The organism is Pseudomonas sp. 478 (assembly GCF_003254125.1).
Classification (GTDB): Bacteria; Pseudomonadota; Gammaproteobacteria; order Pseudomonadales; family Pseudomonadaceae; genus Aquipseudomonas.
This window is the reverse complement of sequence record NZ_QKZG01000007.1, coordinates 115,344-172,541: the sequence shown is the minus strand read 5'-3', so window position 1 is coordinate 172,541 and position 57,198 is coordinate 115,344. Positions and strand designations below refer to the sequence as shown.

At 59.3% G+C, this 57,198-nt stretch carries 49 protein-coding genes and 1 other RNA gene (2 of these 50 running past the window's edge); 25 read left to right on the top strand and 25 right to left on the bottom strand.

The window, feature by feature from the left end; genetic code table 11:
- Together DFS28_RS16355 and ffs are read left to right on the top strand one after the other, a co-directional pair.
- Positions 1-1,088 carry the 3' portion of a putative zinc-binding metallopeptidase gene (locus DFS28_RS16355; RefSeq protein WP_111450620.1) on the top strand. 79 nt of this gene lie to the left of the window's left edge, so only the last 1,088 of its 1,167 coding nucleotides appear in the window; its start codon lies off the left edge, out of view; the stop codon is at positions 1,086-1,088.
- A gap of 146 nt (positions 1,089-1,234) precedes the next feature.
- Positions 1,235-1,331, top strand: an RNA gene (gene ffs, locus DFS28_RS16350) — signal recognition particle sRNA small type.
- Between the two features lie 182 nt (positions 1,332-1,513).
- Here the strand turns inward: ffs and DFS28_RS16345 are convergent.
- Positions 1,514-1,828: a helix-turn-helix domain-containing protein gene (locus DFS28_RS16345; protein ID WP_008146799.1), complete on the bottom strand. Its 315-nt coding sequence runs from the start codon at positions 1,826-1,828 to the stop codon at positions 1,514-1,516.
- Positions 1,829-2,111: 283 nt separating this feature from the next.
- On the opposite strand from DFS28_RS16345, the gene DFS28_RS16340 reads away from it, so the two are divergent.
- Positions 2,112-3,812: a bifunctional diguanylate cyclase/phosphodiesterase gene (locus DFS28_RS16340; protein ID WP_111450619.1), complete on the top strand. Its 1,701-nt coding sequence runs from the start codon at positions 2,112-2,114 to the stop codon at positions 3,810-3,812.
- A gap of 142 nt (positions 3,813-3,954) precedes the next feature.
- Here DFS28_RS16340 and DFS28_RS16335 read toward each other — a convergent pair whose 3' ends face one another.
- Complete coding sequence (locus tag DFS28_RS16335; protein WP_111450618.1) at positions 3,955-4,704, bottom strand: ABC transporter substrate-binding protein; 750 nt, start codon at positions 4,702-4,704, stop codon at positions 3,955-3,957.
- A 143-nt stretch (positions 4,705-4,847) separates the two neighbouring features.
- Between DFS28_RS16335 and dnaX the strand changes: the two genes are divergently transcribed.
- The 5 genes from dnaX to DFS28_RS16310 all read left to right on the top strand — a co-directional run bounded on the left by dnaX (position 4,848) and on the right by DFS28_RS16310 (position 10,637).
- Complete coding sequence (gene dnaX, locus DFS28_RS16330) at positions 4,848-6,932, top strand: DNA polymerase III subunit gamma/tau (RefSeq protein WP_111450617.1); 2,085 nt, start codon at positions 4,848-4,850, stop codon at positions 6,930-6,932.
- A gap of 67 nt (positions 6,933-6,999) precedes the next feature.
- The gene (locus DFS28_RS16325; protein WP_008028561.1) at positions 7,000-7,338 is read left to right on the top strand and encodes a YbaB/EbfC family nucleoid-associated protein; all 339 of its coding nucleotides are present in this window, start codon (positions 7,000-7,002) and stop codon (positions 7,336-7,338) included.
- Positions 7,339-7,602: 264 nt separating this feature from the next.
- Positions 7,603-8,637 carry an NADP-dependent oxidoreductase gene (locus DFS28_RS16320; RefSeq protein WP_111450616.1) on the top strand — a complete coding sequence of 345 codons (1,035 nt, stop codon included), beginning with the start codon at positions 7,603-7,605 and terminating at the stop codon, positions 8,635-8,637.
- 65 nt (positions 8,638-8,702) lie between these two features.
- Positions 8,703-9,305, top strand: coding sequence for a recombination mediator RecR (gene recR, locus DFS28_RS16315; RefSeq protein ID WP_111450615.1), 603 nt, complete (start codon positions 8,703-8,705; stop codon positions 9,303-9,305).
- 183 nt (positions 9,306-9,488) lie between these two features.
- Entirely contained in the window at positions 9,489-10,637 is a 1,149-nt protein-coding gene (locus DFS28_RS16310; RefSeq protein WP_111450614.1) for an acyl-CoA dehydrogenase family protein, read from the top strand.
- A 140-nt stretch (positions 10,638-10,777) separates the two neighbouring features.
- Here the strand turns inward: DFS28_RS16310 and DFS28_RS16305 are convergent, their stop codons facing one another.
- The 8 genes from DFS28_RS16305 to ccoG form a co-directional block, all read right to left on the bottom strand.
- Positions 10,778-11,326: an adenine phosphoribosyltransferase gene (locus DFS28_RS16305; RefSeq protein ID WP_111450613.1), complete on the bottom strand. Its 549-nt coding sequence runs from the start codon at positions 11,324-11,326 to the stop codon at positions 10,778-10,780.
- 79 nt (positions 11,327-11,405) lie between these two features.
- On the bottom strand, positions 11,406-12,140 hold the full coding sequence (gene fnr, locus DFS28_RS16300; protein ID WP_008146816.1) for a fumarate/nitrate reduction transcriptional regulator Fnr: 735 nt from the start codon (positions 12,138-12,140) through the stop codon (positions 11,406-11,408).
- 131 nt (positions 12,141-12,271) lie between these two features.
- A complete protein-coding gene (hemN, locus tag DFS28_RS16295; protein ID WP_111450768.1) occupies positions 12,272-13,654 on the bottom strand; it encodes an oxygen-independent coproporphyrinogen III oxidase in 1,383 nt (460 codons plus the stop codon).
- Between the two features lie 192 nt (positions 13,655-13,846).
- Positions 13,847-14,530 carry a sulfite exporter TauE/SafE family protein gene (locus tag DFS28_RS16290; RefSeq protein ID WP_033055657.1) on the bottom strand — a complete coding sequence of 228 codons (684 nt, stop codon included), beginning with the start codon at positions 14,528-14,530 and terminating at the stop codon, positions 13,847-13,849.
- Positions 14,523-14,741 carry a cbb3-type cytochrome oxidase assembly protein CcoS gene (gene ccoS, locus DFS28_RS16285; RefSeq protein WP_111450612.1) on the bottom strand — a complete coding sequence of 73 codons (219 nt, stop codon included), beginning with the start codon at positions 14,739-14,741 and terminating at the stop codon, positions 14,523-14,525. Before ccoS ends, DFS28_RS16290 begins: the two co-directional genes overlap by 8 nt.
- 22 nt (positions 14,742-14,763) lie before the next feature.
- Entirely contained in the window at positions 14,764-17,214 is a 2,451-nt protein-coding gene (locus DFS28_RS16280) for a heavy metal translocating P-type ATPase (RefSeq protein WP_111450611.1), read from the bottom strand.
- Between the two features lie 135 nt (positions 17,215-17,349).
- Positions 17,350-17,889 carry a FixH family protein gene (locus DFS28_RS16275; RefSeq protein ID WP_033055654.1) on the bottom strand — a complete coding sequence of 180 codons (540 nt, stop codon included), beginning with the start codon at positions 17,887-17,889 and terminating at the stop codon, positions 17,350-17,352.
- A gap of 11 nt (positions 17,890-17,900) precedes the next feature.
- On the bottom strand, positions 17,901-19,316 hold the full coding sequence (gene ccoG / locus DFS28_RS16270) for a cytochrome c oxidase accessory protein CcoG (RefSeq protein WP_111450610.1): 1,416 nt from the start codon (positions 19,314-19,316) through the stop codon (positions 17,901-17,903).
- 496 nt (positions 19,317-19,812) lie between these two features.
- On the opposite strand from ccoG, the gene DFS28_RS16265 reads away from it, so the two are divergent.
- Positions 19,813-20,826 carry a metallophosphoesterase gene (locus DFS28_RS16265; protein WP_111450609.1) on the top strand — a complete coding sequence of 338 codons (1,014 nt, stop codon included), beginning with the start codon at positions 19,813-19,815 and terminating at the stop codon, positions 20,824-20,826.
- Between the two features lie 80 nt (positions 20,827-20,906).
- Here DFS28_RS16265 and ccoP (DFS28_RS16260) read toward each other — a convergent pair whose 3' ends face one another.
- The 8 genes from ccoP (DFS28_RS16260) to ccoN (DFS28_RS16225) all read right to left on the bottom strand — a co-directional run bounded on the left by ccoP (DFS28_RS16260) (position 20,907) and on the right by ccoN (DFS28_RS16225) (position 27,827).
- Positions 20,907-21,890: a cytochrome-c oxidase, cbb3-type subunit III gene (ccoP, locus tag DFS28_RS16260; RefSeq protein WP_046047863.1), complete on the bottom strand. Its 984-nt coding sequence runs from the start codon at positions 21,888-21,890 to the stop codon at positions 20,907-20,909.
- A complete protein-coding gene (locus DFS28_RS16255) occupies positions 21,887-22,072 on the bottom strand; it encodes a CcoQ/FixQ family Cbb3-type cytochrome c oxidase assembly chaperone (RefSeq protein ID WP_003175465.1) in 186 nt (61 codons plus the stop codon). The genes ccoP (DFS28_RS16260) and DFS28_RS16255 overlap by 4 nt, the downstream gene beginning before the upstream one ends.
- Positions 22,073-22,077: 5 nt before the next feature.
- Positions 22,078-22,686 (bottom strand): cytochrome-c oxidase, cbb3-type subunit II, encoded by a 609-nt coding sequence (gene ccoO / locus DFS28_RS16250; protein ID WP_018925301.1) that lies wholly within the window; start codon positions 22,684-22,686, stop codon positions 22,078-22,080.
- Positions 22,686-24,128 (bottom strand): cytochrome-c oxidase, cbb3-type subunit I, encoded by a 1,443-nt coding sequence (gene ccoN / locus DFS28_RS16245; RefSeq protein ID WP_008157290.1) that lies wholly within the window; start codon positions 24,126-24,128, stop codon positions 22,686-22,688. Before ccoN (DFS28_RS16245) ends, ccoO (DFS28_RS16250) begins: the two co-directional genes overlap by 1 nt.
- Before the next feature lie 483 nt (positions 24,129-24,611).
- Positions 24,612-25,565 (bottom strand): cytochrome-c oxidase, cbb3-type subunit III, encoded by a 954-nt coding sequence (gene ccoP, locus DFS28_RS16240; protein ID WP_111450608.1) that lies wholly within the window; start codon positions 25,563-25,565, stop codon positions 24,612-24,614.
- Positions 25,562-25,762: a cbb3-type cytochrome c oxidase subunit 3 gene (locus tag DFS28_RS16235; protein WP_165934007.1), complete on the bottom strand. Its 201-nt coding sequence runs from the start codon at positions 25,760-25,762 to the stop codon at positions 25,562-25,564. Before DFS28_RS16235 ends, ccoP (DFS28_RS16240) begins: the two co-directional genes overlap by 4 nt.
- A 21-nt stretch (positions 25,763-25,783) precedes the next feature.
- Entirely contained in the window at positions 25,784-26,392 is a 609-nt protein-coding gene (gene ccoO / locus DFS28_RS16230) for a cytochrome-c oxidase, cbb3-type subunit II (RefSeq protein ID WP_008157297.1), read from the bottom strand.
- 10 nt (positions 26,393-26,402) lie between these two features.
- Positions 26,403-27,827, bottom strand: coding sequence for a cytochrome-c oxidase, cbb3-type subunit I (gene ccoN / locus DFS28_RS16225; protein ID WP_111450606.1), 1,425 nt, complete (start codon positions 27,825-27,827; stop codon positions 26,403-26,405).
- A gap of 96 nt (positions 27,828-27,923) precedes the next feature.
- Between ccoN (DFS28_RS16225) and DFS28_RS16220 the strand changes: the two genes are divergently transcribed.
- Complete coding sequence (locus DFS28_RS16220; protein ID WP_111450605.1) at positions 27,924-28,601, top strand: alpha/beta family hydrolase; 678 nt, start codon at positions 27,924-27,926, stop codon at positions 28,599-28,601.
- Positions 28,602-28,805: 204 nt separating this feature from the next.
- On the opposite strand, the gene DFS28_RS16215 is transcribed toward DFS28_RS16220, so the two are convergent.
- The 3 genes from DFS28_RS16215 to acnA all read right to left on the bottom strand — a co-directional run bounded on the left by DFS28_RS16215 (position 28,806) and on the right by acnA (position 34,240).
- Entirely contained in the window at positions 28,806-30,371 is a 1,566-nt protein-coding gene (locus DFS28_RS16215; protein WP_111450604.1) for a PAS domain-containing methyl-accepting chemotaxis protein, read from the bottom strand.
- 103 nt (positions 30,372-30,474) lie between these two features.
- Entirely contained in the window at positions 30,475-31,266 is a 792-nt protein-coding gene (locus DFS28_RS16210; protein ID WP_111450603.1) for a CPBP family intramembrane glutamic endopeptidase, read from the bottom strand.
- Between the two features lie 232 nt (positions 31,267-31,498).
- On the bottom strand, positions 31,499-34,240 hold the full coding sequence (acnA, locus tag DFS28_RS16200; protein WP_111450601.1) for an aconitate hydratase AcnA: 2,742 nt from the start codon (positions 34,238-34,240) through the stop codon (positions 31,499-31,501).
- A gap of 222 nt (positions 34,241-34,462) precedes the next feature.
- Between acnA and rlmM the strand changes: the two genes are divergently transcribed.
- Entirely contained in the window at positions 34,463-35,536 is a 1,074-nt protein-coding gene (gene rlmM / locus DFS28_RS16195) for a 23S rRNA (cytidine(2498)-2'-O)-methyltransferase RlmM (RefSeq protein WP_111450600.1), read from the top strand.
- A 179-nt stretch (positions 35,537-35,715) separates the two neighbouring features.
- Positions 35,716-35,967 carry a sulfurtransferase TusA gene (tusA, locus tag DFS28_RS16185; protein ID WP_111450598.1) on the top strand — a complete coding sequence of 84 codons (252 nt, stop codon included), beginning with the start codon at positions 35,716-35,718 and terminating at the stop codon, positions 35,965-35,967.
- On the opposite strand, the gene DFS28_RS16180 is transcribed toward tusA, so the two are convergent.
- Positions 35,964-37,373: an MATE family efflux transporter gene (locus tag DFS28_RS16180; RefSeq protein ID WP_111450597.1), complete on the bottom strand. Its 1,410-nt coding sequence runs from the start codon at positions 37,371-37,373 to the stop codon at positions 35,964-35,966. The genes tusA and DFS28_RS16180 overlap by 4 nt on opposite strands.
- Before the next feature lie 301 nt (positions 37,374-37,674).
- Here DFS28_RS16180 and pdxB point away from each other — a divergent pair, with 301 nt between their 5' ends.
- Entirely contained in the window at positions 37,675-38,817 is a 1,143-nt protein-coding gene (gene pdxB, locus DFS28_RS16175; RefSeq protein WP_111450596.1) for a 4-phosphoerythronate dehydrogenase PdxB, read from the top strand.
- Between the two features lie 158 nt (positions 38,818-38,975).
- On the opposite strand, the gene DFS28_RS16170 is transcribed toward pdxB, so the two are convergent.
- The gene (locus tag DFS28_RS16170) at positions 38,976-39,155 is read right to left on the bottom strand and encodes a PA1571 family protein (protein WP_008151434.1); all 180 of its coding nucleotides are present in this window, start codon (positions 39,153-39,155) and stop codon (positions 38,976-38,978) included.
- Positions 39,156-39,413: 258 nt separating this feature from the next.
- On the opposite strand from DFS28_RS16170, the gene DFS28_RS16165 reads away from it, so the two are divergent.
- Entirely contained in the window at positions 39,414-41,189 is a 1,776-nt protein-coding gene (locus DFS28_RS16165) for an ABC transporter transmembrane domain-containing protein (RefSeq protein WP_165934004.1), read from the top strand.
- A 68-nt stretch (positions 41,190-41,257) separates the two neighbouring features.
- The gene (locus tag DFS28_RS16160; RefSeq protein WP_111450766.1) at positions 41,258-42,304 is read left to right on the top strand and encodes a Fic family protein; all 1,047 of its coding nucleotides are present in this window, start codon (positions 41,258-41,260) and stop codon (positions 42,302-42,304) included.
- Between the two features lie 70 nt (positions 42,305-42,374).
- Here DFS28_RS16160 and DFS28_RS16155 read toward each other — a convergent pair whose 3' ends face one another.
- Positions 42,375-44,303 (bottom strand): transglycosylase SLT domain-containing protein, encoded by a 1,929-nt coding sequence (locus DFS28_RS16155; protein WP_111450595.1) that lies wholly within the window; start codon positions 44,301-44,303, stop codon positions 42,375-42,377.
- Between the two features lie 213 nt (positions 44,304-44,516).
- Between DFS28_RS16155 and DFS28_RS16150 the strand changes: the two genes are divergently transcribed.
- Positions 44,517-46,436: an ATP-binding cassette domain-containing protein gene (locus tag DFS28_RS16150; protein ID WP_111450594.1), complete on the top strand. Its 1,920-nt coding sequence runs from the start codon at positions 44,517-44,519 to the stop codon at positions 46,434-46,436.
- A 191-nt stretch (positions 46,437-46,627) separates the two neighbouring features.
- Here the strand turns inward: DFS28_RS16150 and DFS28_RS16145 are convergent, their stop codons facing one another.
- Complete coding sequence (locus tag DFS28_RS16145; protein WP_008151425.1) at positions 46,628-47,065, bottom strand: universal stress protein; 438 nt, start codon at positions 47,063-47,065, stop codon at positions 46,628-46,630.
- 104 nt (positions 47,066-47,169) lie between these two features.
- Here DFS28_RS16145 and DFS28_RS16140 point away from each other — a divergent pair, with 104 nt between their 5' ends.
- The 9 genes from DFS28_RS16140 to DFS28_RS16100 form a co-directional block, all read left to right on the top strand.
- Entirely contained in the window at positions 47,170-47,607 is a 438-nt protein-coding gene (locus tag DFS28_RS16140; RefSeq protein WP_008151424.1) for a hypothetical protein, read from the top strand.
- 539 nt (positions 47,608-48,146) lie between these two features.
- Positions 48,147-50,294 (top strand): fatty acid oxidation complex subunit alpha FadB, encoded by a 2,148-nt coding sequence (gene fadB, locus DFS28_RS16135; RefSeq protein ID WP_111450593.1) that lies wholly within the window; start codon positions 48,147-48,149, stop codon positions 50,292-50,294.
- A gap of 29 nt (positions 50,295-50,323) precedes the next feature.
- Positions 50,324-51,499, top strand: coding sequence for an acetyl-CoA C-acyltransferase FadA (gene fadA / locus DFS28_RS16130; protein ID WP_076030378.1), 1,176 nt, complete (start codon positions 50,324-50,326; stop codon positions 51,497-51,499).
- Positions 51,500-51,598: 99 nt separating this feature from the next.
- The gene (locus DFS28_RS16125) at positions 51,599-51,835 is read left to right on the top strand and encodes a DUF1653 domain-containing protein (protein ID WP_111450592.1); all 237 of its coding nucleotides are present in this window, start codon (positions 51,599-51,601) and stop codon (positions 51,833-51,835) included.
- Between the two features lie 114 nt (positions 51,836-51,949).
- Positions 51,950-54,583, top strand: coding sequence for a type I DNA topoisomerase (topA, locus tag DFS28_RS16120; RefSeq protein WP_008151419.1), 2,634 nt, complete (start codon positions 51,950-51,952; stop codon positions 54,581-54,583).
- Positions 54,584-54,724: 141 nt separating this feature from the next.
- Positions 54,725-55,249, top strand: coding sequence for a DUF6586 family protein (locus DFS28_RS16115; protein WP_111450591.1), 525 nt, complete (start codon positions 54,725-54,727; stop codon positions 55,247-55,249).
- A gap of 52 nt (positions 55,250-55,301) precedes the next feature.
- Positions 55,302-56,336 carry a hypothetical protein gene (locus tag DFS28_RS16110; RefSeq protein ID WP_111450590.1) on the top strand — a complete coding sequence of 345 codons (1,035 nt, stop codon included), beginning with the start codon at positions 55,302-55,304 and terminating at the stop codon, positions 56,334-56,336.
- 3 nt (positions 56,337-56,339) lie between these two features.
- Positions 56,340-56,897: a LemA family protein gene (locus DFS28_RS16105; protein WP_111450589.1), complete on the top strand. Its 558-nt coding sequence runs from the start codon at positions 56,340-56,342 to the stop codon at positions 56,895-56,897.
- A gap of 145 nt (positions 56,898-57,042) precedes the next feature.
- Positions 57,043-57,198 carry the 5' portion of a hypothetical protein gene (locus tag DFS28_RS16100; protein ID WP_008151412.1) on the top strand. Its footprint extends 78 nt past the window's final position, so the window shows 156 of its 234 coding nt (coding positions 1-156); the start codon lies at positions 57,043-57,045; its stop codon lies beyond the right edge, outside the window.

Here is a 57,198-nt window from a genome sequence, read left to right as displayed (position 1 = left end):
GGCAGTGCCGTTGCGGGCAGTCGCTGTTTTTTCGCAACAGCCAGTGCCTGGCGTGTTCCGCGGCGTTGGGTTATCAGCCGGAGCAGAGCCGCCTGTCGTCGCTGCAGCCCGGCGTGCAGGCTGATACCTGGTTGCTCGACGCCGATCCCGAAGCGGGTGTCTTTCGCCGCTGCGCCAACCTCGATTCCCCGGCCGCGTGCAATTGGCTGTTGCCCGCCAATGACCACGATGCGTTATGCATCGCCTGTAGCCTGAACCACACCATCCCCGACCTGTCGATTGCCGAAAACCACGAACGCTGGCGCAAGGTCGAAACAGCCAAGCGGCGACTGGTCGCACAGTTGGTCAGCCTGGGTTTGCAGGTGATTCCAAAAACCGTGAATGAAGCGACGGGGCTGGCTTTCGATTTCATTGGTGTCGACCTTGAAGGCAAGCCACCAACTACTGGTCACGCCAACGGTTTGATCACCCTCGATATCAAGGAAGCCGACGACGCTCATCGCGAGCAGATTCGGGTGCAGATGCACGAACCTTATCGCACATTGCTCGGGCATTTTCGGCATGAGGTCGGGCATTACTACTGGGATCGGTTGGTCGCCAACAGCCAATGGCTGGAGCCGTTCCGCGGCCTGTTCGGCGACGAACGCGCCAGCTACTCCGACGCTCTCGAACGGCATTACGAGCAAGGCGCACCGCTTGACTGGCAGCAACATTACGTCAGCGCCTACGCGACCATGCACCCGTGGGAGGATTGGGCCGAAACCTGGGCTCACTACTTGCACATGATGGATGCAGTGGATACGGCGTTGGGGTTCGGAATGAGTGCCCGGGAGATGGACTTCGACTATCAGCCGTTTCCCCCAAGCACCCTCTACGATCCACAGCATCCCGGCGGCGAGGCGTTCCTGTCGTTCGTCAATGCGTGGATCGAACTGGCCGGCATGCTGAATGAGTTGTCGCGCAGCATGGGGCAGCCGGATTTCTATCCGTTCGTCCTGCCGCCGGCAGTAATCGCCAAGCTGCACTTCATCCACCTGGTGATCCAGCAAGAGGGCGGCCGGGCGGATGAGGTGTTGCAGGACTTGTAGCAACTGCTATGGACAGTGGTATTTCGCTCCCTGTGCATGTCCTTGACCTGATTCATATTTTTAATCTGGATCGAACGGTTGTAACTTCGTCTCAGATAGGTACAATGGCGCCGTTCGCCGTCAGGTGAACGTCGTTATGGTGATCCCATCGGTCCCCCCGCAACGATTACCCGTGAACCTGGTCAGATCCGGAAGGAAGCAGCCACAGCGGGAACATTGTGTGCCGGGGTGTGGCTGGTGGGGTTGCCTCCATAACGCACCGCGAGTCCTCTCTCTCGTTATCTGTCTAAAAAATTACATACGTGTTGCTCTGCCAGGGATCTTGTCCAGGTGGTGTTTTTTCGTTTCCGGTTTTCAGGGCGAACACATAAAAGGAGGCCGAGCTGTCGAATGCGACAGCTCGGCCTCCTTTTTTATTTCTGGCTCTAAGGCTTGGACAAGGCCTGGTCAACCGCTGCAATTAGCTTTCCCAGATCCTTCGGGGTGGCTTTATGTATGACACCGAACAGATACGCCCGCTGTTCATCTTCATCGCCTAAATCTGCGAAAAAGGCTTTCAGCTTTACACCCAACACATCGGCAAACAGGAACAAGGCTTCCACGCTGGGGGTGTAGGTGCCGGTTTCGAAGCGGCTGATGGTTTTGGGGTCAAAACCGGTTTTTTCACCGAGTTCAGCCTGAGTAAGCCCAGCGACCTTGCGGTAGCGCCGAATGGCCGCACCCAAACTTGAAATTTGCATCGCTTAATTCCCATTTAGAATCAAGAACTTAACGATAGATTTTTGCATTAGACAACTGCATGATCCATCACCTTGCTTTGCAAAATGTGATGCGTTTCGTAGAATCGCCGCTCAAAATGGGTATTTGCGGCCTTTAAGGTTAGTTGATCTCAGCTGTCAGGAGGCCATCAACCGCTGTTCATGGAGTGATAACGTGTTGCTGCGCATTACCTATAAAAACATCTCTTCCGGGCATCCTGCACTGGTCGAGCGGTATCACCGCTAGCCACAGCGAGCCTGACTCATGGATGAGAAATACCGCAGGGCCGTGGATGCCGCCGCGATTTTTTCCGAGACTGATCTGAGCGGCCGGATCACCCACGTCAACGATCAGTTCTGTACCGTGTCCGGCTATAGCCGCGAAGAACTGCTCGGGCAGAACCATCGTCTCCTCAACTCGGGTCTGCACTCCACCGATTTCTTCGCGGCTATGTGGCGCACCATCGCCTTGGGCAAGGTCTGGAAAGGCGAGATTTGCAATCGCGCCAAGGACGGCAGCCTGTATTGGGTCGACAGCACCATGGTGCCGGTGCTCGATGACGCTACCGGGCGGGTTGATCGTTACCTTTCGATTCGTTTCGACATCAGCGAAAAACACCAATTGCTGCATTCACTGCAATGGCGGGTGGGGCATGACGTGCTGACCGGGCTACCAAATCGCGCGTTCCTCTCGGATTTGCTGGATCAGGCGCTGGAGTTCTCCCGTCACGAAAACATCCCGCTGGCGGTGTGCATGCTCGATCTTGACGGCTTCAAAGCGGTCAATGATGGCTACGGGCATGCCAGTGGCGATCAGCTATTGGTCGAGGTGGCCAAGCGTTTGCGCACCATTGTTCGCGGCGAAGATGTGGTGGCGCGGCTGGCCGGTGACGAGTTTGTGCTGGTGTTGCGATACGTGCGGGATCTGCCGGAACTGCGTGCGGCGTTGAACCGGGTGCTCGGCGCTATTTCGGCGCCGTACTCGCTGCATGGCAAGGGCGTCAATGTGTTTGCCAGTATCGGCGTCACCCTGTTCCCCCTCGACAATGAAGATGCCGAAACCCTGCTGCGTCATGCCGATCAGGCCATGTACGTGGCGAAACAACGCGGTCGCAATCGCTTTCATGTGTTCGACGTGTCCCGGGATCAGGAGGTCAAGGCCACTCACCAGACGGTCGAACGAGTGCGCCAGGCGCTGGCTGCCGGTGAATTGCGTGTGCATTTCCAGCCCAAGGTGAACATGCGTCGCGGGGAGGTTGTCGGCTTCGAGGCGTTGTTGCGTTGGGAGCATCCGCAACACGGCATGATGCCGGCCCGGGAGTTTTTTCCGCTGGTGGAAGAAACGGACCTGATCATCGATATCGGTGAGTGGGTAATGGATCAGGTCCTGTCGCAGTTGCACCATTGGCAGCAAGCGGGGCTGGGCTGGCCAGTCAGCATTAATATTGCGGCACGACATTTCCAGCGCGCGGATTTTGTCGGCCGGCTCAAACACGTGCTCGCCCGGCATGCCCAGGTGGCTCCGCAGATGCTCGATCTGGAAATCGTCGAGTCGGTGGCGATTGAGAATATTCGGCACGTCAGCGCCTGTTTACAGGCCTGTCAGGCGCTGGGGGTGCAGTTTTCACTGGGGGGCTTTGGCACCGGTTATTCGTCCCTGAGCAACCTCAAGCGATTGCAAACCCAAACCATCAAGATCGACAAGTCGTTCGTGCGCGACATCATTAATGATCGTGATGATCTGGCCCTGACCATGGCGGTCATTGGCTTGGCTCGGGCCTTTGGCCGGCAGGTGATCGCCGAAGGGCTGGAAAGTATCGAGCACGGTGAATTGCTGCTGAGCCTGGGCTGCGAAGTTGCTCAAGGCTGTTTCATTGCCCGGCCGATGCCGTCCGCAGAAGTACCGGGTTGGGTTGCGGGATTTGTCGCGCCAGTGCAATGGCAGGCGCTGGATCAAGCAGGCTGAAGTTTGTGATCAACACCGGCCCCATGTGGGAGCGAGCCTGCTCGCGATAGCGGTCTGACATTCAACATTGATGGGGACTGACATACCGCTATCGCGAGCAGGCTCGCTCCCACATGGGGCCGGTGTTGATCAGAGGAATCGCTTAGGGTGTGCTTGGCTCGGAACCTATATAGAGCCGAATGATGTCGTCGATTTCCCCAGACATTTTCATTCGCACCAAGGTGCGCAAAATGCGCTGCACGGGCACCTTGGGATCATTGCGCACATAACAACCGACACTCTGTTCCTGCAAAACCGCCACGCCTTGCAGTTGTTGGCCAGGCAGCAGGCGCTGATTGAACCAATCCAGCGTCCATTGATTGCTTACGGCGTAGTGATAGCGTCCGGCCAGCAGTTTTTCCAGCACCTGCTCCTGATTGCGCGCGTCTTCGCGATGCAGTCGGTCGGCGTCAAACAGCGGTTGCAGGGGCGGGTAGCTGTAGCCGAGTACCGTGCCGATGGGTTGTCGCGACAAGTCCGCAAGTATCACTGAGGTCAGCGGATCTGGCCGGCTGATCAGCATGTCGCGCTGAAACCACAGTGGAATGCTCCAGATGTAGTCCCCGGACTGATTCGGCTGCCAGGACTGCGCCGCATAGCAGCGGATATCGACCTCGCCATGTTCCATGGCGTTTTGCACCCGTGTGCGAGGCAGCACGTGAAATTCGGCCGGCACACCGACCTGGGTCGCGAGGCTGACCATCACGTCGTGCAGGATGCCTTGGGTGGGGTGGCCGCGGTCCAGTTGCACCATCGGCATCGCCCAACTGTCGGGCACCACGAAGCGCAATGGCGGCTCGGCGCCAGCGACATTCAGGCTGATCAACAGCAGTGCCCCCAAGGCCAGCCGCATAAACGCTCCGGTGCTGATAAAACCCGAGCCGATAAAAGCCCCCAAAGACCATCTTAGCCAGATTAGACGAGCGCACCGGATGCAATTTTGGTCTTGCTCCGATAGCATTAGCTGCTTCTGTTCCTTCGTTGCGACGGTTTTCGATGAGTTATCAGGTTCTTGCACGTAAATGGCGTCCGCGCTCGTTCCGCGAAATGGTCGGCCAGACCCATGTGCTCAAGGCTCTGATCAATGCCTTGGACAGCCAGCGGCTGCACCACGCCTATCTGTTTACCGGTACCCGCGGGGTCGGCAAGACCACCATCGCGCGGATCATCGCCAAGTGCCTGAACTGTGAAACAGGTATCACTTCAACGCCTTGCGGCGAGTGCTCGGTATGCCGCGAGATCGATGAAGGTCGTTTTGTCGACCTGATCGAGATCGACGCCGCGAGCCGTACCAAGGTCGAAGACACCCGCGAACTGCTCGACAACGTGCAGTACGCGCCGAGCCGTGGGCGCTTCAAGGTCTACCTGATCGACGAAGTGCACATGCTCTCCAGCCATTCCTTCAATGCGCTGTTGAAAACCCTTGAAGAGCCGCCGCCCTACGTCAAGTTCATCCTGGCGACCACCGATCCGCAGAAACTTCCTGCAACGATTCTTTCGCGGTGCCTGCAGTTCTCTCTGAAGAACATGACGCCGGAGCGTGTGGTCGAGCATTTGACCCACGTGCTGGGTGTCGAGAACGTGCCGTTCGAAGACGACGCACTGTGGCTACTGGGCCGTGCTGCCGACGGTTCGATGCGCGACGCCATGAGCCTGACCGACCAGGCGATTGCCTTCGGTGAAGGCAAAGTCATGGCTGCCGACGTGCGGGCGATGCTCGGCACGCTCGATCACGGTCAGGTCTACGACGTGCTGCATGCGCTGATCGAAGGCGACGCCAAGGCCTTGCTCGAAGCCGTCCGTCATTTGGCTGAACAAGGCCCGGACTGGAACGGTGTGCTCTCGGAAATTCTCAACGTGCTGCACCGTGTCGCCATCGCCCAGGCCCTGCCTGAAGGCGTCGACAACGGTCATGGCGACCGTGACCGGGTGCTGGCACTGGCCCAGGCCTTACCGGCCGAAGACGTGCAGTTCTATTACCAGATGGGCCTGATCGGTCGCCGCGACTTGCCGCTGGCGCCAGACCCGCGCGGTGGTTTCGAAATGGTCCTGCTGCGAATGCTCGCGTTCCGCCCGGCAGACACCACGGACGCGCCGAGGCAACCGCTAAAGACAGTGGGGATCAGCCAGGCCACAGTTGATTCCGCAAATTCAGTGGCTGCCGCGCCCGTTGTTGCGCCAGTAGTCGCTGCGGCAGTTGCACCCGTTGCGCCTGTGCCGGTTGCGACGGTGGTTGCTCCAGTGCAAGCGCCCGAGCCTGAGCCGGTCGCGCCCGTCGTTGCGCCTGAGCCTGTCGTTGAAGCAGCAGCGGTCGAAGTCGTTGTCGATCTGCCCTGGAACGATCCGATAGAACCCGAAGTCGTTCAGCAACCTGCTGTCGAACCGGTGCTGGAAACTGCCAGCGAGCAACCCGAATTGGCGCCGATGCCTATGCCAACGCCAGACAGCGTGGTCCCTGATGCGCCGGAGTGGGCCGCTGCGCCGATTCCGGAGCCGTCGGTAGCCGACGTCGATGCCGCGACGCCGGGCATGGACCTGGACGACGAGCCGCCGCTGGACGAGGACTACATCGAGCCAGATATCGAATCGGCCTACAGCTACCTCGACGAACTGGCCAGCGAGCACACCGCCGAGCCAGCACCGGAAGCCGAACCTGAACCGGCCGCCATGCCGGCCACCGGTTTGGCGGCGCAATGGCTGGAGTTGTTCCCGAAACTGCCGATCTCCGGCATGACCGGCAGCATCGCCGCCAACTGCACGCTGATCGCCGTCGAGGGTGACAATTGGCTGATGCACCTGGACCCGGCCCACAGCGCGTTGTTCAACGCGACTCAACAGCGTCGGCTGAACGATGCGTTGAACCAGTTTCACGGGCGGACGCTGACCCTGCGCATGGAGCTGATCAAGCCCGAGCAGGAAACCCCGGCCCAGGCTGCATCCCGCCGCCGTGCGAACCGTCAGCGCGAGGCCGAAGAGTCGATCCACGGTGATCCGTTCATCCAGCAAATGATGCAGCAGTTCGGTGCGGTGGTCCGTAACGATACTATTGAACCTGTCGAGACCCTGGTCACTCAGGGCTAATAACTGAAGGTGTTCGGCCGAAAGGGCCGGGCGCTGTATTTATCCAAGTACTTTTGAGGTGATTCCCATGATGAAAGGTGGCATGGCCGGCCTGATGAAGCAGGCACAGCAGATGCAGGAAAAAATGGCCAAGATGCAGGAAGAACTGGCCAACGCCGAAGTCACCGGTAAAGCCGGTGGCGATATGGTCACCGTGGTGATGACCGGTCGTCACGACGTCAAGCGCGTGACCATCGATCCAAGCCTGGTCGAAGGCTTGAGCGAAGACGACAAAGAGATGCTGGAGGCCGTGTTCGCCGCCGCCGTCAACGATGCCGTGCGCAAGATCGAAGCCAACAGCCAGGACAAAATGTCCGGCATGACCGCTGGCATGCAACTGCCACCGGGTATGAAACTGCCATTCTGATTCGCCAAAGCGCTTCGGATGGGCTACAAAAAAATGCCAGGCATCGCGCCTGGCATTTTTGTTTCTGGCACACACTGATCGTTCCCATGCTCTGCGTGGGAATGCCTCAATGGACGCTCTGCGTCCGCTTTGGGACGCGGAGCGTCCCGGGCTGCATTCCCACGCAGAGCGTGGGAACGATCTGACCAGAAACATCGAACGCGCTATCGCCATTAAGGTCTGCTCCCTATACCGCCAAATTCATCGATCAAAGGAGACGCTCACATGCCACAAGCATTGACCCTCAACCAACGTATCGTCCTGGCGTCCCGCCCGGCAGGCGCGCCGACGCCGGAGAATTTTCGCCTGGAGCGCGTTGCACTGCCGGACCTGGCCGACGGTCAGGTGCTGCTCAAGACCCTTTACCTGTCACTCGATCCCTACATGCGCGGACGCATGAGCGACGCGCCGTCCTACGCCGCACCGGTTGAGATCGGTGAGGTGATGACCGGTGGCGCTGTCAGCCGGGTCGAGCGCTCGCTGAATCCGAAGTTTCAGGAAGGTGATCTGGTGGTCGGTTCTACCGGTTGGCAGAGCCACAGCCTCAGCGATGGTCGCGACATTATTCCGGTACCGTCCGGGCTGCCGAGCCCGTCAATGGCGCTGGGCGTGTTGGGCATGCCCGGCATGACCGCGTATATGGGCCTGATGGACATCGGCCAGCCCAAGGCCGGCGAAACCCTGGTGGTGGCGGCTGCATCCGGCGCGGTGGGGTCGGTGGTCGGTCAGGTAGCGAAGATCAAGGGCTTGCGCGTGGTCGGCGTGGCCGGTGGCGTGGACAAGTGCCGTTATGTGGTCGATGAGTTGGGTTTTGATGCCTGCATCGACCACAAGAGCCCGAATTTCGCCGATGAATTGGCCAAGGCGTGCTCCGAGGGCATCGACATCTATTACGAAAACGTCGGCGGCAAGGTGTTCGATGCCGTGCTGCCGCTGCTCAATCCCAAGGCGCGAATTCCACTCTGCGGTCTGATCGCGTCCTACAACGCTCGCGAAGCTCCCGCCGGCCCGGATCGACTGCCGCAATTGCAGCGCACGCTGCTGACCAAGCGCGTGCGAATCCAGGGTTTCATCGTGTTCGACGACTACGGTGATCGTCAGCCGGAATTCGTCAGCGCCATGGCGCCGTGGGTGCGCGACGGCAAGGTGAAGTTCCGCGAAGACGTGGTCGATGGCCTGGAGCAGGCACCTGAAGCGTTCATCGGTCTGCTGGAAGGGCGCAACTTCGGCAAACTGGTCGTGCGGGTCGCCCAGGACTGAGTAATTGACGCTAAACAGAGGCGCGGGTATAAACCGCGTCTCGTTGTTTTGTCGGACTTTTCCCCATGAGCTTCAGCCCTTTGATTCGCCAACTGATCGACGCCCTGCGAATTTTGCCAGGTGTGGGTCAGAAAACTGCCCAACGCATGGCGTTGCAGCTGCTCGAGCGTGATCGCAGCGGCGGCTCACGATTGGCCTCGGCACTGAGCCAGGCCATGGAAGGGGTGGGTCACTGCCGGTTGTGCCGCACGCTGACCGAAGACGACCTCTGCCCGCAATGCGCCGATACCCGTCGCGACGACACCTTGCTCTGCGTGGTGGAAGGGCCGATGGACGTCTACGCGGTGGAGCAGACCGGCTTCCGTGGTCGCTACTTTGTGCTCAAGGGCCATCTGTCGCCACTCGACGGACTCGGGCCTGAGGCCATCGGTATTCCGCAACTGCTGGCGCGGATCGAAGAGGCGGGCACGTTCACTGAAGTCATTCTGGCGACCAACCCGACCGTGGAGGGTGAGGCGACAGCGCATTACATTGCCCAGTTGCTCAACAACAAAGGCCTGATCGCCTCGCGCATTGCCCACGGTGTGCCATTGGGTGGCGAGCTGGAATTGGTGGATGGCGGGACGTTGGCGCATTCGTTTGCCGGGCGTAAGCCGATCGTTTTGTAGTGTCTGAATTGACGCCATCGCGAGCAGGCTCGCTTCCACATTGGATTTGTGGTGTTCACAAAACCCCTGTGGGAGCGGGCTTGCTCGCGAAGGGCGCGCTTCGGTCTCCCTGATTCACACAATCCTGTTGAAAACCAAGCAAGCGCTCGGTTAACTTCGCTGAACCTTCAGTGGAGCTCGCCGATGCCTGCCTTTCAGGAATACTTCGACCCCAGCCACCAAATGGTCCGCGACAGCGTCAGACGTTTCGTCGAACGCGAGATCTTGCCGGACATCGACCAGTGGGAAGAAGCCGAAAGCTTTCCCCGCGAGCTCTACCTCAAGGCCGGTGCGGCGGGGATTCTGGGGATCGGTTACCCCGAAGCCCTGGGTGGCAGCCATGAAGGTGATCTGTTCGCCAAGGTCGCCGCCAGCGAAGAACTGATGCGCTGCGGCTCCGGCGGTTTGGTGGCGGGGCTCGGCTCGCTGGACATCAGCCTGCCGCCGATCCTCAAGTGGGCCAGGCCCGAAGTCCGCAATCGCGTTGTGCCTCAGGTACTCGCCGGCGAGAAAATCAGCGCCCTGGCCGTGACCGAGCCCAGTGGTGGCTCCGACGTTGCCAACCTGCAAACCCGCGCCGTGCGTGACGGCGAGTTCTACCGGGTCAGCGGCAGCAAAACCTTTATCACCAGCGGCGTCCGCGCGGATTTCTACACTGTCGCGGTGCGCACCGGTGCGCCGGGTTTTGCTGGTATCAGCTTGCTTTTGATCGAGAAGGGCACGCCCGGTTTCACCGTTGGCCGTCAGTTGAAGAAAATGGGTTGGTGGGCGTCGGACACGGCCGAACTGTTCTTCGACGATTGCCGGGTGCCGGCAGGAAATCTGATCGGTGCCGAAAACATGGGCTTCGCCTGCATCATGGGCAACTTCCAGAGCGAACGCCTGGCGCTGGCGCTAATGGCCAACATGACCGCACAACTGGCGCTGGAAGAAAGCCTGAAATGGGCTCACCAGCGTGAAGCCTTCGGTAAACCCATCGGCAAGTTTCAGGTGCTCAAGCATCGCCTTGCCGAAATGGCCACGGCGCTGGAGGTGTCACGGGAATTCACTTACCGCCAGGCGGAGAAAATGGCGGCGGGGCAGAGTGTGATCAAGGAGATTTCCATGGCCAAGAATTTTGCGACTGACACGGCTGACCGGATTACTACGGATGCGGTGCAGATTTTGGGTGGTCTCGGTTATATGCGCGAGAGCCTGGTGGAGCGGCTGTATCGCGATAACCGGATTTTGTCGATCGGCGGGGGGACGCGGGAAGTGATGAACGAGATCATCAGTAAGCAGATGGGACTTTGAGTTTTTGCGGTGTTGCGGCTGACGCCTTCGCGAGCAAGCCCGCTCCCACATAGGATCTCCTGCGTACACAAATCTTGTGTCTGACAGTGAGCCAATGTGGGAGCGGGCTTGCTTGCGAAGGCGTCAGTCCAGGCGCTGCTTTATTTATCGCTCAACGCAAACTGCGTCAGGCAAAACGTCGGAATCCCCATATCTTCCAAACGCTGCGACCCACCCAGCTCCGGCAAATCAATGATCGCCGCCGCTTCATGAACCCGCGCGCCCATGCGTCGAACCAGGTTCGCCGCGGCAATCAGCGTTCCGCCCGTGGCGATCAGGTCATCGAACATCACCACCGAATCACCCTCGCACAGGCTGTCGGCGTGGACTTCGAGGAAGGCTTCGCCGTATTCGGTCGCATAACCCTCGGCCAGCACGTCGGCCGGCAGTTTGCCTTGCTTGCGGAACAGCACCAGCGGCTTGTTCAACTGATAGGCCAGGATCGAACCGATCAGAAAACCACGGGCGTCCATCGCGCCGATGTGGGTGAAGTCGGCCTCGACATAACGATGGGCGAAACTGTCCATCACCAGGCGCAGGGCCGTGGGCGACTGGAACAGCGGGGTAATGTCGCGAAAGATCACGCCCGGCTTGGGAAAGTCGATCACAGGGCGGATCAGGGATTTGATGTCGAAGGAGTCGAAGACCATCGTCGAGGTGTCCTGGCAGGCTGCAAACGACGCAGTATAACGGCGGCTGAACCGTTTCGCTCAGCCGCCATCGCCGAAATCAGCCGTCCAGCGAGCCGCCGGCCAGGGCGCAGAGCTGGATCGGGTCGAGGATGTGGATTTCCTTGCCTTCAGCCGCAATCAGTTCGTTTTGCTGGAAGCGCGTGAACACCCGGGACACGGTTTCCACCGCCAGGCCCAGGTAATTGCCGATTTCGTTGCGCGACATGCTCAGGCGGAACTGGTTGGCCGAGAAACCCCGGGCGCGGAAACGGGCCGACAGGTTGACCAGGAACGTGGCGATGCGCTCGTCGGCGGTTTTCTTCGACAGCAGCAACATCATTTGCTGATCGTCGCGAATCTCGCGACTCATCACACGCATCAACTGACGGCGCAGTTGCGGCAGTTGCAGCGCCAGTTCGTCGAGGCGTTCGAAAGGGATTTCACACACCGACGTGGTTTCCATGGCTTGCGCCGAGACCGGGTGTTTTTCGGTGTCCATGCCCGACAGGCCGACCAGTTCGCTGGGCAGGTGGAAGCCGGTGAGTTGTTCTTCGCCGCCATCGCTCAGGCTGAAGGTCTTCAGGGCGCCAGAGCGTACTGCATAAACGGAATCGAAGGTGTCGCCCTGGCGGAACAGGAATTCGCCCTTTTTCAGCGGGCGACCACGTTTAACGATTTCGTCCAGCGCTTCCATGTCTTCCAGATTCAAGGAAAGTGGCAAACAGAGAGGGGCCAGGCTGCAATCCTTGCAATGGGCCTGACTATGAGCGCGCAGCTTTACTGGCTCGGACATTTCTTCAATCCTTGTGGGAAAAAACACACATAAGCCGTAAGGGTAACCCACGGGAGGACATTCAGGCACGCGGCGATTTTGTCGCAGGGTCGTAAAGTCAGCGTTTCGCTGACCGGCCAGTGAGGTGATGGCTAGATCACCCGTGAAAACCGCTGGCGATTGTGCTGTTCCAGGTACGCGTCGAACACCATGCACACCGAGCGCACCAGCAATCGTCCGGCGGGCAATACGGTGATCCGTTGGTTATCCAGTTCGATCAGACCGTCATCGGCCATTCCCTGCAACTGTGGCCAGAGTTCGCCGAAGTAACCCTGAAAGTCGATGTTGAAGGCGTGTTCGATCGCGGCAAACTCCAGGCTGAACGTGCAGATCAGTTGCTGGATGACCGCACGTCGCAGGCGGTCATCGGCGTTGCACAGCAGGCCCCGGCTGGTGGCCAGCTGCGAGCTGGCCAGCGTGTTCTGGTACTGATTCAGGTCGCTGTTGTTCTGGCAATACAGGTCGCCGATCTGGCTGATGGCTGACACGCCCAGGCCAATCAGGTCGCAATGACCGTGGGTGGTGTAGCCCTGGAAGTTGCGTTGCAGGGTCGATTCTTCCTGGGCAATCGCCAGTTCATCGTCGGGCAGCGCGAAGTGGTCCATGCCGATGTAGCGGTAACCGGCCTTGGTCAGCTGCTCGATGGTGCCCTGGAGCATTTCCAGTTTTTGCGCCGGTGTCGGCAGCTCGTCGCTGTTGATGCGCCGTTGCGACATGAAGCGTTCCGGCAGGTGCGCGTAGTTGAACACCGAGAGGCGGTCCGGTTGCAGGTTGATCACTTCATCAACCGTGCGGGCGAAACTCTCGGGTGTTTGCCTCGGCAAGCCATAGATCAGGTCAATGTTGATCGAGCGAAACTGAAGTGTGCGGGCAGCGTCGATCACCGCGCGGGTTTCTTCCAGGCTTTGCAGGCGATTGACTGCCCGTTGCACTGCCGGATCGAGGTCTTGCAGGCCGATACTGACCCGGTTGAAACCCAGTTCACGGAGCAGGCCCATGGTCGACCAGTCAGCTTCGCGAGGGTCGATTTCGATGCCGTAGTCGCCGGAATCGTCGTCCAGCAAGTTGAAGTTCTTGCGTAACTGGGCCATCAACTGGCGCAGTTCATCGTGACTGAGAAAGGTCGGGGTGCCGCCACCGAAATGCAGTTGCTCGACCTTCTGCGCGGGGTCGAGGTGGCAGGCGATCAGCTGGATTTCCTGCTCAAGGCGCTGCAAATAGGGCTGGGCCCGGCCGCGGTCCTTGGTGATGACTTTATTGCAGGCGCAGTAGTAGCAAATGTTCGCGCAGAACGGCACGTGCACATACAGCGATAACGGGCGCAGGGCTTTACGGCTGTCACGCAGGGCGTGGAACAGGTCGAACGTGCCGACCTGACCGTCGAATTGCACCGCGGTCGGGTAGGAGGTGTAGCGCGGCCCCGCCAGGTCGTAACGGCGGATCAGATCGGTGTCCCAACGAATGGCGTCGAGCATCATGCGGGCATTCCCCCGGATAGGCTGGCAGTGTCAGCGAGTCTAGGGGGCGCGGCGGTGGGGCATCTTGATTTGCGTCAACGGTCAGGATTTGTGTTGTCGGTGCGGGCCTCTTCGCGAGCAAGCCCGCTCCCACAGGGGAATGCATTTCAATGTGGGAGCGAGCCTGCTCGCGATGGGCGCGCCGCCGATCTAGTGGCCCATCAGCCAGTGCTGATGCGGCCCCGGCAAGGTCCAGATGCCGAACAGGATCACCAGTAATCCGCCCGTCATCCGCACGCTACGTTTGCGCAACAGCGCCGTGACCCGCTCAGCCGCCAACCCCGTGGCGAGCAAGACCGGCCAGGTGCCGAGCCCGAACGCAAGCATCAAAAGTGCACTGTCCAGCGCATTGCCCTGGCTCGCCGACCACAGCAGGGTGCTGTAAACCAACCCGCACGGCAGCCAGCCCCAGAGCGCGCCCAGCAGCAATGCGCGGGGGACGCTCGACACCGGCAGCAGTTTGTTGGCCACGGGCTGAATGTGCCGCCACAGGCCGCGACCGAGGCTTTCGATGCGGGTCAGGCCGCTCCACCAACCGGCGAGGTACAGGCCCATGGCGACCAGCAGCAAACCGGCGATGACGCGCATGAACATCGCCGCCGGGCTGTTGGCCACCGCCCACCCGGCCAGACCGATCAGCAGGCCTGCCGTTGCATAGCTGAGAATTCGTCCCAGGTTGTAGGCCAGCAGCAGTCGAAAACGCCGGCTGCGTTGCTCCTTGGGAATCGCCAGGGTCAACGCGCCCATCAAGCCGCCGCACATGCCCAGGCAATGACCGCCGCCGAGCAGACCGAGGATCACCGCAGACACCAGCAGCGGTGCCAACTCAAGCATGGGGTGGCGCCTTGTCGTCCGGTTTGACCGGATGACCGCTGGCTTCGTCGACCGCGGCCTTGTGGTTCGGGTCCTGGTCGTCAAACAGGATGCTGTGGGCCGGGCCGTCGAGGTCGTCGTACTGACCGCTGTCGACTGCCCAGAAAAAGATGTAAATGGCGATGGCCACGATCAGCAGCGCGGCTGGGATCATCACGTAGAGAGCTGGCATCTGGACTCCATGCCCGCGCGGCTCAGGCCGGCAGCGGACGGGTTTCTGGCGTGGCGCTGACCGCAGGCGTGTTGGGCATGCGAGTCAGGCGCAGGGCGTTCAGCACCACGGTCAACGAACTGATGGACATGCCAACCGCGGCCCATACCGGAGTGATCCAGCCGAGGGCGGCGAACGGCAACATGAGGCCATTGTACAGCCCGGCCCACAGCAGGTTCTCGATGATTACCCGGCGGGTGCGCCGCGCCAGGCTGAAGGCTTGGACCAGTGCGTCGAGGCGGTTCGACAGCAATACCGCGTCAGCACTGGTTTTCGCCAGATCGGTGGCCGACCCCATGGCCACGCTGATGTCGGCGGCGGCCAGCACGGGCACGTCGTTGACCCCGTCACCGAGCATCAACACCTTGCGGCCTTCCTTGTGCAGCTGTTGCAAGACCTGCAATTTATCGTCCGGACGCAAGCCGCCTCGGGCTTCATCGATGCCCAGTTCCGCAGCGACACTGGCGACCATCGGCGAGCTGTCGCCGGACAGCAGCAGTGTGCGCCAGCCGCGAGCCTTGCAGGCGGCGAGCAGGGCAGGTGCGTCGGCACGCAGACGGTCGTCGAGAACAAACCATGCCAATGGCCCCTGGCTGTTACCGAGCAGCAACCATTGGCCAGCTTCATCCGGCATCGATGGCACGGCAGCGCCACTGAGTTCACAGACAAAACCCGGTTGGCCGATGCGCAGGCGTTGTTCACCGACCAACCCTTCGAGGCCGAGTCCCGGCGTGCTGTGGACTTCTTCGGCGGCCAGCGGTGCCCGGCCAAACGCCCGGGCGATCGGATGTTCGGAACGGTTTTCCAGTGCAGCGGCGAGGCTCAGGCATTGATCGCTGTTGAGCGCGCCGAGCGGGCGAATCGAACGCAAGGCCAGGCGACCTTCCGTCAACGTGCCGGTCTTGTCGAAAATCACCGTGTCGATCTGATTGAGGCCTTCCAGCACATGGCCGCGAGTCAGCAGCAAACCAAGTTTGTGCAGGGTGCCGGTGGCGGCGGTGAGGGCGGTCGGTGTGGCCAGGGACAAGGCGCACGGGCACGTCGCAACGAGCATCGCCAACACAATCCAGAAGGCCCGCGACGAATCCAGTTCCCACCAGATCAGGCCGATGACGGCCGCGGCAATCAGCGACAGCAGCAGGAACCACTGCGCGGCGCGATCAGCAATTTCCGCCAGTCGCGGCTTCTCGGCCTGGGCGCGGTCCAGCAGGCGGACGATGGCGGACAGTCGGGTGTCTTGACCCAGCGCCAGGACTTCCACGGTCAGCGCGCCTTCGACGTTCAGGGTGCCGGCGGTGACGGCATCCCCCGGCATGCGCGGCTGTGGCAGGTATTCGCCGGTGAGCAGGGATTCGTCGATGCTCGACTGGCCGTCGAGGATCTTGCCGTCAGCCGGGAGGATCGCGCCGGGATGCACCAGCACCTGATCGCCGACACGCAGTTCGCTGAGCAGGATCCGCTCGCTCTGGCCGTCGGCACTCAGGCGCAAGCACGAGGCGGGCAGCAGGTTTACAAGCTGTGCGGTGGCGGCGGCGGTGCGTTCGCGGGCGCGACGTTCCAGATAACGCCCGGCCAGCAGGAACAGCGCGAACATGCCGACCGCATCGAAATACAGTTCACCAACGCCGGTGATCGAGGTCCAGATCCCGGCGATGTAGGCGCTGCCAATGGCCAGCGACACCGAGACGTCCATGGTCAGGTGGCGGGTGCGCAAGTCGCGCATGGCGCCTTTGAAGAAGGGCGCGCAGCTGTAGAACACGATCGGGGTGGTGAGGAACAGCGCGACCCAACGCAGGATGGTGTGCAATTCGGGGCTGAGGTCGATGTTGAATTCCGGCCAGGTGGCCATGGTCGCCATCATCGCCTGGAACCACAGTAGCCCGGCCACGCCGAGTTGGCGCAGGGCCAGGCGGTTTTCGCTGGCCAGTTGTTCGCTGGCGCGGTCGGCCTGATAGGGGTGCGCGGCGTAACCGATATGGCGCAATTCGCTGAGAACCTGGCTCAGCGGCAGTTGCGCATCGGCCCAACGCACATGCAGGCGATGGTTGGACAGGTTCAGGCGCGCTTCGGCCACCGCTGGCAAGCCGCGCAGGTGTTTCTCGATCAACCAGCCGCAGGCGGCGCAACTGATGCCTTCCATCAACAGGGTGGTTTCGGCCAGTTCGCCTTCGTGGCGAACGAAGGGGGCTTGCACGTCGGCGCGGTCGTACAGCGCCAGTTCGTCCACCAACTGCACCGGCAGCGCTTCGGGGTTGGCCGATGACTCGCTGCGATGCTGGTAATAGGTTTCCAGTCCGCCGGCCACGATGGCTTCGGCCACGGCCTGGCAACCCGGGCAGCAGAACTCGCGGGTTTCACCGAGGACGGCAGCGGTGAAGCGGCTGCCGGCTGGGACGGGCAGGGCGCAGTGGTAGCAGGGGAGTGGAGTGGTCATGAGGCGTTGTCCGATGATCGTTCCCACGCTCTGCGTGGGAATGCCTCCCCGGACGCTCCGCGTCCGCTTCGGCTGGGACGCGGAGCGTCCCTGGCTGCGTTCCCACGCAGAGCGTGGGAACGATCAGGGTGAGGCTTACTTCTTCAGGTCTTCGGCGCCTTGCAGCGGTTCGTCACCCAGCAGCAGATCCTTGTCATGGCTGACCTGTTCTTCTTCGAACATGCGCCAGGTCTTGTCATCCTGTACGCCCAGCAGTTCTACAAAGCGGCGACCGTCGACTTTGTCGTTCAACTGGCCAATGTAGCGGCCCTGTTCGGTTTCGCTGCGTGCCAGGGTGATCTTGCGATCCTTCTCCGGCTGAGTCGGCGAGATCAGGTTCAGTTCCAGGGTTTTCGGTTGGCTGTTGCCGCTCAGGCGCAGGTCGACTTCACCGGTCACGTCGTCCAGATGAACGCTCGCGCGCAGCAGCAGGGTCTGCGCCAGCAACTCACGGTCGAGGGAGCGGTTAATGCCTTTGCCGGCCTCGTAATAGTTGTCGTTGACCAGGTTGTCCGGGTTGTTCACCGCGATCGTCACCATGGACAAGGTCAAGGTCACGGAGCACGCCAGGATGGCGATGATGATCCACGGCCAAAGGTGCTTGTACCAAGGGCTGGCGGCATTTGCTGCGGGCATGATCACTTCTCTCAACGAATTTGTGGGCCGATGAACCGGCTCTTGGCTTCAACGTGAATGCTGTCGTCGTCGGCATCCTTGAGGATGAATTTCACCTCGTTGGTGCTAGACGGCAGTTTTTCCGGTGCGATGGACAATTCAACCGGCTGGCTGAAAATCTCCCCGGCGGCAACTTTGATTTCGCGCTTGCCTTGCAGCTTGAGGTCCGGCAGGCCAGCGGCTTCGAGCACGTAGGTGTGGTCGCGTTGGTCTTTGTTCATGATCTTCAGGCTGTAGACGTTTTCGATCCGGCCTTCGGCGTTCTCGCGGTACAGCACGCGGTCCTTGCTGACGTCGAATCCGACCAGTGAGCGCATGAAGAACGCGCCCGCCAGCAATCCCATCATTGTCAGCAGCACCAGCGCATAGCCGATCAGGCGCGGGCGCAGTTTATGGGTTTTTTGCCCGGACAGGTTGTGCTCGGTGGTGTAGCTGATCAGGCCGCGCGGGTAGTCCATCTTGTCCATGATGCTGTCGCAGGCATCGATGCAGGCCGCACAGCCGATGCATTCGATTTGCAGGCCGTCGCGGATGTCGATACCGGTCGGGCAGACCTGGACGCACATGGTGCAGTCGATGCAGTCACCCAGGCCCATGGCCTTGTAGTCGGCGCCTTTCTTGCGCGGGCCGCGGCTTTCACCACGACGCGGGTCGTAGGAAACGATCAGGGTGTCTTTATCGAACATCACGCTCTGGAAGCGTGCGTACGGACACATGTAAATGCACACCTGTTCGCGCAACCAGCCGGCATTGCCGTAGGTGGCGAGGGTGAAAAAGCCGACCCAGAAATACGACCAGCCGTCGGCTTCGCCGGTGAAGAAGTCGATGGTCAGCTCGCGGATCGGCGAGAAGTAACCGACGAAGGTCATGCCGGTCACAAAGCCGATCAACAGCCACATCGAGTGTTTGCTGAGTTTGCGCAGGAATTTGTTGGCGCTCATGGGCGCTTTGTCGAGCTTGATGCGCTGGTTGCGGTCGCCTTCGGTGACCTTCTCGCACCACATGAAAATCCACGTCCAGACACTTTGCGGGCAGGTATAGCCGCACCAGACCCGCCCGGCGTACACGGTAATGAAGAACAGGCCGAAGGCGCTGACGATCAGGATTCCCGAGAGCAGGATGAAGTCCTGCGGCCAAAAGGTTGCACCAAAGATGAAGAATTTGCGTTCCGGCAGGTTCCACCAGACGGCCTGATGGCCGCCCCAGCTCAGCCAGACCGTGCCGAAATACAGCAGAAACAGCCCGGCACCGCCCATCATCCGCAGGTTGCGGAACAGACCGGTGAAGGCGCGCGTGTAGATTTTTTCTCGAGAGGCGTAAAGGTCGACGCTGTTGTTTGCGTTCTTGGCAGGCGGTGTGACGTCGTGTACCGGAATCTGATTGCTCATCATTGCATCCCACGGCAGTGGAAAAATGCCCCGGTCAGTACATGCCGACCGCGGTCAAAAAGAGGTGTTGCAGTGGCGCAATGATACGCCTGTAGCTCTAGCGTAAGGGTGCGACCTTTGGTCGCGTTGGGGAAAAATCATGAATGGTGTAGCAGATGTAACAAAACGTGATGCAGATCAATTGACTTGTGAAGTATGGACGGTTTTTCGCATCCTGCCTTCTACACACTGTCCGACTGTTTCGGCCTGCCTGAGGGTAAGCGGGTGATTCGATGGCTGTTGGGAGTCTGGTGTTTTAATCTTGTTATTATTATCTTCTGCAGCGCTTATATAGCCGAGCTTGAAAGAGTTTGTAGGTGTGTTAGTTGTTGGTTTGAAACATGCTTAATTAGTTGTCGGGTGTTTAGTGTTTGTGTGAGTTTGAAGTTTTCTATATGTTTGCAGTCGGATAGATTGTCTATCGCAAAATTAATAATATTATCGGAAATGGAATTCTATGAGCGTATCAACTTCAAGTGGACTTTTGGCGTGCCTGGCCTTTGCTGTTATGGCGCCTTTTGCACATGCAACAGCAGTATCTCCAGGTGACATGGTGTTTACCTCTGATCCGCAATATCCGTGGACTGAGAAAACCGATGCCGGTGAAGCCCAGACCGACTCGGAGCGTGATTCGCGTTCCAAGTGGCTGATTGAAACTCAATACAATGACATTGCCAATTTCAGGCAGAACTTTGGCGGCGCCGCGCGAGTGCCGGTAATGATCAATGGTGATATTACTGCCTATGGTCATGGTTGGCAGCGTTCAGTGGTCAAGCCGATTCTGGACAGCAAGTTGCTCGGTCAGTATGACTATGGGTTGGGTAATCACGACTATGAAAATAATATTGATGACTGTCTTTTCAACACTTGTGCCGCAGGGAGTGTTGAAGACTTTTTGGCTCGCTATACCGGTCAAGAGGGCAGGGCTGACAGTATTGATATTCAACTCGTGGAGGACGGCACCGTAAAGAAACGTGTTGATGGCAGTCTGGCTTATTCCAAGAACTTTGGAGATGTTCATTTAGTACAGCTGAATAATGAGCCTACTTACTCGGTCAGTTTTACCGCTTATGACTGGCTTGTGCCGAAGGGCTATTACCTGACGGACGCACTTGATTGGTTGGAAAAGGATTTGAAGGATGCACGTGAAAAAGGCCAGGTCATAATCCTGAATATGCATAAACCCAGGTGGGGTGGCAGTGACGAGCAATTGAGTCGCTTCAGAAAGATGATCAAGGATTACAAGGTGACCGCGGTGTTTGCCGGGCACTACCACTGGTTTCATGGCCAATACACAAGCGCCTCCAGCGAGTTTGGCGACGTGCCTGTGTTTCTGAGCGGGGCGGCTTCGCAGCAAACGTACCTGATTGCGAGCTTCACCAAGGAAAGGGACAAGTTGATGGTCTACCGCGTGACGGGCAACAACTGGCCTAGCCGGAAGCTTGAGGCAACTATTCCGGTCAAGCGTTAAGTCGAACCGGTCGTGAAATGAAAACGGCCCCGTCAATTCTCATTGGCGGGGCCGTTTAGTGTTGCGGTCAGGCGTTTGCCTTACTGGGCGTCCGCCACTGGCGCTTTCTCACCGTGAGAGAGGCTGTAGACGTAAGCGGCCAGCAGGTGAACCTTGTCGTTGCCTTGCAGCTGTTCTTGCGCAGGCATCTGGCCCTGACGGCCGTATCGGATGGTCTGCTGCAGTTGAGCGAAGCTCGAACCGTAGATGAACGCTGCCGGGTGGGTCAGGTTAGGCGCGCCCATGGCTGGCGTACCTTTGCCTTCCGGACCGTGGCACGCCACGCAGTTGGCAGCGAACAGCTTCTGCCCGGCTACCGGGTCAGCCTTGGTGCCTTCCGGCAGTTTGCGGCCATCGAGGTTGGTCAGTACGAACGCAGCAACGTTCGCAACGCCTTGCTCGCCGATCACTTCTGCCCAGGCCGGCATCACAGCGTGACGACCGCCCATGATGGTGGTCTTAATGGTTTGCGCTTCGCCGCCCCAGCGCCAGTCGGCGTCGGTCAGGTTAGGGAAACCGTAGGCGCCCTTGGCATCGGAACCGTGGCAGACCGAGCAGTTTGAGGCGAACAGGCGGCCACCCATCTTCAGGGCTTGCGGGTCCTTGGCGACTTCCTCAATCGGCATGGAAGCGAACTTGGCGAAGATCGGGCCGAACTTGGCGTCCGACTTGGCCATTTCCTTTTCCCACTCGTGAACGCCGGTCCAGCCGCTCTGGCCGTTGGCGAACGCGGTCTGCTTCTCGTTATCGAGGTAGTTGTACCCCGGCAGCAGGCCTTTCCAGTTACCCAGGCCCGGGTACAGCACCAGGTAGCCCAGGGCGAAGATGATGGTGCCCACGAACAGCATGAACCACCATTTTGGCAGTGGGTTGTCGTACTCCTCGATCCCGTCGAAGGAGTGGCCAACCGTTTCTTCGGTGGCTTCGCTGCGCTGGCCCTTGCGGGTGGACAGCAGCAGCCAGGTCAGGGCGAAGATCGTGCCGAGACTGAGGACTGTGACGTACAGACTCCAGAACGTAGTCATTCTTTGTTACTCCTAGAAGCTTGCTCGACGTGCTTGATGGCTTCGGGATCATCCGCGAAAGGCAGCAAGGTCGCGTCTTCAAACTCCGACTTGCGCTTGGGGCTGAATACCCACAACGCCAGACCGATGAAGGCCACCATCACAACAACGGTGCCCAGGCCACGAATCATCCCGATATCCATCTAAATCACCGTTTGCTTTTGATGATGGTGCCCAGGCCTTGCAGATAGGCCACCAGCGCGTCCATTTCGGTTTTGCCCTTCACAGCATCCTTGGCGCCGGCGATGTCTTCGTCGGTGTAAGGGACGCCGAGCGTGCGCAAGACTTCCATTTTCTTGGCGGTGTCTTTGCCGTCGAGCTTGTTTTCCACGAGGAACGGGTAGGCCGGCATTTTCGACTCAGGCACGACGTTGCGCGGGTTGTACAAGTGCGCACGCTGCCAGTCATCGGAGTAACGACCGCCAACACGGGCCAGGTCCGGACCGGTACGCTTGGAACCCCACAGGAACGGGTGGTCCCAGACGCTTTCACCGGCGACCGAGTAGTGGCCGTAACGTTCGGTTTCAGCACGGAACGGGCGGATCATCTGCGAGTGGCAGCCGACACAACCGTTGGCGATGTAGATGTCGCGGCCTTCCAGTTCAAGGGCGGTGCGAGGCTTCATGCCTTCGACCGGCTTGTTGGTGACGTCCTGGAAAAACAGCGGAACGATCTGGGTCAGGCCGCCGATGCTGACGGCGATAACCATGAAGAAGGCCAGCAGGCCAATGTTCTTCTCGACTGCTTCATGCTTCATCAGTGAGCTCCAACTACAGCAATCTGTTCAGCAGCTTTGGCTTCAGCCGGGTTCGAGGCACGTACGGTACGCCATACGTTGTAGGCCATGAACAGCATGCCGCTGGCGAAGAACGCACCGCCCAGGGCGCGAACGATGAAACCAGGATGGCTGGCTTGCAGCGCTTCGACGAACGAGTAGGTGAGGGTGCCGTCGTCGTTGATTGCACGCCACATCAGACCCTGGGTAATGCCGTTGACCCACATCGAGGCGATGTACAGCACGGTACCGATGGTCGCGAGCCAGAAGTGCGTGTTGATCAGGCCGATGCTGTGCATCTGCACACGACCGAACAGTTTCGGGATCATGTGGTAGATGGCGCCGATCGAGATCATCGCTACCCAGCCCAAGGCACCGGCGTGTACGTGGCCGATGGTCCAGTCGGTGTAGTGAGACAGCGAGTTGACGGTCTTGATGGCCATCATCGGGCCTTCGAAGGTCGACATGCCGTAGAAGGCCAGCGACACAACGAGGAAGCGCAGGATCGGGTCGGTGCGCAGCTTATGCCAGGCCCCCGACAGGGTCATCATGCCGTTGATCATGCCGCCCCAGCTGGGTGCCAGCAGGATGATCGACATCGCCATGCCCAGGGACTGAGCCCAATCCGGCAGCGCGGTGTAGTGCAGGTGGTGCGGACCGGCCCAGATGTACAGGGTGATCAGCGCCCAGAAGTGCACGATCGACAGACGATAGGAGTAGATCGGACGCTCGGCCTGCTTCGGAACGAAGTAGTACATCATCCCCAGGAAGCCGGTGGTCAGGAAGAAACCCACCGCGTTGTGGCCATACCACCACTGGATCATCGCGTCAGTCGCACCGGCGTAGGCCGAGTAGGACTTGAAGAAGCTGACCGGCAGGGAAGCGTGGTTGACGATGTGCAGCATCGCCGTCACAACGATGAAGGCACCGTAGAACCAGTTACCCACATAGATGTGCTTGGTTTTGCGCTTGGTGATGGTGCCGAAGAACACCAGACCGTAAGTAACCCAGACGATGGCCAGCAGAATAGCCAGGGGCCATTCCAGTTCCGCGTATTCCTTGGTCGTGGTGTAACCCAGCGGCAAGGTAACGATCGCGCCGACGATCACCGCTTGCCAACCCCAAAAGGTGAAGGCGGCGAGGCTGTCGGAAATCAGTCGCGTTTGGCAGGTTCGCTGCACGACGTAATAAGAAGTGGCAAACAGTGCACAACCACCGAAGGCGAAAATCACCAGGTTGGTGTGCAACGGGCGTAAGCGTCCAAAAGTCGTCCACGGCAGACCGAAGTTCAATTCCGGCCATACAAGCTGTGAGGCGATGAAGACACCAAGCCCCATGCCAAGGATCCCCCAGACCACCGTCATGATGGCGAACTGGCGGACTACCTTATAGTTATAAGCAGTCGGACTGATTGCTGTGCTCATTCTAAGGTTCCACGGTTTGGGTGTTTTATTAGGAGTAAAAATCGGCCGCAAGTATGTAGAAAGCGGGGGGTCATTGCAACGCGCCATGACCTGGGTCAATGCTTTCAAAAGCTGATTCTGCGGCCTTTCCATGCGCCGCGTAAGGACAAAATTGCCCAAGGGCAAAATGTCGCAGCAGACGAAAATGGTGAGGGGGTCAGGTCGGATGTAACGGGGTGTGTTCAAACACAACGATCGGGTGACAGATGGCAATTGGCACGACAGCCGGTATCTACCAGCCTTTGCGGCCTGTCATCGAGCAGGTTCGTCGAACACATCGGGTCGGGTCGACCTGGAACCGGCTCTTGCCAGTCCGCATCGGGGGAAGCTTAGACCCGAATCTGATGAACCGAAAGGAGGACCAACGGAGGGGTGCGACACTTGGTCGCAAAGGGACAGGGAACTGCCGCATCCGGGAGAATGCGGCAGCAGAGCGGTCGAGATTTATTCGTGTTTGCCTTCAGCCTGCAAACGCTCTGTATTCAGGCCGTGTGACAGGCTGTACACATAAGCGGCCAGCAATTGCACCTTATCGTTGCCGAGCATTTCGTTCTGCGCCGGCATATGGCCCTGGCGGCCATGACGAATAGTCTGTTGCAGCTGCGCCAGGCTTGTACCGTAGATAAAACCGGCCGGTTGCGTCAGATTCGGCGCGCCCATGGCTTCAGTCCCATGGCCGTTTGCCCCGTGACAGGCTACGCACATCGTGCTGAACGCTTGCTGTCCGGCGTGCAGGTCGGCACCGCTGTCGTCAGGCACCGGCAGGCCGGCCAGGTCATGGCGCACATAAGCCGCGACGTTCTTCACGCCGGCATCACCAAGGATTTCACCCCAGGCCGGCATCGCGGCCATGCGACCACCCATGATCGTGGTTTTGATCGTGTCGGCGTTGCCGCCCCAGCGCCAGCTGGTGTCCGCCAGGTTTGGGAAGCCAAAGGCGCCCTTGGCATCCGAGCCGTGGCAGACCGCGCAATTGGAGGCAAACAGGCGACCGCCCATTTTCAACGCTAGCGGGTCCGTGGCCACTTCTTCTACGGGCATCGCCGCGAATTTGGCGAAGATCGGCCCGAACTTCGCATCGGCCTTGTTCATCTCCTTTTCCCACTCGTGGACGCCGGTCCAGCCGTCCTCGTAACCCGGCAGGATGCCTTTCCAGTTGCCCAGGCCCGGGTAAAGCACCAGATAGCCCACGGCGAACACCAGCGTGCCGGCGAACAGCATGAACCACCACTGCGGCAGCGGGTTGTCGTACTCCTCGATGCCGTCGAAGCTGTGGCCCATGGTCTGGTCGACGCTGCCCTTGGTTTCGCCCTTGCGGGTGCCGATCAGCAGCCAGGTCAGGCCGATCAGGCTGCCGATGGTCAGTACGCAGATCCACGTACTCCAGAAGGTGGTCATGGCCGGGTACTCCTTGTTTCAGGTTCTTGGGTGGCGTCATCGGGCAGCGGTTCATCGGCGAACGGCAGCAAACGCGCTTCGGCGAATTGCGAATTGCGCTTGCTGTTGAACACCCACAGCGTCAGGCCGACGAAGGCCACGAACACCACGACCGTGCCCAGGCCGCGGATCATTCCACTGCTCATTACGCTTACGATTTCAAAGGGCATGGACATGGCTCACCTCTTGCTCTTGATGGATGTGCCGAGCACTTGCAGGTAAGCGACCAGCGCGTCCATTTCGGTCTTGCCCTTGAGCGAAGCCACTGAGCCTGCGATGTCGTCGTCGGTGTACGGCACGCCGAGGGTGCGCATCGCCTTGATCTTGGTTTCGGTGTGGCTGCTGTCGAGTTGATTGGCCACCAGCCACGGATAGCCGGGCATTTTCGATTCCGGCACCACGTTGCGCGGGTTGTACAAGTGCGCGCGGTGCCAATCTTCGGAGTAGCGACCGCCGACCCGGGCCAGGTCCGGACCGGTACGTTTCGAGCCCCACAGGAACGGGTGATCCCAGACGCTTTCACCGGCCACCGAGTAGTGGCCGTAGCGTTCGGTCTCGGCGCGGAACGGACGGATCATCTGCGAATGGCAACCGACGCAGCCTTCGCGGATGTAGATGTCGCGACCTTCCAGTTGCAGCGCGGTGTAGGGCTTCATGCCTTCCACCGGTTTATTGGTCACGTCCTGGAAGAACAGCGGGACGATCTGGGTCAGACCGCCGATGCTCACGGCCAACACCATCAGCAACATCAGCAGGCCGACGTTTTTCTCGATTGTTTCGTGTTTCATGGCGGCCTCCTCAGGCGATCTGCGCGGCAGCGGCGGCTTCGGCAGGCTGCGAGGCCCGCACGGTGCGCCAGGTGTTGTAGGCCATCAGCAACATGCCGCTGAAGAAGATCGCACCGCCTACCAGACGTACGACGAAGCCTGGGTGGCTGGCCACCAGGGTTTCGACGAAGGAGTAGGTCAGCGTGCCGTCTTCATTGACTGCGCGCCACATGAGGCCCTGGGCGATGCCGTTGACCCACATCGAAGCGATGTACAGCACGGTGCCGATGGTGGCGAGCCAGAAGTGCGCGTTGATCAGGCCGATGCTGTGCATCTGCGTGCGACCGAAGATTTTCGGGATCATGTGGTACAGCGCGCCGATGGAGATCATCGCGACCCAACCGAGGGCGCCGGCGTGAACGTGGCCGATGGTCCAGTCGGTGTAGTGGGAGAGGGCGTTGACCGTCTTGATGGCCATCATCGGCCCTTCGAAGGTCGACATGCCGTAGAACGCCAGCGAGACCACGAGGAAGCGCAGGATCGGGTCGCTGCGCAATTTATGCCAGGCGCCCGAGAGCGTCATCATCCCGTTGATCATCCCGCCCCAGCTCGGCGCCAGCAGGATCAGCGACATCACCATGCCCAGCGACTGTGCCCAGTCCGGCAGCGCGGTGTAGTGCAAATGGTGCGGACCGGCCCAGATGTACAGAGTGATCAGCGCCCAGAAGTGCACGATCGACAAACGATAGGAATACACCGGACGCTCGGCCTGTTTCGGCACGAAGTAGTACATCATCCCGAGGAAACCGGCGGTGAGGAAAAAGCCTACGGCGTTGTGGCCGTACCACCACTGAACCATGGCATCGGTCGCCCCGGCGTACACCGAGTAGGACTTGGTGAAACTCACCGGCAGCTCAAGGTTGTTGACGATGTGCAGAATCGCCACGGTGATGATGAACGCACCGAAGAACCAGTTGCCGACGTAGATGTGCTTGGTCTTGCGCTTGGCCAGCGTGCCGAAGAACACCACGGCGTAGGCGACCCAGACGATGGTGATCAGGATGTCGATCGGCCATTCCAGTTCGGCGTATTCCTTGGAACTGGTGTAACCCAGCGGCAGGCTGATAGCGGCCAGCAGAATCACGACTTGCCAGCCCCAGAAGCAGAACGCGGCGATTTTCGGCGCAAACAGTTGGGTCTGGCAGGTGCGTTGCACCGAATAGAACGAACTGGCGAACAGGGCGCAACCGCCAAAGGCGAAGATCACTGCGTTGGTGTGCAACGGGCGCAGGCGCCCGAAGCTGGTCCACGGCAGATTGAAGTTGAGTTCAGGCCAGACCAATTGAGCCGCGAGAAAAACCCCGAGCCCCATGCCGACGATGCCCCACACCACCGTCATAATGGCGAATTGGCGGACCACCTTGTAGTTGTAGGCGGTACTGATAGAAGTGTTCATGGTTCCCCATCCACGGTTCAGCCGAAGTGAAGGCGTTTGCGTACGGCAGACGCTCCCTTCGCCTGGAGTTATAGGCAGACTAAAAGCGAGGCAAGCATGGACAAAGAGCACAAGGCCAGTATTGACGGGGATCAATGGGCGCGGTGTGTGCGGGAGCATGGATGGTTGTGGAATGCGGCCACGACGCCGGCATCGGCGACGCTGATTCTCGCTCACGGTGCCGGTGCGCCAATGGACAGTGGCTGGATGAGCGACATGGCTGAGCGCCTTGCTGCATCTGGGATCAATGTGCTGCGCTTCGAGTTTCCGTACATGGCGCAACGGCGTGTTGATGGCGGTAAACGCCCACCCAATCCGGCCCCAAAATTGCTGGAATGCTGGCGTGAGGTCTATGCCCTGGTGCGACGCCATGTCGCTGGTCGTCTGGCCATTGGTGGCAAATCCATGGGCGGGCGGATGGCGAGTTTGTTGGCGGATGAACTAGAGGCCGATGCGTTGGTATGCCTCGGATATCCGTTTTATGCGGTAGGGAAACCTGAGAAGCCGCGGGTCGAGCATTTGGCCGCGCTCAAGACACCGACGCTGATTGTTCAGGGCGAGCGGGATGCATTGGGGAATCGCGAGGCCGTCGAGGCTTACACGTTGGCACCGAGTATCGAGGTGTTCTGGCTGGCGGCGGGGGATCATGATTTGAAGCCATTGAAGGCGTCCGGGTTTACCCATGAGCAGCATTTGGCGGCTGCGGCGAACAAGGTGGCTGAGTTTCTTCTCTGATATTTGTGGTGCCTGTCAGGGCCTCTTCGCGAGCAAGCCCGCTCCCACAGGGTTTGGTGTTGACCATAATTATCGAACAACACCACCAATCACTGTGGGAGCGGGCTTGCCCGCGAAGAGGCCCTTTCAGGCGCCATCATTTTCAGATTGGCAATAAAAAACCCGGAAGCTTTCGCCGTCCGGGTTCTTCGTTTCCAGCATCAATCAGCGGTTAAACCGCTCCACCAACGAATACTGGGTATTCGCCGTCTTCGTCAGCTCTTCACTCAACAACGCCGAGTGTTGCGCCTGTACCGAGGTCTGATCCGCCAGGTGCGAGATGTTGCTGATGTTGCGGCTGATTTCTTCGGCCACTGCACTTTGCTCTTCGGTCGCCGCAGCGATCTGGGTGGTCATGTCGGTGATGTTGGCCACCGCTTCGCTGATCCCAACCAGTGCCTGGTCCGCTTCCAGTACCCGCGCCACACCTTCTTCAGCCTGGCGATGACCAGCCTCCATGGTTTGCACCGCCGTGCTGGCGGTTTGCTGGAGCTTGGCGATCAGGGCGTGGATCTGCCCGGTGGATTCGCTGGTGCGTTGCGCCAGTTGGCGAACTTCGTCGGCGACCACTGCAAAGCCACGACCCATTTCACCGGCACGGGCCGCTTCGATGGCGGCGTTCAAAGCCAGCAGGTTGGTCTGGTCGGCGATGCCTTTGATCACATCGACCACACCACCGATTTCGTCGCTGTCCTTGGCCAGTTGGGTCACGGTCAGCCCGGTTTCACCCACCACCACCGACAGGCGCTGGATCGCTTCGCGGGTTTCCCCGGCGATGTCGCGGCCGCGACCGGTCAGGCGATTGGCTTCCTGTGTAGCGTCGGCCGTGCGCTGCACGTGGCTGGCGACTTCCTGCGTGGTGGCGGCCATCTGATTGACAGCGGTGGCCACTTGCTCGGTTTCGACACGCTGACGTTCCAGGCCGGTGGAGCTGCTGTGAGCCAGGGTGTCGGACTGTTTCGCTTGGTCGCTCAGATGCTCGGCGGTGTCCTGCAGACGGGTCAGGCAGGTTTTCAGGCGGGCTTCCTGGCTAAGGATCGACATCTCCAGACGCGCCTGGGCACCGCGGCTGTCGGTGTACATCTGTGCAATCAGTGGGTCGGAGGTCGTTTGCCCCGCCAGGTGCAGCAGACGCTTGAGACCGCGCTGTTGCCAGCTCAACCCCAACAGACCCAATGGCACCGACAGGCCGGCGGCCAGCGCAAAACCCCATTGGGAATTGAGCGAGGCACCGATCATGAAGCTCAGCTGGCTGACCAGAATGAACGGCAGCCAGTCCTGCAGCACCGGCAGCCATTTGTCCGTTGAAGGAATCGCCGACTTGCCCTGATTGATGCGTTGGTAGAGTGCTTCGGCACGGCGGATCTGCTCGGCAGTGGGTTTGACCCGCACCGATTCATAACCGACCACCTGATTACCTTCGAAAACCGGCGTGACATAGGCGTTAACCCAGTAGTGATCACCGGTCTTGCAGCGATTCTTGACAATGCCCATCCATGGCAAGCCTTGTTTCAGTGTGCCCCACATGTGCGCAAATACCGCGGCCGGGACGTCAGGGTGACGGACCAGGTTATGCGGCGCACGGATCAGCTCTTCACGAGAAAACCCACTGATTTCGACGAAAGCGTCGTTGCAGTAGGTGATCACGCCCTTGGCATCGGTGGTGGAAATCAACCGTTGCTGAGTCGGGAAGGTCCGTTCGCGTTGTGTAATAGGCTGGTTGTTACGCATGGCTTTTTCAATCCGCAAGGCTTTGACGGGTTGTCGGCATCGTCAGCCATTTATTGAGATTATTTTTCAGTAATCAGTGGCGCGTCGCAAAACGACCGTTGCGTCAGCCTGCCAGCATCGGATAGGTGAACAGTCCGAAATGCAGCAGGTTCAGGCCGAAATGGGTGGCGATGGCCGCACCCAAGCCACCAAAACGGTAGGCCAGACCATAGCCGACACCTGCCAGGCTCGCCAGCAACATCCATTGCCAGCCGGCGCCCACATGCGCCAGGCCGAACAGCAGTGAGGCGAGGATCAGGGCGAGGTTTTCACCGTAGGGCAGGTTTTTGAAATACCGGGTCAGACCGCCCTGAATGTAGCCGCGAAAGAGTGCTTCTTCGACCAGGGTCACCAGCAGCAGATTATTCAGTAGCCACAACCAGGCTTGATCGGGCCACTTCGGTGCCCAACTGATCACGCCCAGCAACAGCGCGCCACCCAAGGCCAGCACGGCACTCAACGTCAGCGCCAGCGCGGTGGCATAGATGGAAGCGCGCAGCGAATGTCGGCCGACAATCCACGGGCAGGCCAGCAAAAGCCAGAATCCGATCAGCGGTTTGTCCTGATTCAGGTACATGAAAAACGGCACGGCATCGTCGGTGAATCGTTGAGGGGGGAAACCACGACCGTTGTAGAAGCCGGGAAGCCAGTGCATCGCCAGTGCCAGGACCAGGACGAAGAACACCCCATGACCGAGGTAGCGCGCGATGGGGAGTTTTTGCTGACGGACGGCGAAGCCTGTGAACAGCAACAATGCGAAGGAGATTACGGCCAGCCAGCCGAGGTGACCGTAAATCAGTGCCAGACCATAGCCGAGGGAGAGGAGGGCCAGGTAGTTCCATGGCAGGGCAATCATGTGAAGTCCTTGTGTCGGGATTCTGCGGGTTGCCCCGGTCAATGTGGGAGCGGGCTTGCTCGCGAAAGCGGTGTAACAGTCGACGATGATGCTAAATGTTATGGCCTCTTCGCGAGCAAGCCCGCTCCCACATTTGATCGGTGTTGTTCATATTTTTTGAGGCGCGATTATAAGGACGTACGCAACCCAAACAAAAACACCGCCCGAAGGCGGTGTCTGTGTCAGCAGGCTGTTACGAGGCAATCAACTGCCGCAATACGTAATGCAAAATCCCCCCCGATTTGAAGTACTCCACCTCATTCAAGGTATCGATCCGGCACAACACCTCGACCTTCTCGTGGCTGCCGTCTTCACGGGTGATCACCAGCGTCAGGTTCATCCGCGGCGTCAGTTCGACGCCGGTCAAACCGAGGATATCCAGTGTCTCCTTGCCGGTCAGGTTCAGGCTCTTGCGGTTTTGATCCAGCTTGAACTGCAACGGCAACACGCCCATGCCCACCAGGTTGGAGCGGTGAATCCGTTCGAAACTTTCCGCAATGACCGCTTTGACTCCCAGCAGATTGGTGCCCTTGGCTGCCCAATCACGGCTCGAACCGGTGCCGTATTCTTGCCCGGCAATCACCACTAGCGGTGTGCCCGAGGCTTGATAACGCATCGCCGCATCGTAGATCGGCATCCTCTCCCCGGTGGGAATGTAAATCGTATTACCGCCTTCTTCACCGCCGAGCATCTCGTTACGGATGCGGATGTTGGCAAAGGTGCCGCGCATCATCACTTCGTGGTTGCCGCGTCGCGAGCCGTAGGAGTTGAAGTCCCGTGGTTCTACGCCTTTATCGCGCAAGTAATGGCCTGCCGGGCTGTCTGCCTTGATGTTGCCGGCGGGAGAGATGTGGTCGGTGGTCACCGAATCACCCAGCAGCGCGAGGATTCTGGCACCGGCGACGTCCTTGACCACCGGCGGCGGCCCGCCGATGTCGTCGAAGAACGGTGGATGCTGGATGTACGTTGAATCGTCCTGCCAGACATAGGTCGCCGCTTGCGGCACTTCGATTGCCTGCCATTGCTCATCGCCGGCAAACACTTCGGCGTACTCTTTGTGGAACATTGCAGTGTTGACCTGATTCACCGCATCGGCGATCTCTTTGGTGCTTGGCCAGATGTCCCGCAGATACACCAGATTGCCCTCTTTGTCGGTACCCAAAGGCTCGCTGCTGATGTCGATGCGCACCGTCCCGGCCAGCGCATAGGCGACGACCAGCGGTGGGGAGGCCAGCCAGTTGGTTTTCACCAATGGATGCACGCGGCCTTCGAAATTGCGGTTGCCCGAAAGCACCGAGGCGACGGTCAGGTCGGCGGCCTGAATGGCTTTTTCGATCGGCTCCGACAATGGCCCGGAGTTGCCAATGCAGGTGGTGCAGCCGTAGCCGACCAGGGCAAAACCCAGTTCATCAAGGTATTGAGTCAGGCCGGCAGCCTTGTAGTAGTCAGTGACCACTTTCGAGCCTGGGGCCAGCGAGCTCTTGACCCACGGTTTGCGCTTGAGGCCTTTTTCCACGGCTTTCTTCGCCACCAGGCCGGCGGCCATCATCACGCTCGGGTTGGAGGTGTTGGTACAGGAGGTAATCGCCGCGATCACTACCGCGCCGTTTTTCAATCGATAGGTCTGACCTTCGTATTCGTAGTCGGCTTCTCCGGCCAGGTCGGCATTGCCCACCGCGACGCCACCGCCGCCTTCACTTTCGAGGCGGCCGATTTCCTTGCTGGTGGGTTTGAATTGCAGGTCGACGAAGTCACTGAATGCTTGCGCGACATGCGGCAGCGATACCCGGTCTTGTGGGCGTTTGGGCCCGGCAAGGCTGGCTTCGACGCGGCTCATGTCCAGCGCCAGCGTGTCGGTGAACTCCGGCTCCTGGCCCGGCAGGCGCCACAGGCCCTGGACTTTGCTGTAGGCCTCGACCAGTTTCACGGTTTCGCTGGTGCGACCGGATAAACGCAGGTATTCCAGGGTAATGTCATCCACCGGGAAAAAGCCGCAGGTGGCACCGTATTCCGGGGCCATGTTGGCGATGGTCGCGCGGTCGGCCAGCGGCAGGTCGGAGAGGCCGTCACCGTAGAACTCGACGAATTTTCCGACCACGCCTTTCTTGCGCAGCATCTGGGTGACGGTCAGCACCAGGTCGGTGGCGGTGATGCCTTCCTTGAGTTTGCCGGTGAGTTTGAAGCCGATCACTTCCGGGATCAGCATCGACACCGGTTGGCCGAGCATCGCCGCTTCCGCTTCAATCCCGCCGACGCCCCAGCCGAGCACGCCGAGGCCATTGATCATGGTGGTGTGGGAGTCGGTACCGACCAGGGTGTCGGGGAAGGCGTAGGTGCGGCCGTCCTCGTCCTTGGTCCAGACCGTGCGCCCCAGGTATTCCAGGTTCACCTGGTGGCAGATCCCGGTGCCCGGCGGCACCACGCTGAAGTTGTTGAAGGCGCTTTGGCCCCAGCGCAGGAACGCATAGCGTTCGCCATTGCGCTGCATTTCGATGTCGACGTTTTGTTCGAAGGCGCTGGCGCTGGCGTATTTATCGACCATCACCGAGTGGTCGATCACCAGATCCACGGGGGAGAGCGGATTGATGCGCTGCGGGTCGCCGCCGGCCTTGGCCATCGCGGCACGCATCGCGGCCAGGTCGACCACGGCAGGAACACCGGTAAAGTCCTGCATCAACACCCGCGCGGGACGGTATTGAATTTCGCGGTCGGAGCGACGTTCCTTGAGCCAGGCGGCAATCGCCTTGAGGTCGGCGCCGGTGACGGTTTTTTCATCTTCCCAGCGCAGCAGGTTTTCCAGCAGCACTTTCAACGACATCGGCAGCTTGTCCAGGTCGCCCAGGCTTTTGGCGGCATCCGGCAAGCTGAAATAGTGATAGGTCTTGTCGTCGACTTGTAAGGTTTTAAGGGTTTTCAGGCTATCGAGGGACGGCATTGAAATGACTCCTTTGGGTCCGCACGGCTACGGACTGACGGGACAGACAGAGCCTTAAACCTAGTCCTGTTTGGTGCTTAAGGCTAATAACTGGACTCTATGGCCAAGTCCAAGGTTCCGAACTCGGCTATCATGCGCCGGTTTTCGTGACAGGCTTTGCTTCAACGCAAGTCTGGGCATCGCGCAGTGGCTGAATTTCTCGCCATCTGCCCAGGAGTAAGAATGAACACCCTCTTTATGCATTGCCGGCCGGGCTTCGAAAGTGAAGTCTGTTCCGAGATTTCCGAACACGCCGCGCGGCTGAACGTGGCCGGTTATGCCAAGGCCAAGACCGCCAGCGCCTGCGCCGAATTCATCTGCACCGAAGAAGACGGCGCCGAGCGCCTGATGCGTGGCCAGCGTTTCGCCGATCTGATCTTCCCGCGCCAGTGGGCTCGCGGGATCTTCATCGATCTGCCGGAAACCGACCGCATCAGCGTGATCCTCGCGCACATGGCGGACTTCCCGCTGTGCGGCAGCCTGTGGCTGGAAATGGTCGACACCAATGATGGCAAGGAGCTGTCGAACTTCTGCAAGAAGTTCGAAGGCCACCTGCGCAAGGCGCTGATGGCGGCTGGCAAACTGGTGGAAGACGCCCACAAGCCGCGCCTGCTGCTGACCTTCAAAAGTGGCCGGGAAGTGTTCATGGGCCTGGCCGAGTCGAACAACTCGGCGATGTGGCCGATGGGCATTCCGCGGCTGAAGTTTCCACGTGAAGCGCCGAGCCGTTCGACGCTGAAGCTGGAAGAGGCGTGGCACCATTTCATCCCGCGCGATCAATGGGACGAGCGCCTGCACAGCGACATGACCGGCGTCGACCTTGGCGCCGCTCCTGGCGGCTGGACCTGGCAACTGGTCAATCGCGGCATGCTGGTGACTGCGATCGACAACGGCCCGATGGCCGAAAGCCTGATGGACACTGGTTTAGTGCAACACTTGATGGCCGACGGTTTCACCTTCAAGCCCAAGCAACCAGTGGACTGGATGGTCTGCGACATCGTCGAGAAACCGGCGCGCAACGCCGCGATGCTGGAAGAATGGATTGGCGAGGGGCATTGCCGCGAAGCGGTGGTCAACCTCAAGCTGCCGATGAAGCAGCGTTACGCCGAAGTGAAGCGCTTGCTGGAGCGCATTGCCGACGGGTTCAAGGAACGCGGCATTCGGGTCGAGATCGGCTGCAAACAGCTGTACCACGACCGTGAAGAAGTGACCTGCCATTTGCGCCGGCTCGACGTGAAGAAAACCAAGTCCCGCTGAGCCCCCCGGCCCAATGTGGGAGCGGGCTTGCTCGCGAATGCGGACGGACATTCAATATTGATGTCGACTGACCCACCGCCTTCGCGAGCAAGCCCGCTCCCACAGGGATCGATGTAACGCCACAGATGACCGAACACCCGGCAATGCGCGACAATGCCGGCAAGTTTCAGGAGTGAATCATGAGTGAAATGATTGATACGCCGGTTGACGGCACCCTCGACGCCACCGGCCTCAACTGCCCGGAACCGGTGATGATGCTGCACCAGCACATCCGTGACCTGGTGCCCGGCGGCCTGCTGAAGGTGATCGCCACCGACCCGTCGACCCGTCGCGACATTCCCAAGTTCTGTGTGTTTCTCGACCACGAACTGGTGGCGCAGCACGAAGAGGCAGGCACCTACCTCTACTGGATCCGCAAGAAACTCGTTTAACCCGCCGAATGGCTGATGCGGATTCGCTTGCGTGCACTGCGCGTCAGGCGGATCGACAGCATCAGCGCCGCGCAACTCAAGCCCACGATCAATCCCTGCCACAGCCCGCTCGGGCCGCTTGGCGCGCCGAACCAATCGGTCAGGCCCAGCGCGTAACCCACCGGCAAACCAATGCCCCAGTAAGCGAACAGCGTCAGGATCATTGTCACCCGCGTGTCCTGATAGCCGCGCAACGCGCCGGCCGCCGTCACCTGGATCGCATCGGAAAACTGGAACAGCGCCGAATACACAATCAGCATCGCCGCGACATGAATCACCGTCGGGTCGGCCGTGTAGATCGTTGCGATGTGTTCACGCAGCAACAGCATCATGCTCGCGGAAATGCACGCATAGGCCAGCGCTGTGCCCATGCCGACACCGGCGGCGAAGCGGGCCTCGCGCGGTTCCTGACGGCCGAGCGCCTGGCCAACTCGCACGGTCACGGCCATGCCGAGGGAGTAGGGGATCATGAACACCAGCGAGCTGAAATTCAGCGCGATCTGATGCCCGGCCACTACCGTCGCGCCGAGGCTGCCGATCAGCAGCGCAATCACCGCGAAGATGCTCGATTCGGCGAACACCGCGATGCCGATCGGCAGGCCGATGCCCAGCAGGCGTTTGATCACCGACGACTGCGGCCAGTCGAAACGGCTGAACAACTCACTCGACTGATACGCCGGCGCCCAGCGCTCCCACCCGGCCATGCCCAGGGCCATCACCCACATCACGATCGCCGTGGCCCAGCCGCAACCGACACCGCCCATGGCCGGCACACCGAAGTGGCCATAGATGAAGACGTAGTTCAGCGGAATGTTCAGCGCCAGCCCGCACAGACCCAGCACCATGGCCGGACGCGTACGCCCCAGGCCGTCACTGAAGCAGCGCAGCACATGGTAGAACGCAACGGCAGGCAAACCGCTGGCGATACCGTGCAGGTATTGCATGCACGGGCCGATCAGTTCGGGATCGACCTTCATGATGTGCAGAATCGGTTCGGCGCTGAACAACATGCCGGTCGCCATCAAGCCCACGACCAATGCCAGCCACAGTGCCTGGCGCACGATCGGGCCGATCTCGCGGTGGGTGCCGGCGCCGAAACGCTGGGCGACTTTCGGGGTAGTGGCCAGCAGCGTGCCGGTCATTAACAGAAATACCGGCACCCAGATCGAGTTGCCCAGCGCCACCGCCGCCAGATCCCGTGGCCCGACCCGGCCCGCCATCACCGCATCGACGAAGCCCATGGCGGTGGTCGCCAGTTGCGCGATCATGATCGGCAAGGCCAGGCCGAGCAGGTTTTTCAGCTCCAGGCGAACCCGGGCCGGACGGGTGAGGGAAATAGCGGCGGGGCGGTCAGTCACGGAATTCAAGGGCGAAACGTCCAGAGATGTTGATGCGCAAGGCGGCGCATTCTACGCCCTGACGCAGTGGTCAGGAAAAGTCCTGTGTTAGGGATTTGTAATTGCCCGTGCGCGGTATTCGACCTCCTGTGGGAGCGGGCTTGCTCGCGAAGAGGGGGGGGCAGTAAATATAAATGTTGGCTGACACACCGCTTTCGCGAGCAAGCCCGCTCCCACAGGGTGAGTGGTCTGTCATGTCAAGGTGGACAATGCCTGCTGGCTCACACTGGCCATCTGCGCCTACACTGCCGATCCGCCAAAGGAGCCTGCCATGCTGATTGTTGCCGACGAAAATATCCCGCTGCTCGATGCCTTCTTCGAAGGTTTCGGTGAAATCCGCCGGGTGCCGGGACGTTCCATTGACCGCGCCACCGTCGAACAGGCCGATGTACTGCTGGTGCGCTCGGTGACCAACGTTAACCGCGGGTTGCTCGAAGGCAGCAAGGTACGCTTTGTCGGCACCTGCACCATCGGCACGGATCACCTGGATCTGGATTACTTTGAGCGGGCCGGCATCACCTGGTCCAGCGCACCCGGCTGCAACGCCCGCGGCGTGGTCGACTACGTGCTCGGCAGTCTGCTGACCCTGGCCGAAATCGAAGGCGTCGACCTGGCTCAACGCACCTACGGCATCGTCGGTGTCGGTGAAGTGGGCGGCCGGTTGGTCAAGGTGCTGCAAGGTCTGGGCTGGAACGTGCTGGTCTGCGATCCGCCAAGACAAGCTGCAGAAGGTGGCGATTACGTCAGCCTCGAGCAGATCATCGAGCAGTGCGATGTCATCAGTCTGCACACGCCATTGAAGAAACACGGCGCCCAGTCGACCTGGCATCTGTTCGATAAAAACCGATTGAACCAGCTCAAGTCCGGCACCTGGCTGATCAACGCCAGTCGTGGCCCGGTGGTCGACAACGCCGCGCTGCGCCAAGTGCTGCTGCAACGCGAAGACCTGCAAGCAGTGCTGGATGTCTGGGAAGGCGAGCCTGAGGTCGATGTGGCCTTGGCCGAACTCTGCGTGCTGGCGACGCCGCACATTGCCGGTTACAGCCTCGACGGCAGACAGCGTGGCACCGCGCAGATTTATCAGGCGTATTGCGATTTTCTCGGACAAGCCGCCCAGATCAACTTGAACGATTTGCTGCCCGCGCCCTGGTTGTCGCAAGTGACCTTGAACGCTAACAGCGATCCGGCCTGGTCGCTGGCGATGTTGTGCCGCGGCGTGTACGACCCGCGTCGCGACGATGCGGATTTCCGCCGCAGCCTTGTAGGCAATGTGAACGAACAGCGTGCGGCGTTCGATTCACTGCGCAAACATTATCCGTTGCGGCGTGAGATTGATGGGTTGCAGGTGCGGATCGAGGGGGATTCGCCTGAGTTGCAGAAGATCGTGGCGGCGTTGGGCGCTTCGGCTGTCTGAGCATCGAGTTGGCCCCTTCGCGAGCAGGCTCGCTCCCACATTAAACTCAGTCGTATTGTGGGAGCGGGCTTGCTCGCGAATGGCTGCACCTCCATTCTGGATCAGCAGCCATAAAAAACCCGGCCATCAGAGGCCGGGTCAAGAAGACGGTGGCTATATCACTTTTGTTCGGCAGGCTTGACCAATCGCTTTTCCAGTTCGCGGCAAGCGTCCTGGATCATGTCTTCAGTGATCGGTACTTCGCGCCCATCCTTATCGATAATCGAGCAACCCAGAGACTGGTCTGGCTGTGTACGGATCACTTCAATCTTGTCTTCGCTGCTGTTTTGCAAGGACATGGCCTGTCTCCTCATCAGGTTGTGTGCTTACTGTAGAACCGCCACGTGACCGGGCTGTGACAACTCCCTGCGATCTTTGCGGCGGAAACATCAGTCCACCAGAAATATGGCTGCGTTGCCACCCGAACTTTAGACCAATACCGTCTAGGACCTAGTCTTTGCGGTCATATTTAACCCGACTCATTATGATTTACAGCGTTCAAGCCCATCGACCGGTGTAGGCTTGATCGCGTCAAAGCCTACTGGTTGCGCCATCGAATGATCTCCATCCTCTCATCCCGCCAACGGCGCGCCATGCGCCTGGCCCTGCGTTTCATCGCGCCTTATCGCTGGCCGGCCGTCGGTGCCTTGCTCGCATTGATCGTCACGGCGGGCATCACTTTATCCATGGGGCAGGGGATTCGCCTGCTGGTAGATCAGGGCTTCATGACCCAATCGCCGCATTTGCTCAACCAGTCCATCGGCTTGTTTATGTTGCTGGTGGTCGGGCTGGCGATTGGCACCTTCGCGCGTTTCTACCTGGTCTCATGGATCGGCGAACGCGTTGTCGCGGACATCCGTCGTCAGGTGTTCAATCATCTGATTTATCTGCACCCAGGATTCTACGAAGACAACCGCAGCTCCGAGATCCAGTCGCGGTTGACCGCTGACACCACGCTGCTGCAATCGGTGATCGGCTCTTCGCTGTCGCTGTTTTTGCGCAATCTGTTGATGGTGATCGGCGGGATCGTCCTGTTGTTTATCACCAACCCCAAACTCACCAGCATCGTGGTCGTCGCGTTGCCGTTGGTGATCGCGCCGATCCTGATCTTCGGCCGTCGGGTGCGTAGCCTGTCGCGCCTGAGCCAGGACCGGATTGCCGATATCGGCAGCTATGTTTCCGAAACCCTGGGCCAGATCAAAACCGTGCAGGCCTACAACCATCAGGTCCAGGATGAGCAGCGCTTCGCCGCAACGGTGGAGGAGGCCTTCAACACCGCTCGCAAGCGGATCTTCCAGCGGGCCTGGCTGATTACCCTGGTGATCGTGCTGGTGCTTGGCGCAGTCGGGGTGATGCTCTGGGTCGGCGGAATGGATGTCATCGCCGGGCGGATTTCCGCGGGCGAGCTGGCGGCGTTTGTGTTTTACAGCCTGATTGTCGGCAGCGCATTCGGCACGTTGAGCGAAGTCATCGGCGAACTGCAGCGTGCCGCCGGCGCCGCCGAGCGGATTGGCGAGTTGCTGCGCTCGGAAAATATCATCCGGCCACCGACCACTGAGCTGGTGACCTTGCCTGAACGGGTAAAAGGTGACCTGGTGCTGCAAGACGTGCGCTTTTCCTACCCATCGCGTCCCGAAAGCTATGCGGTCGATGGTTTGAATCTGACGATCAATGCTGGCGAAACCCTCGCGTTGGTTGGGCCATCCGGTGCCGGCAAGTCGACGGTGTATGACTTGCTGCTGCGCTTTTACGACCCGGCTGAAGGACGCATCCTGCTCGACGGCGTGCCGCTGACTCAACTCGATCCGTTGGACCTGCGTCGCTGCTTCGCCCTGGTCTCGCAATCCCCGGCGCTGTTCTTTGGCAGCATCGAAGAGAACCTCCGTTACGGCAACCCGACGGCCACCCTGGCCCAGGTTCAGGAAGCGGCGAAAATCGCTTACGCCCACGACTTCATCGAACAAATGCCCAACGGCTACCAGACCCACCTTGGCGACGGTGGCCTCGGTTTGTCCGGCGGTCAACGCCAGCGCCTGGCCATTGCCCGGGCGCTGCTGGTGGACGCGCCGATCCTGCTGCTGGACGAAGCCACCAGCGCCCTCGACGCCCAGAGCGAACACCTGATCCAGCAAGCCCTGCCGAGCCTGATGAAAAACCGCACCACGCTGGTCATCGCCCACCGGCTGGCGACGGTAAAGAATGCTGACCGGATCGCGGTGATGGACCAAGGGAAACTGGTGGCGGTGGGGACGCATCAGGAATTGATTGCGAGCAACGCGCTGTATGCGCGGTTGGCGGCGTTGCAGTTTAACGATGGACATGAGGCCGCGTGAATGAGAGCTGCTGAATGCTGCCGTGGTCGGGCATTATGTCGGCCACAGTTGCGAGCCTGGAAAAGGATATGAGCCGTTATCAACCACCGTTGACCCTGACCACCAGAATGCTGGCGTTGGTCGCCGGGATTAGTGAACAAATTGGTCAGCTGGCGGCTGTGGATGAGCGCCTGCAAACGCCTCAACTGCGTCGTAGCAATCGGATTCGTACGATTCAGGCTTCTTTAGCGATCGAGAACAACACCCTGAACATCGAGCAGGTGACGGCTGTTCTGGCGGGGCAGCGTGTGTTGGGATTGCCTCGGGAAATCCAGGAAGTGCGCAACGCTTTCGCGGCTTATGAAGCCATGCCGGAGTGGCAGCCGAGTCGCCGAGCCGACTTGCTTTATGCCCATGAGTTGCTGATGGGTGGGTTGATTGACGACTGCGGGCAGTTTCGTCGAGCCGGTGTGGGCATTTACCGTGGCGATAAACTGGTCCATATGTCCCCGCCGCCGAGTCGCCTTGCGCAATTGATTGAAGACTTGTTGGCGTGGCTTGGCGATTCTGATTGGCATCCGCTGATCATCAGCTGCGTCTTCCATTACGAATTCGAGTTCATCCATCCCTTCGCTGATGGTAATGGACGCATGGGCCGTCTTTGGCAGACGTTGATACTCAGTCAATGGCGCCCGGTGTTGGCATATCTGCCTGTCGAAGCGGTAATTCGAGATCAGCAGGATGCTTATTACGCGGCATTGTCGGCGGCCGATCAGTTGGCTGAGGCGACGCCTTTTGTCGAGTTTATGCTGCAAGCATTGAGTCTCGCGCTTGAGGAAGCGGCTCTTAGTGAATCAGTAACCGACCCAGTAACCGACCTGGTAAGCGACCTGGTAAGCGACCCAGTAGGGAAATTGCTTTCAGCGCTTCATGTTAACGGCCCGCTTAAAATCAGCGACTTAATGACCGAGGTCGGTTTGGCTCACAAGGCGACCTTTCGGGCTAACTACCTCAGGCCCGCATTGGCTGCCAACTTGATTGAAATGACCAATCCCGAGTCGCCAAGCAGCCCTGCTCAAAAATATCGACTGACCCGGCATGGCAAGCGGATTGCTGCACGGCTCAAGTCGGCATAGTCGTTCTGGACGCGAAAAAAATGCCCGCATCAATCGAAGCGGGCATTTTTGTCAGTGCTTCAAAGCAGGATTATTGATCGTCAAAGTAGCGCTCATGCCAATCCACCAACGGTTGCGGTGAGTTGAGCTTCTGGCCGTAGATCACCGAGTACGACAACACGTTTTGCACGTACTGACGGGTTTCGTCGAACGGGATGCTTTCCACCCAGACATCGAAGCTCAGGTGGTCCGCACCGCGCAGCCACTGGCGCACGCGACCGGGGCCGGCGTTGTAGGCGGCGGAAGCGAGGACGCGGTTGCCGTTGAACTGGCTGTGGACCTGGCTCAGGTAAGCGGCGCCTAGCTGGATGTTCTTGTCCGGGTCGAGCACTTGCTGCGGCGAGGCCAATGGAATGCTGAACTTGCGCGCGGTTTCCTTGGCGGTGCCGGGCATCAGTTGCATCAGGCCGCTGGCGCCGACGCCGGAACGGGCGTCGTCCATGAAAGCACTTTCCTGGCGGGTGATAGCGAACACCCAGCTCGAATGCAGGCCACGAACCTTGGCTTCGCGCACCAGGGTTTCGCGGTGGGCCATCGGGAAACGGATGTCCAGGTCGTCCCAGTACTGCGCCTGACTGATGGTGCGGATCGCCGGGAAATACCATTTCAGGTCGTAGGCCAGTTTCGCCTGGGCGACCATTTCGTCGCGGCTGAAGTGGCGGCTGACGTGGTACCACTCGCGGCGACCATCGACGATCTGTCCGCGAGCATGGAATTCCAGGGCGCGTCGTATGCCGGGGGTATTGCGGACCTTGTTCATCAGCGCTTGACTGAGCACCAGCGGTTTGTTGTTCAACGAGTAGGGCGACTGTGAGCGATCTGCTGCGAGGAAGCCGTAAAAATCACGCTCGCGGGCGAGGCCCTTATACAGCGTCTGCGCTTCCGGGTTCTGCGGCTGCGCCAGTTCCAGACTGCGGGCCTGCCAATAGCGCCAGCGATTGGTGGTCGCCAGATCCTGCGGCAGACGGCGAGTCAGTTGATAGGCATCGTCCCAGCGAGCCAGGCGCAGCAGCAGGCGCAGGCGCCATTCCGACACGGTGTTGTCGCGCAGTTCGGGGTCGTACTTGGTCATCACGTCCAGTGCGCGCGGGTCGAAACGTCGGGCGAGGGTCAGGCCGATTTCCCGGGCAATGGCCACTTTTTCGTCGCGCGAGAAGTGCATGCTGCTGGCATAGCCGTCGAGCAAGGCCATGGCCTTGTCCGGATCCTGTTTGGCCAGGCGGCGCAGGCCGAGGCTGACGATGTCGGACATCGGCTCGTCGGCCGGGGTAAACCGCGACGGTTGATTGAGCAGCTCGGGTTTCTGCGCCACATCAATCAGCAAGCGACCGCGAGGGGCGAGGGTAGTCAGGCCGTTGACCAGGCTGATGGCCAGCGGATAGTTGCGCGCCTGGGCGGCAAGTTTGGTGCGCTCCCAGCGTTTCTGCTCGGTCAACTGGCCTTCGGCAGCCCATTGCCCGAATAGCGCATCGCAGGCGTCGGGTTGGGATTTTCCGGTCAGCCAGAGTTTATTGGTGTTGGCGTAACCTTCGGCTTTCTGGTTATGCCCGATCTGGTACTGTGCGTTCAGGCAGTCCAGTTCGGTGAAATTGAGCTTGGGGTCGTAGTACTTGACGAAGGTCGCCCAGTCGCCGCGTTCGGCCAGCCAGCGCAGCCAGCGCAGTTTCATCCAGTTGGCCTGGGGCAGGTCACCGTGCTCGGCGAGGAATTTCTCGATTTCGGCATTGCTCGCGGTTTTAAGGCGAGCGGTCAGTTCGTCATACGCCAGGTATGGCTCCAGCGGGTAATCGCGGAGGGCCTGGCTGTAACGGAAATAAGGACCGGTATCCCCCTTGGCGAGGGCACGCTTGGCTTCATCGTAATACTGGCGCTGGGTGGACAGGTCCACCGCCTGGGCGGTTTGGACGGCAGTGGCAGAAAGAAGAAAACAGGATAAAAGACTGAAAAGGCGACTGCGCATGAGACGTCCGGGCAGAGAAATCATGACAAGCGCGGGCAATGCCCGCGCTGAATTATCTGTAGCTTAGCCTTTTGCCAGCAGCGGGCGAAAGCTTTGCCGGCCTGTCAGCATCAGTTCGCAACATTTGTCATGCAGAGTGTCGCGAAGGTGAAATTGCCGGCCTTCTGAAGCCTCAAGTCAGGTAGAATGCGCGCCCGGTTTTTGGAGAAGCTCATGACCCTGCTCAAATTCAGCGATGTGTCCCTTGCTTTCGGCTCTACGCCGTTGTTGGACAAGGTGTCCTGGCAGATCGCCCGTGGTGAGCGGGTGTGCATCATCGGCCGCAATGGCACTGGCAAGTCCAGCATGATGAAGCTCGTCAAGGGCGACCAGAAGCCCGATGACGGCTCCGTTTGGCGCGCACCCGGCCTCAAGATTGGCGAATTGCCGCAAGAATTGCCGGTAGCCGACGAGCGGACCGTGTTCGACGTGGTGGCTGAAGGCCTGGACGGTGTCGGCGAGCTGCTCGCGCAGTATCACCACCTCAGCCAGAACATCGTCACCGACGCCGACCTGGACAAACTGATGCACGTCCAGCACGACCTCGAAGCCCGTGACGGCTGGCGTTTGCAGCAACTGGTCGACAGCACGTTGAGCCGTCTGCAGTTGCCAGCCGACAAGACCCTCGCCGAATTGTCCGGCGGCTGGCGTCGCCGCGTTTTGCTGGCTCAGGCTCTGGTTTCCGAACCCGATCTGCTGCTGCTCGACGAACCGACCAACCACCTGGACATCGGTGCAATTGCCTGGCTCGAAGAAGCGCTGAAGGATTTCCAGGGCGCCGTGCTGTTCATCACGCACGACCGTTCATTCCTGCAGAACCTCGCTACCCGCATTCTGGAACTGGATCGCGGTGGTTTGATCGACTGGAACGGCGACTACGCCAGCTTCCTCGTGCACAAAGAAGCCTCGCTGGCCGCTGAAGATACTGCCAACGCGCTGTTCGACAAAAAACTGGCCCAGGAAGAAGTCTGGATCCGCCAGGGCATCAAGGCGCGCCGCACCCGTAACGAAGGCCGCGTCCGCGCCCTCAAAGCCCTGCGCAATGAGCGTAGCGAGCGTCGTGAACGCACCGGCAAGGCCAACATCCAGCTGGATACTGCGGACAAGTCCGGCAAGCAGGTGATGGTCCTTGAGAACGTGAGCTTCGCTCACCCGGGCGGCCCGTTCCTGATCAAGGATTTCTCGATGGTCCTGCAGCGCGGCGACCGCATCGGTCTGCTGGGCGCCAACGGTACCGGCAAAACCACACTGTTGAAGCTGATGCTCAACGGCCTGCAGCCAACCAGCGGCACCGTGGAAGAGGGGACGCGCATCGACGTGGCCTACTTCGACCAGTTGCGCCATCAGCTGGACCTGGAAAAGACCGTAATTGACAACGTTGCGGAAGGTCGCGACTTCATCGATATCGATGGTCAGAGCCGCCACGTGCTGAGCTACCTCGGCGACTTCCTGTTCAGCCCGCAGCGTGCCCGCACGCCGGTGAAGGCGCTGTCAGGTGGTGAGCGCGCGCGTCTGTTGCTGGCGAAACTGTTTAGCAAGCCGGCGAACCTGCTGGTCCTCGATGAACCGACCAACGACCTCGACGTTGAAACCCTCGAGTTGCTGGAAGAGGTATTGCTGACCTTCAACGGCACCGTGCTGATGGTCAGCCACGACCGGGCATTCCTCGACAACGTGGTCACCAGCACCCTGGTCTTCGAAGGTGAAGGCAAGGTTCGCGAATACGTTGGTGGTTATCAGGACTGGCTGCGTCAGGGCGGCTCGCCGCGCCTGCTGGGCGTGACCGAGAGCAAGTCCGGCAAAGCCGACCTGACCTCCGCTGTCGTGACGGCCGAAGCTGCGCCAGTTGCTGCTGTCGTCGAAGCGCCGGTGGCGAAGAAGAAACTCAGCTACAAGTTGCAGCGTGAGCTGGAAATGTTGCCGGGCCAGATCGAAGCCATGGAGCAGCAGATCGCTACCGTTGAGGCGCAAATGGCCGATGCCGGTTTCTATCAGCGTCCTGCTGCCGAGACCACTGCAGTGATCGCTCAGTTGGAGCAGTTGCAGGCTGAGCATGACGTAATGGTCGAGCGCTGGGCCGAGCTGGATGCCTGATTGATCCTGCTATAAAAAAGCCCGGCGTTCAGTGATGAACGCCGGGCTTTTCGTATGGAAGGCGATCTACTGGCCGACATGGATTCACTGTGGGAGCGGGCTTGCTCGCGAAAGCTGCTTAACATTCAATAAAGATGTCGACTGTCACGCCGCTTTCGCGAGCAAGCCCGCTCCCACATCGTTTCGTGTTATCAGCTTTTGATCAGGCGCACCGCGAGCACATCACAGGGCGCACCATGCAGCACGTCATTGGCAGTCGAGCCCAGCAGCAATGCCAGGCCGTGTCGGCCATGGCTGCCCACCACGATCAGGTCGCAGGTTTGTTCCTTGGCCAGGTGGTGGATCTCCTGGCGTGGCTGGCCGTAGGTCAGGTGGCTGTATTCCTTGGAGAGTTCCGGATACTTCACGATCAGCCGGTCCAGGCGCTCCTTGGCCTGATCGAACTGCTGTTGTTGCAGTTGTGACAGGTCCATGGGGACGTCGCCGCCAAAGGCCATGGCCATTGGCTCGACAATGTGCACCAGGGACAGTTTCGCCCCGTTGCTCACCGACAGTTCGCGAGCGCGGTGGATTACAGGATCGCACTCTTCGGTTAGATCTACAGCAACCAGAATGTGGTTGTAGGGCATGAGGTGCTCCTCCTGAGGGTTGCAATATTGGTAAGTATGGCTGGTTTCAAGCGCATTGTTTTCAAAGTGACCCAATGCGCTCATCAAGAATCGGGAGTACAGATATGACGGTCTGGATAGTGGTGTCAATCCTGTTGGTGGTACTGAGTCCGCTGGCATGGTTGCGACCGTCGCGCCACCAGAGCGGCCGCATGGCCCTGCGCATGGAGGCGCGACGCATTGGATTGGCGATGCAGCTGGCGCCACAAGACTGGCCGCACTGGCTGAGCAAGGAGCCGCCGAGCCCTTGCGCCCAATACCATCGACCACGGCGGGGCAATCGGCCGGCGTGCTGGTGTTACTGGCAAAAAGCGCCGGGTGTCTGGGTCAATCAGTGGCAGGAGGTCTGCGAGGAGCCTGCGTTGCTGATTCATTTCGAAAAATTGCCAGACAATGTTTACAAGGTCGAAGCAGACAAACAGATGATCACGTTGTATTGGGGTGAGAAGGGCGAAGCGACGGTTTTGCAGGATATTGATGCGGTGCTGAAGGCGCTGGCATAAATCACGGAAACTTCGCGCCGCAATGGCGCGAAACGTCTGGCAGACAGGCAATAAAAAGCCCGACATCATCATCGGGCTGGAGTTGGCCAGGCAGGCCGGTAATTCTGTGTGGCGCTGATATTACGCTGGCGTTCGCCAAAAGCGTTGATGTTTTTCCCTCAAGGTCCCGCCAGCGTAGCTTGTTAAACAAAGGCTGCAGCGAATTAGGGCGACTTTTCTAACTATTGATCCTATGAATGGCCTCACATGCAGCCGCGTGTTGCAGGGCTTCGCGGTACGGAAATGACCGGAAAGTCGCGTTTCAACCCGTATTTTGGGCGATTGACAATTGTCGGAAATTCCGTGAAGGTGACGTACCCAAATCAAACGGGCGTATGAATTGAGCGTTTGTATTACAGACCGCTCCTACAGAATCCCGACTATCGCGTTGGCGGGTGTGCCGGGTGAATGGGCGTAGCATTGACGTTAAACGTCCCTGCCGAACCATTCACTTGCGTCCGACGTGTACTGTTCAGCTTCCATATCGTGGAGATCAGTTGATGATTTACGAAGGTAAAGCCATCACGGTTAAGGCTCTTGAAAGTGGCATCGTCGAATTGAAATTCGACCTCAAGGGTGAGTCCGTCAACAAGTTCAACCGTCTAACCCTGAACGAACTGCGTCAGGCCGTAGACACCATCAAGGCAGATGCTTCGATCAAGGGTGTGATCGTCAGCAGTGGCAAGGACGTGTTCATCGTCGGCGCCGACATCACCGAATTTGTCGAGAACTTCAAGCTGCCTGATGCAGAGCTTGTTGCTGGCAACCTGGAAGCCAACAAGATTTTCAGCGATTTCGAAGACCTCAACGTCCCGACTGTCGCCGCGATCAATGGCATCGCCCTGGGTGGCGGTCTGGAAATGTGCCTGGCGGCGGACTACCGTGTCATGTCCACCAAGGCCAAGATCGGTCTTCCGGAAGTCAAGCTGGGTATCTACCCGGGCTTCGGCGGTACCGTGCGCCTGCCGCGCATCATCGGTGCCGACAACGCCATCGAATGGATTGCCGCCGGCAAGGAAAACCGCCCTGAAGACGCGCTGAAAGTCGGCGCAGTCGACGCAGTGGTTGCCCCAGAGAAACTGCAGGAAGCCGCTCTGGAGCTGATCAAGCGCGCCATCTCCGGCGAGTTCGACTACAAGGCCAAGCGTCAGCCGAAGCTCGAAAAGCTCAAGCTCAACGCCATCGAACAAATGATGTCGTTCGAAACCGCCAAGGGTTTCGTGGCCGGTCAAGCGGGTCCGAACTACCCGGCACCGGTCGAAGCGATCAAAACGATCCAGAAAGCCGCGAACTTCGGTCGCGACAAGGCGCTGGAAGTCGAAGCCAATGGTTTCGTCAAACTGGCCAAGACCTCTGCCGCACAGAGCTTGATCGGTCTGTTCCTGAACGATCAGGAGCTGAAGAAAAAGGCCAAGGCCTACGACGAAATCGCCAAAGACGTGAAGCAGGCTGCCGTATTGGGCGCTGGCATCATGGGTGGCGGTATCGCTTATCAGTCGGCCTCCAAAGGTACGCCGATCCTGATGAAAGACATCAACGAGCACGGCATCGAGCAAGGTCTGGCCGAAGCTGCCAAATTGCTGGTGGGCCGCGTTGATAAAGGTCGCATGACCCCGGCGAAAATGGCCGAAGTGCTCAATGGCATTCGTCCGACCCTTTCCTACGGTGATTTCGGGCACGTCGACCTGGTCGTCGAAGCCGTTGTCGAGAACCCAAAGGTCAAGCAAGCCGTTCTGGCCGAAGTCGAAGGCAAGGTCAAAGAGGACACCATCCTCGCGTCCAACACCTCGACCATTTCCATCACCTTGCTGGCCAAAGCCCTCAAGCGTCCGGAAAACTTCGTCGGCATGCACTTCTTCAACCCGGTGCACATGATGCCGCTGGTTGAAGTGATCCGTGGCGAGAAGTCCAGCGAAGTGGCTGTTGCCACCACCGTTGCCTACGCCAAGAAAATGGGCAAGAACCCGATCGTCGTCAACGACTGCCCGGGCTTCCTGGTCAACCGCGTGCTGTTTCCGTACTTCGGCGGTTTCGCCAAACTGGTCAGCGCCGGTGTGGACTTCGTCCGCATCGACAAGATCATGGAAAAATTCGGCTGGCCAATGGGCCCGGCGTACCTGATGGACGTAGTCGGCATCGACACCGGCCACCACGGTCGCGACGTGATGGCTGAAGGCTTCCCGGACCGCATGAAAGACGATCGTCGTTCGGCCATCGACGTGCTCTACGAAGCCAAGCGCCTGGGCCAGAAGAACGGCAAGGGCTTCTATGCCTACGAGACCGACAAGCGCGGCAAGCAGAAGAAAGTCGCCGATCCGTCGGTACTGGAAGTGCTCAAGCCGATTGTCTTCGAACAGCTTGAAGTCACCGACGAAGACATCATCAACTGGATGATGATCCCGCTGTGCCTGGAAACCGTGCGTTGCCTGGAAGACGGCATTGTCGAAACCGCTGCCGAAGCCGACATGGGTCTGGTCTACGGTATTGGTTTCCCTCCATTCCGTGGCGGTGCGCTGCGCTACATCGATTCGATCGGTGTTGCAGAGTTCGTTGCCCTGGCTGACCAGTACGCTGATTTGGGCGCGCTGTACCACCCGACCGCAAAACTGCGCCAAATGGCCAAAACCGGCCAGCGGTTCTTCGGTTAAGCGCCCCCAACTAGAGTGAGAGTGAATATATGAGCTTGAATCCTAGAGACGTCGTGATTGTCGACTTCGGTCGTACTCCGATGGGCCGCTCCAAGGGCGGCATGCACCGCAATACCCGCGCTGAAGACATGTCGGCGCACCTGATCAGTAAGTTGCTGGAACGCAACGTCAAGGTTGATCCGAGTGAAGTCGAAGACGTGATCTGGGGCTGTGTGAACCAGACCCTGGAGCAGGGCTGGAACATCGCCCGCATGGCGTCCCTGATGACTCAGATTCCGCACACCGCTGCCGGCCAGACCGTCAGCCGTCTGTGTGGTTCGTCGATGAGCGCTCTGCACACTGCCGCGCAAGCGATCATGACCGGCAACGGTGACGTGTTCGTGGTTGGCGGCGTCGAGCATATGGGTCACGTGAGCATGATGCACGGTGTCGATCCGAACCCGCACATGTCCCTGTATGCGGCGAAAGCCTCGGGCATGATGGGTTTGACCGCTGAAATGCTGGGTAAAATGCACGGCATTAGTCGCGAACAGCAGGACGCTTTCGGCGTGCGCTCCCACCAGCTCGCTCACAAGGCGACACTGGAAGGCAAGTTCAAAGACGAAATCATCCCGATGCAGGGCTATGACGAGAACGGTTTCCTGAAGCTGTTCGACTATGACGAAACCATTCGTCCGGAAACTACCCTGGAAAGCCTGGCGGCTCTCAAGCCAGCGTTCAACCCTAAGGGCGGCACCGTGACAGCCGGTACTTCGTCGCAAATCACTGATGGTGCTTCGTGCATGATCGTGATGTCGGCGCAGCGTGCACAAGACCTGGGCATTCAGCCAATGGCGGTGATTCGTTCGATGGCGGTGGCAGGTGTGGACCCGGCAATCATGGGCTATGGTCCAGTACCGGCGACACAAAAAGCACTGAAGCGCGCGGGTCTTGGCATTAACGATATCGACTTCTTCGAGCTCAACGAAGCTTTCGCCGCACAGGCCCTGCCAGTGCTGAAAGATTTGAAAGTACTCGACAAGATGAACGAGAAGGTTAACCTGCACGGCGGTGCGATTGCCCTGGGTCACCCATTCGGTTGCTCCGGTGCGCGTATCTCCGGCACTCTGCTGAACGTGATGAAGCAAAATGGCGGCACCTTCGGGGTAGCTACCATGTGCATTGGTCTCGGCCAAGGCATCTCCACCGTCTTCGAACGCGTTTAAGCGTTTCGTCGAAGGAAGCCGGGGCCAAGTGCCCCGGTTTTTGTTTTTCTGAATTTATTTTTGTTTTTATTTTGAAAAGATTTGAGCGAGGGCCAAACCATGCCGATACAACCTGGGCTCTACCAACATTACAAAGGTCCGCAGTACCGCGTATTCAGTGTTGCGCGGCATTCGGAAACCGATGAAGAAGTGGTCTTCTACCAAGCCCTGTATGGCGATTACGGCTTTTGGGTGCGTCCCTTGAGCATGTTCCTTGAGTCGGTCGAGGTTGACGGCGAACAGGTGCCACGCTTTGCTTTGGTGCAAGCCGAACCGAGCCTTTTTTCCAAGCCATAAGCTGAGTGCGCGCAAAACCCTGCGCTTGACCTCACCTTGTAGCCACTATATATAGCGGTGCCGCGTCAGGCGCCAACCGCCTTTCACTTCTAGAATTCAGGAATTTTCTGATCCATGGGCAAATCGCTGGTCATTGTGGAATCCCCGGCTAAGGCCAAGACCATCAACAAGTATCTGGGTAACCAATACGTGGTGAAGTCGAGTATCGGCCATATCCGAGACCTGCCCACCAGCGGTTCGGCTAGCGCCAGCAAAGAGCCAGCCGCCAAGCGCGGCAAGGCCGCCGCGGGTGAAGGTCCGGTGCTCACGCCGAAAGAGAAAGCGCGCAAGCAGCTGGTCTCGCGCATGGGTGTCGATCCCGATCATGGCTGGAAAGCCAAGTACGAGATCCTCCCGGGCAAGGAAAAGGTCATCGAAGAGCTGCGCCGGCTCGCCAAAGATGCTGACACCATCTATCTCGCAACCGACTTGGATCGCGAGGGGGAAGCCATTGCCTGGCACCTGCGCGAAGCCATCGGTGGTGATGACAGCCGCTACAAGCGTGTGGTGTTCAACGAAATCACCAAGAAGGCGATTCAGGAAGCCTTCTCCAAGCCGGGCGAGCTGGACATCGACCGTGTAAACGCCCAGCAGGCGCGTCGTTTCCTCGATCGCGTGGTGGGTTACATGGTTTCGCCGCTGCTGTGGGCCAAGGTTGCCCGTGGCCTGTCCGCCGGTCGCGTGCAATCGGTTGCCGTGAAGCTGGTTGTTGAGCGTGAGCGTGAAATCCGCGCGTTCAACCCGGAAGAGTACTGGGAGGTTCACGCCGACCTCGGCACCGCCAAGGGCGCAACCGTGCGCTTTGACGTGGCTCGCGAGAAAGGCGAAGCCTTCAAGCCGCTCAACGAAGCTCAGGCCATGGCCGCGCTGGAGAAGCTCAAGGCTTCCAGCTACAGCATCGTCAAGCGCGAAGACAAACCGACCAGCAGCAAGCCGTCGGCACCGTTCATCACGTCCACCCTGCAACAGGCTGCGAGTAACCGCTTGGGCTTCGGCGTGAAGAAAACCATGATGATGGCCCAGCGTCTTTATGAAGCCGGCTACATCACTTACATGCGTACCGACTCCACCAACCTTTCGGTTGATGCCGTGACGATGGCGCGTACTTATATTGAAGGCGAGTTCGGCAAGAAGTACCTGCCGGAAAACCCGAACGTCTACAGCAGCAAGGAAGGCGCACAAGAGGCTCACGAAGCGATTCGTCCCTCCGATGCCAATACCGAGCCAAGCAAGCTGTCGGGCATGGAGCGCGATGCTGAGCGGCTCTACGAGCTGATCTGGCGCCAGTTCCTCGCTTGCCAGATGCTGCCGGCCCAATACCTGTCGACCACTGTCACCGTCGGTGCCGGTGACTTCGAGTTGCGCGCCAAGGGCCGCATTCTGAAGTTCGACGGTTATACCCGCGTCATGCCGCAAATCGCCAAGCCTGGCGATGACGACGTGCTGCCGGACATGGCTCAGGGCGACGCGATGAAGCTGATCAAGCTTGATCCGACCCAGCATTTCACCAAGCCGCCGGCGCGTTACTCGGAAGCGAGCCTGGTTAAAGAAATGGAAAAACGCGGCATTGGTCGTCCTTCGACCTACGCGGCGATCATTTCGACCATCCAGGATCGTGGCTACGTAGCGCTGCACAACCGTCGTTTCTACTCGGAAAAGATGGGCGACATCGTTACCGAACGTCTGGCCGAGAGTTTCTCCAATCTCATGGACTACGGCTTCACCGCCGGCATGGAAGAGAACCTCGACGACGTGGCCCAGGGCGAGCGCGACTGGAAAAACGTACTCGACGAGTTCTACGGCGACTTCAAGAAGAAACTCGAAGTAGCCGAAAGCGCCGAAGGCGGCATGCGCGCCAACCAACCAGTGATGACTGACATTCCGTGCGTATTGTGCGGGCGTCCGATGCAGATTCGTACGGCATCGACTGGCGTGTTCCTTGGTTGCTCGGGCTACAGCCTGCCGCCGAAAGAGCGCTGCAAGGCCACCGTCAACCTGGTGCCGGGCGACGAAATCGCGGCGGACGACGAGGGTGAATCGGAATCGCTGGTGCTGCGTGGCAAGCACCGCTGCCCGATCTGCAGCACGGCGATGGACGCTTACCTGCTGGATGAGAAGCGCAAGCTGCACATCTGCGGTAACAACCCGGATTGCTCTGGCTACGAAATCGAAGAGGGCACTTATCGCATCAAAGGCTACGAAGGTCCGAGCCTGGAATGCGACAAGTGCGGCAGCGAGATGCAGCTCAAGACCGGCCGTTTCGGTAAGTTCTTCGGCTGCACCAATGCGACGTGCAAGAACACCCGCAAACTGCTGAAAAGTGGTGATGCCGCACCGCCGAAGATGGACCCGGTGAAGATGCCTGAGCTGAAATGCGAAAAGGTCAACGACACCTACATCCTGCGCGACGGTGCTTCCGGCCTGTTCCTGGCGGCCAGTCAATTCCCGAAAAACCGCGAGACGCGTGCTCCGCTGGTCATGGAAATTGTGCCGCACAAGGATGAGATCGATCCGAAGTACCACTTCCTCTGCGAAGCGCCGAAGAAAGATCCGGATGGCTTGCCAGCTGTGATCCGTTACAGCCGCAAAACCAAAGAGCAGTACGTACAGACTGAAGTCGACGGTAAGCCGACTGGCTGGAAAGCGTACTACGACGGCGGCAAGTGGACGGTTGAAGACAAGCGCCCGGCTAAGACTGCCAAGGCTTAAAAGGCGCTGTACACAAAAGGCCGCATGACAACCCTTGGGTTTTCATGCGGCCTTTTTGTTTTGTGCTTGCGGGAAGCGGAGCTGATCCACGACACTGTCTGACCTGCGTTAAGCAATTATTTCGTTGTGGAGGCTGCCGTCATGGCCCACGAACTCTATACCCGTACCAACCAGAAGATTTACTTCGCCGGCCTGTCGCTCGAAGCGCTCGCCAAAGCCGAAGAGGGGCGGGCGATGAACTCCCTGGCGCTGATCCAGGCCGGACGCGAGTCGGCCTTGTTTCACCTGTACGGTGCGTTGCTGGGGCTGTGCCATGAAATCGCCGGTTTCTATCGCTTGCCTCAGGCCAATGCGCCTCGGGCCGAGTTATTGCTGACGCGCGAAGTGCTTGAAGCCATCGCGATTCCGGAAATGGCCGAGATGGTCGAGTTGGCCAATAATTCGGAAACCTGGCTGGCCAAACTGCTGGCAGCCCACGCTGCGCTGTTTCAGCCGCCACGGGCGCCGCACAAGCCTAAGGGTGACGTGACGCAGCCGCTGATCCTGGCCGTTAACCTGGATGAAGAAGAGGCTCCTCAAGAGCTGAGCCGGGAAGAGCTGGAGAGCTGGCGTCAGAACCTCAAGGGGCTGGCGATTCGGTTTCGCGAAGGCCTGAACGAGTGCTGAGCACATAATTGCATCGGACACTGCGTTACGTTGGTCTCTTCAGGGATGAAGCATGTCTTCCATTTTGCACAACAAAAAACTGCGTCAGTTATTTGAGCAGTCGGACGCCCGTGTCGAAGCGGCAACCAGTACCGCAGATCTGCTCGAGGTGATAAAGCAGCTCAGGGCTTTTGGTGCGCCGCTGGCGTTCGATAACGCCACACCCAGGCTGTTCCGTTATATCGGATTGGGATTGATCGCTGCCACCCTTCTTTTCATACCTTTTATCGTGCTGGGCATCGCTTTTCTATTGGGCGGCTGGCTTGTTATGGACCACAGGTCCGGGGTGATCGACGCTCTTTCTAAAAAAATCACCCATAAATCTTCATTGCTCACCTATGGGTTAAGGGAGTCGTTCAACCCGGATGTACAAGTGCTGAAGACTTTGGGTGGGGAGTTCAAGGACTTCCATCGAGGCTCCTACAGCCGACAGATTTTGAAATCGGTTCAAGGTACTTACCTTGGCGCGGTTCATGAGTTGCCTTTCACTTGCCAGCACTTGCAGTACGTTGATCGCGAAAGTTACAAGACCACCGTGCCAGATGGGGCAGGCGGTACCAAGGTTGAAAGCAAGACGGTTGACCGCGAGTTTGACCGGTACAACCTGGTGCTGGGTTTTCCGTGGGTCGAGAATGTGGTCGTGCGCGGTGACAGGCATTGGGAAGTGGATCTTGAGGAGGCTCTGGATACAGCTTCCAGCGAATTCAATAGCGCGTTTCACCTGACAGGCAGTACCCAGATGGCCTGTGCCGTTTTTGCCAAGCCCGCGACGGTGCTTCACCTACTGCAGCTCCATCAGCAATTGAGCGACGTCAATCTGGAGTTCTCGGAGCATGGGCGGCTGTGTCTGAGTTTCAGCGATCCTGGATTGCTTGCGCCCAGCGCAACCGAAGGGCTCCAAAATCTGCAGGCCTTTGAGCAGTTAGTTGAGGCGGGTATTCGCTTGCCTCGTCTGGACTTCTTGCTGTCGTGGGTCCATCGATTGGCCGAATTGCATGACGATAACTTCGCGCTTTCCCCGAAACCTTTAAAAAACATGGAGTATTAGACGATGGGGTTGTTATTGATTATCGCGGTGGTAGTCGGGATTACCTTCTGGACCTGTTACAACCGAATCATTGGGCGACATAATCGGGCTCAGCGCGCCTGGGCTGATGTCCTGGTGTATGAGCGGCAGAAAACCCGGGTGCTCGATTTGCTTGAGCAGCAGGTTGCAGGCTTCAAAGAGTACGAAGGTGCGCTGCTGGAAAAGATCACGGCTCTGCGCTCGGCCATCGGCAAACTGCCACAAGAGGCGAACGGGGACGCTCTACAGCCGGTGCAAAAGGGAACGCGGGAATTGCTGACGGGATTGACCGTGGCATTTGAAGCTTATCCAGAGCTCAAGTCCAATGAGTTGGTTAACAACTTCATGCGGGAAATCACTGAGCAGCAAGAAAACATCGGTGCGGCCATTACCATCTTCAATGGCGCGGTAGAGGTGTTCAATAACTCGATCCAGATGTTTCCTAACTCCTTTGTGAATGGCTGCCTCAACAAAAAATCGATAATCACTCCATTTTCCGACTCCCTGGCTTCCGCAGCATTTGAGTACAAGCCGAATTTTTAAAGGTGGAGGATGACAGGCTCGGTCAGTCTGGAATGTTCGCAAAAAGCTTTTTTGTAGCGGCTGGCTGATTACCGTTCCTCAAGATCCCGAGCGAAGCCTGGCCGATGCCTATATAATCCCCGCCTTTCGTGGAGAACAGACCTTTATGCCAACGTCCTTTCTAGAAATTGTCGAGTTACCAGACGGCCGTATCGAGCTGCGCAGGGCTGAGGACGAGGGTTCTCTGGTTACTTTGGATTTCTCCGAGGATGCCAAAGCGTTCCTGCAGGGCCAGCACGTGGAAGTCGCCAAGGCGATGTTG

What these genes read in the sequence shown, in the direction of transcription:
- DFS28_RS16340 (WP_111450619.1), top strand. Translation starts at nt 2,112, where the DNA reads ATGGATGAGAAATACCGCAGGGCCGTGGATGCCGCCGCGATTTTTTCC.
- ccoG (WP_111450610.1), bottom strand. Translation starts at nt 19,316, where the DNA reads ATGAGCAATCAGATTCCGGTACACGACGTCACACCGCCTGCCAAGAAC.
- DFS28_RS16210 (WP_111450603.1), bottom strand. Translation starts at nt 31,266, where the DNA reads ATGATTGCCCTGCCATGGAACTACCTGGCCCTCCTCTCCCTCGGCTAT.
- rlmM (WP_111450600.1), top strand. Translation starts at nt 34,463, where the DNA reads ATGAACACCCTCTTTATGCATTGCCGGCCGGGCTTCGAAAGTGAAGTC.
- DFS28_RS16110 (WP_111450590.1), top strand. Translation starts at nt 55,302, where the DNA reads ATGTCTTCCATTTTGCACAACAAAAAACTGCGTCAGTTATTTGAGCAG.
- DFS28_RS16155 (WP_111450595.1), bottom strand. Translation starts at nt 44,303, where the DNA reads ATGCGCAGTCGCCTTTTCAGTCTTTTATCCTGTTTTCTTCTTTCTGCC.
- pdxB (WP_111450596.1), top strand. Translation starts at nt 37,675, where the DNA reads ATGCTGATTGTTGCCGACGAAAATATCCCGCTGCTCGATGCCTTCTTC.
- DFS28_RS16140 (WP_008151424.1), top strand. Translation starts at nt 47,170, where the DNA reads ATGACGGTCTGGATAGTGGTGTCAATCCTGTTGGTGGTACTGAGTCCG.
- dnaX (WP_111450617.1), top strand. Translation starts at nt 4,848, where the DNA reads ATGAGTTATCAGGTTCTTGCACGTAAATGGCGTCCGCGCTCGTTCCGC.
- DFS28_RS16310 (WP_111450614.1), top strand. Translation starts at nt 9,489, where the DNA reads ATGCCTGCCTTTCAGGAATACTTCGACCCCAGCCACCAAATGGTCCGC.
- ccoN (WP_008157290.1), bottom strand. Translation starts at nt 24,128, where the DNA reads ATGAGCACAGCAATCAGTCCGACTGCTTATAACTATAAGGTAGTCCGC.
- topA (WP_008151419.1), top strand. Translation starts at nt 51,950, where the DNA reads ATGGGCAAATCGCTGGTCATTGTGGAATCCCCGGCTAAGGCCAAGACC.
- DFS28_RS16165 (WP_165934004.1), top strand. Translation starts at nt 39,414, where the DNA reads ATGATCTCCATCCTCTCATCCCGCCAACGGCGCGCCATGCGCCTGGCC.
- DFS28_RS16145 (WP_008151425.1), bottom strand. Translation starts at nt 47,065, where the DNA reads ATGCCCTACAACCACATTCTGGTTGCTGTAGATCTAACCGAAGAGTGC.
- DFS28_RS16150 (WP_111450594.1), top strand. Translation starts at nt 44,517, where the DNA reads ATGACCCTGCTCAAATTCAGCGATGTGTCCCTTGCTTTCGGCTCTACG.
- DFS28_RS16345 (WP_008146799.1), bottom strand. Translation starts at nt 1,828, where the DNA reads ATGCAAATTTCAAGTTTGGGTGCGGCCATTCGGCGCTACCGCAAGGTC.
- DFS28_RS16115 (WP_111450591.1), top strand. Translation starts at nt 54,725, where the DNA reads ATGGCCCACGAACTCTATACCCGTACCAACCAGAAGATTTACTTCGCC.
- DFS28_RS16170 (WP_008151434.1), bottom strand. Translation starts at nt 39,155, where the DNA reads ATGTCCTTGCAAAACAGCAGCGAAGACAAGATTGAAGTGATCCGTACA.
- acnA (WP_111450601.1), bottom strand. Translation starts at nt 34,240, where the DNA reads ATGCCGTCCCTCGATAGCCTGAAAACCCTTAAAACCTTACAAGTCGAC.
- ccoP (WP_111450608.1), bottom strand. Translation starts at nt 25,565, where the DNA reads ATGACCACCTTCTGGAGTACGTGGATCTGCGTACTGACCATCGGCAGC.
- ccoS (WP_111450612.1), bottom strand. Translation starts at nt 14,741, where the DNA reads ATGCCAGCTCTCTACGTGATGATCCCAGCCGCGCTGCTGATCGTGGCC.
- DFS28_RS16335 (WP_111450618.1), bottom strand. Translation starts at nt 4,704, where the DNA reads ATGCGGCTGGCCTTGGGGGCACTGCTGTTGATCAGCCTGAATGTCGCT.
- ccoO (WP_008157297.1), bottom strand. Translation starts at nt 26,392, where the DNA reads ATGAAACACGAAACAATCGAGAAAAACGTCGGCCTGCTGATGTTGCTG.
- DFS28_RS16105 (WP_111450589.1), top strand. Translation starts at nt 56,340, where the DNA reads ATGGGGTTGTTATTGATTATCGCGGTGGTAGTCGGGATTACCTTCTGG.
- tusA (WP_111450598.1), top strand. Translation starts at nt 35,716, where the DNA reads ATGAGTGAAATGATTGATACGCCGGTTGACGGCACCCTCGACGCCACC.
- hemN (WP_111450768.1), bottom strand. Translation starts at nt 13,654, where the DNA reads ATGCTCGACGCCATTCGTTGGGACACCGATCTGATCCGCCGTTACGAC.
- DFS28_RS16305 (WP_111450613.1), bottom strand. Translation starts at nt 11,326, where the DNA reads ATGGTCTTCGACTCCTTCGACATCAAATCCCTGATCCGCCCTGTGATC.
- recR (WP_111450615.1), top strand. Translation starts at nt 8,703, where the DNA reads ATGAGCTTCAGCCCTTTGATTCGCCAACTGATCGACGCCCTGCGAATT.
- ccoP (WP_046047863.1), bottom strand. Translation starts at nt 21,890, where the DNA reads ATGACTACGTTCTGGAGTCTGTACGTCACAGTCCTCAGTCTCGGCACG.
- fadB (WP_111450593.1), top strand. Translation starts at nt 48,147, where the DNA reads ATGATTTACGAAGGTAAAGCCATCACGGTTAAGGCTCTTGAAAGTGGC.
- DFS28_RS16215 (WP_111450604.1), bottom strand. Translation starts at nt 30,371, where the DNA reads ATGCGTAACAACCAGCCTATTACACAACGCGAACGGACCTTCCCGACT.
- DFS28_RS16325 (WP_008028561.1), top strand. Translation starts at nt 7,000, where the DNA reads ATGATGAAAGGTGGCATGGCCGGCCTGATGAAGCAGGCACAGCAGATG.
- DFS28_RS16265 (WP_111450609.1), top strand. Translation starts at nt 19,813, where the DNA reads ATGAGCGTATCAACTTCAAGTGGACTTTTGGCGTGCCTGGCCTTTGCT.
- DFS28_RS16220 (WP_111450605.1), top strand. Translation starts at nt 27,924, where the DNA reads ATGGACAAAGAGCACAAGGCCAGTATTGACGGGGATCAATGGGCGCGG.
- DFS28_RS16290 (WP_033055657.1), bottom strand. Translation starts at nt 14,530, where the DNA reads ATGCTTGAGTTGGCACCGCTGCTGGTGTCTGCGGTGATCCTCGGTCTG.
- DFS28_RS16275 (WP_033055654.1), bottom strand. Translation starts at nt 17,889, where the DNA reads ATGCCCGCAGCAAATGCCGCCAGCCCTTGGTACAAGCACCTTTGGCCG.
- fnr (WP_008146816.1), bottom strand. Translation starts at nt 12,140, where the DNA reads ATGTCCGAGCCAGTAAAGCTGCGCGCTCATAGTCAGGCCCATTGCAAG.
- DFS28_RS16280 (WP_111450611.1), bottom strand. Translation starts at nt 17,214, where the DNA reads ATGACCACTCCACTCCCCTGCTACCACTGCGCCCTGCCCGTCCCAGCC.
- ccoO (WP_018925301.1), bottom strand. Translation starts at nt 22,686, where the DNA reads ATGAAGCATGAAGCAGTCGAGAAGAACATTGGCCTGCTGGCCTTCTTC.
- DFS28_RS16255 (WP_003175465.1), bottom strand. Translation starts at nt 22,072, where the DNA reads ATGGATATCGGGATGATTCGTGGCCTGGGCACCGTTGTTGTGATGGTG.
- ccoN (WP_111450606.1), bottom strand. Translation starts at nt 27,827, where the DNA reads ATGAACACTTCTATCAGTACCGCCTACAACTACAAGGTGGTCCGCCAA.
- fadA (WP_076030378.1), top strand. Translation starts at nt 50,324, where the DNA reads ATGAGCTTGAATCCTAGAGACGTCGTGATTGTCGACTTCGGTCGTACT.
- DFS28_RS16160 (WP_111450766.1), top strand. Translation starts at nt 41,258, where the DNA reads ATGAGCCGTTATCAACCACCGTTGACCCTGACCACCAGAATGCTGGCG.
- DFS28_RS16125 (WP_111450592.1), top strand. Translation starts at nt 51,599, where the DNA reads ATGCCGATACAACCTGGGCTCTACCAACATTACAAAGGTCCGCAGTAC.
- DFS28_RS16320 (WP_111450616.1), top strand. Translation starts at nt 7,603, where the DNA reads ATGCCACAAGCATTGACCCTCAACCAACGTATCGTCCTGGCGTCCCGC.